Raw genomic sequence first — 45,112 nt, forward strand, 5'->3', positions numbered from 1 at the left:
ACGACGTCGAAGCTCGGCTTGCCGGAGCTCAATTCGATCACCGTCTTCTGGCGCTGCTGCTGTTCCGGCGTCGCCTCGGCATTGACCTTGATCCCGGTCAGTTCCTCGAACTCGGCGAGATATTTTATGAGGGTGTCGCTGCGCGGGCTTTTCACCAGGTTGACGTCGAGCGTCGTGCCGGCGAAGCGCTTCCAGTCGACGGCGGCGGCAAAGCCTGGGCGTATACCAGCAATACCGGCGGCAGCGAGTGCCGCTGTTCCTTGCAAGAGTTGCCTTCTGGTTGGGTTAGACAGATTGGACGACATTTCTTCCTCCCGGTTGCTGTCGTTGTCGGTTGCGCCGCGACCGCGGCGCGGCTCATGCTTCCTCAGATTTGCAGCGCCAGCCGGCGCGCCTTGTCGATGTGCAGGCTGATCGCCTCGACCGCCTTCTGCGGGTCGCGGCTCTCCATGGCTTCGATGACGGCAAGGTGCTCACGCATGACCGGCACGACGCGCCCGTCGATGCGGAAGCGCTCCTGATGGATCAACCGGATCTTCACCGAGTTGACCAGATAGGCCTTGGCAATGATCTCGTTGCCCAGCGCATCGATGAAGGTGTCGTGCATCGCCCAGTCGATGCTCTGGGCCTTGGCCTCCATTTCCGGGGTCGGCGCCTGCGACTGGGCCTGCGCCAGCATCTCCTCGTGTTCGCGCCGCAGACGAGCAAGCTCGTCATCGGAAGCGCTGGCGGTGAACAGCGCCACCGCCTCGCGCTCCATGAACAGGCGGAACTGAAAAGCCTCGCGGATCAGGCTGATGTCGATATGGGCGATCTGCATGCCGCGCTGCGGGATTGTCGTCAGAAGCCCTTCGGCCTCGAGACGCGGCACGATTTCGCGAATGGCGCCGAGCGGCAGGCCGGTAAAGGCAACCAGCTCGCGCTGCGACACGAACTGGCCCGGCAACAGATCGCGGGCCAGCAAATGCCGCGTGAAGCTGGCATAGGCTTTTTCCCGAAGGGTGGTCGGTTCGCTGCCGTCTTCCATTTCAGCGCGTATCCCTTTGCCGGTCAGGCTGATTCCTTGGCAAACAGCCTGTCGTAGGCGGCGGCAAGCTGTTGCTGCCCCTGCGGAGCGATCGGCTCCAGCGGTGGGCGGACCGCCAGCCAGCGGTCGTCGCCGGTCTTGCGCGCCACCATGACCTTCACCGCCGGCGTGACCGGATATTTAAGCAGTTCGAACACGAAGCTCTCGACGCGCGCATCGTCGCGCCCGTCCTCGGCCATGGCGCGGATTTCGACGGCGACGAAATTGGCCATGCCGGAGATTGCGCCCTGGGCGCCAAGTCGCACCGCTCGTGCCAGATGCCGCTCGTCGCCGATGAGGATCACCAGATCGCCATGGGCACCGAGCAGGGCCTCGCTGTAGTCCCAGTCTCCGCCGGAATCCTTGACCCCGGCAACGACATCCGAAAAAGCGGTGCGCAACCGGCCGATCAGGCCAAGCGGCAGCTGCACCATCGTGACCGACGGGATGTTGTAGAGCAGCACGTCACGGGCGAGGGGACCAAGCGCGGCAAAGACAGCGGAAAACCAGCCGAAAAGACCATCCTCGCCGACATTCTTGAAGTAGCTCGGCGGCGCAAGCAGAATGTTGCGGGCGCCGCGTTGCAAGGCATGCCGTGCCTGTTCGGCGGCATCTTCGGCTGCATCGACCAGCACGCCGGCAACAAGCTGATGCGGCAAGATGCCGGCAGCCAGCATGGCTTCAGTCACCGACCGCCGCTCCGCGGCGCCCACCGACGCACCTTCGCCGGTGGTGCCGAAAAGCGTAACGCTGCCGCACCCCTCGGCCAGGCAACGCTTGGCCTGGGCGACCATGAGGGCGATGGCGATCTGCCCGGAGGCATCAAAAGGCGTGGCGAGGGCGGCTGAAAGGCCAAAGCGTGATGTCACCGGAGTCTCCGAAAAGAAGTTCGCAGGCAGTGATACCTCACTAACATGTCAGTTGTAAATTGGGTGGTGTGGTTTTTTTCAAAGCCACCGGACGGGTGCAAATCAGATAGAAGAACTTCCGAACACCAGCGAAACATGTCCTCCGGCGTGGCGCTCGAGCCGCCCGGCGAGGTCGAGTTCCAGCAGCACCATGAAAACCTGGGCCGGATGCAGGCCGGTGTGACGTATGATCTCGTCGACCGACACTGGCGTCGGGCCGAGCGCCTCGATGACGCGGGCGCGGTCGCTTTCGCCGGGCGGTGGTGTGGCCGAGAAGTCGGGCGGCTCTTCGAACGGCGGCACATCGGGCGCTCGCATGCCGGTCAGCGGGGCGATCGCCCGCGAAATGTCCGATGCCTCGGTGACCAGGGTGGCGCCATCCTTGAGCAGGCCGTTGCAGCCTGCGGCGCGCGGATCGAGCGGTGAACCCGGTACGGCGAAGACCAGCCGCCCCATTTCGCCGGCAAGCCTGGCGCTGATCAGTGAGCCAGAGCGTTGCGCTGCCTCGACCACCACCAGCCCAAGGGCAGCACCCGCGACAAGGCGGTTGCGGCGCGGGAAATCCTGGGCGCGCGGCTGCCAGCCGAACGGCATTTCCGAGATGACGGCGCCGCGCTCGGCAATTTCCTCGCACAAGCCTTCATTTTCAGGCGGGTAGGGCAGGTCGAGGCCGCCGGCCAGCACCCCGATGGTGCCGGTCGCCAGACTGCCCTGATGCGCCGCCGTGTCGATGCCGCGCGCCAGACCGGAGACGATTGCGTAGCCGTCGCGGCCGAGATCAGCCGCCAGTATGCGCGCCATCTTGATGCCGGCCAGCGATGCGTTGCGCGCGCCAACGATGGCGACCCCCGGCAGTCGGAAGACGGCGGCATTGCCCTTGACCGCCAACAGCGGCGGCGGATGATCCATGTTGCGCAACAGCGGCGGATAGTCGGGTTCGCCGATGCCGACAAAGCGCGCGCCGGCCTTTCGGGCGGTCTCCAGTTCGGCCTCGGCTTCGGCAATCGCTGGGATGCGGGCGATGCGGTTGGCGCCGCCCGAAATCATCAGTTCCGGCAGCATTTCCAGCGCCACCTCGGCCGAACCGAAGCGATTGATCAGGTCGCGAAAGGAGGCGGGGCCGACATTCTGGGTGCGGATCAGCCGCAGCCAGCTCAGCCGCTGCCGGTCGCTGAGGCGCGGACCGGCGGCCGGCTCGCTCACCGCGGTGGCGCGATCGCTCGCCTCGGTGGCCCGCTCGCTCACCCCTTGGCTCCGATCTTGCCCTCGGTGCCGGCAAGCAGGCGGGAAATGTTTTCCCGGTGCTTGATGAAAACGATGATGCTCATCACCACGAACAGGGCGGCAATTTGTGGTGTGCTCAGGACATAGAGGGCGATCGGCACGATGACGGCCGCCGTCAGTGCCGCCAGCGAGGAGTAACGGAACAGGAATGCGATCACCAGCCAGACGACGGCGAAGATCAGCGCCACCTGCCAGGCCAGGCCGATTAGCACGCCGAGATAGGTGGCGACGCCCTTGCCGCCCTTGAACCCGAGCCAGACCGGGAAGAGATGGCCGAGAAAGGCGCCGAGACCGGCCCAGATCGCCAGGTCAGGGGCAAAATGGCCTGATATCAGCACGGCAGCCGTGCCCTTCAGCGCGTCGAGCAGCAGCGTCGCGGCGGCAAGGCCCTTGTTGCCGGTGCGCAGAACATTGGTGGCGCCGATGTTGCCGGAGCCGATCTTGCGCACATCGCCAAGGCCGGCCGCGCGCGTCAGCAGGAGCCCGAACGGAATCGAGCCAAGCAAATAGCCAAACACGAGCGCTGGGATGAGGCTGTAAGTCATTGTTTCCCCCGCATTTCCCCAGTTTGACCGGATCTGGCGCGGTGCGCGGTGGCCGGTTTAGACGGAAAACACTGTGCGGCCCGCAACCAGCGTTTGCAAGACCTTGCCCTGCAGCCGCGCGCCTTCAAAACAGGTGTTTTTCGAGCGCGAACGAATGCCGCTTTCGCTGACGATCCAGGGTTCGTCGAGATCGATAAGCGCAAGATCGGCGACAGCACCCGGCTTCAGCGTGCCGCCGGGCAGTCCGAACAGTTTTGCCGGAGCGGTGGACAAGGTCTCGATCAGCCGGAGCAACGGCACGTCGCCATTGTGGTAGAGCCGCAATGCCACACCCAGCAGGGTCTCCAACCCGATGGCGCCGGCCGCCGCATCGGCGAAGGGCAGGCGCTTGATGTCGACGTCCTGTGGGTCGTGCGAGGAGACGATGATGTCGATCGTGCCGTCCCTGACCGCCTCGATCATCGCCAGCCGATCTTCCTCAGCGCGCAAAGGCGGCGTCAGGCGAAAGAAGGTGCGGTATTCGCCGACATCGTTTTCATTCAGCGACAGATTGTGGATCGCGACGCCTGATGTGACGGCCGTGCCATCGGTTTTCGCGCGCGTCACGGCGTTTGCCGCCATCGCCGTCGAGATCTTTGCCGCATGGTAAGAACCGCGTGTCAGCCGCGCCAGCGCAAGGTCGCGCTCCAGCGGGATGGATTCGGCTTCGCGCGGAATGCCGGAAAGGCCGAGCCAGCTTGCGTAGAGGCCTTCGTTCATCACGCCGGACGAACCGAGGTCGGCATCCTGCGTTTCATGCACGATGGTGGCGCCGAAGTCGCGCGCATAGGTCAGCGCACGGCGCATCACCAGCGCGCTCGATATGGTGTGGCGGCCATCGGTGAAGGCGACGGCGCCGGCCTCGCGCAGCAGGCCGAATTCGGTCATTTCGCGCCCGTCGAGGCCCTTGGTGATTGCCGCAGCCGGAAAGACGTTGACGCTTGCCGTGTCCTTGGCGGTGCGCAGCACGAACTCGACCAACGCGACATTGTCGATCACCGGGTCGGTATCGGGCATCATGACGATCGAGGTGACGCCGCCAGCTGCCGCCGCGACACTTGCCGACGCAATGGTTTCGCGATGTTCACCGCCCGGCTCGCCGATGAAGACGCGGCCGTCGATCAGGCCGGGAATGATCGCCTTGCCGACGCAGTCGATGACGGTTGCGCCCTCAGGCGCGCCCTGGTTCAGCGCTGCCTTGCCGGCGGCAACGACCTTGCGGCCGTCGACTATGACGGCGCCGACTTCGTCGATGCCGCGCGAGGGGTCGACGATGCGGGCGCGCTCAAAGACCGTTATGCTCATGCGCCGCGGCCCTCGTGGTTGCGGCGCGGGTCGAGCAGCGCTTCCATGACGGCCATGCGCACGGCAACACCCATCTCGACCTGTTCCTGGATGACGCTTTGCGGACCATCGGCGATTTCCGAGGCGATCTCGACGCCGCGGTTCATCGGCCCGGGGTGCATCACCAGCGCGTCGTCCTTGGCCGCCTTCAGTTTCTCCGCATCGAGGCCAAAATAGCGGAAATATTCGCGCACCGACGGCACGAAGGCGCCTTCCATGCGCTCGCGCTGCAGGCGCAGCATCATCACCACGTCGGCGCCCTTGAGACCTTCGGCCATCGATCGGGTGACGATGACGCCCATCTTCTCGATGCCGGTGGGCAGCAGCGTCGACGGGGCGACGACACGCACCTGCGCGCCGAGCGCGTTGAGCAGCATGATGTTCGAGCGCGCCACGCGCGAATGCAGGATGTCGCCGCAGATCGCCACGATCAGTTTCGACAGCGGACCCTTGGCGCGGCGGATGGTCAGCGCGTCGAGCAGCGCTTGTGTCGGGTGCTCATGCGCGCCGTCGCCGGCATTGACGACGGAGCAGCCGACCTTCTGCGCCAGCAGCGCCGCCGCGCCCGCCGACTGATGGCGGATGATCAATATATCGGGACGCATCGCGTTCAGCGTCATCGCCGTATCGATCAGCGTTTCGCCCTTCTTCACCGAAGAACTCGCCACTGACATGTTCATGACATCGGCGCCAAGCCGTTTTCCGGCAAGCTCGAACGACGACTGCGTGCGCGTCGAGGCTTCATAGAAGAGGTTGATCTGGGTGCGGCCGCGTAGCGTCGAGGTCTTTTTCTCGGACTGCCGCGAGATCGCGACCGCGCGATCCGCCCGGTCGAGTAGAAGCTCGATGTCGGCGGGCGAAAGATCGCGGATGCCCAGAAGATGGCGGTGAGGGTAGAGTGGCAGGGACGAAGCGTCGGTCATCTCAAGGCGCTGCTATAGGGTGGAGATATTGCGGCTGCAAGCGCCAGCTTTGGATTGGAGCAATTCTCCCCGGTATTTTCATCGCGCGCGCTGCATGGCTTGGCTATATCTAACCGACGGCCTCGGATTCGTGGCTTCCTGACGATAGAAGGATTGGGCGTGACCGACGACGTGACCAACCAGCCGCCGCCGCTGACGGGCGGCAACGCCTGGCGGGGCGATCCGTTGCTGATCCAGCTCGCGGAGCGTTTTTCCGATCCGGTGCGCAAGGATCTGGACGGGCTCGGCCGTTTCGTGCTGACGCAGGAGGCACAGGAACTGGCGCGCCTCGCCAATGTCGAGACACCGAAGCTCAGGACGCATGATCGCCAGGGCCGGCGCATCGACGTGGTCGAGTTCCATCCCGCCTATCACGCCTTGATGCGCCGCTCGGTGGCCAACGGGCTGCATTCCTCGGTGTGGGAAAACGGCGATGCTGAGATCGGACGCCGCCATCAGGTTCGCGCTGCCCGGTTCTATCTGACGGCGGAGCTGGAGACCGGGCATCTGTGCCCCATCACCATGACCAACGCGTCGCTGGCTGCCTTGATGGCCAGCCCAAAACTGTTTCGCGAATGGGCGCCGCGTGTAACCACGCGCAAATACGACCAGAGCCAGAAGCCGCCGGTCGAGAAGATCGGGCTGACGCTCGGCATGGGCATGACCGAGAAGCAGGGCGGCACGGATGTGCGCGCCAATGTGACAAGGGCGGAACGCGCCGGCAGCGGGTTTTACCGCCTGACCGGACACAAATGGTTCATGTCGGCGCCGATGTCGGATGCGTTCCTGGTTCTGGCGCAGGCGCCGGAGGGACTGTCGTGCTTCCTGGTGCCGCGCGTGCTCGGCGACGGCTCGGGCAATGGCTTCCGCTTCCAGAGGCTGAAGGACAAGCTCGGCAACCGCTCCAACGCGTCCTCCGAAGTGGAGTTCGTCAACGCCATCGGCGAGATGGTGGGCGAGCCGGGCGCTGGCGTGAAGACGATCATGGACATGGTTACCCTGACCCGGCTCGATTGTGCCATCGCCTCGTCGGCGATCATGCGCGCGGGCCTCGCCGAGGCCGTTCATCACGCGCGCCACCGACAGGTGTTCGGCTCAACCTTGATCGAGCAACCGTTGATGCAGCGCGTGCTGGCCGATATGGCGCTCGACGTCGCCGCCGCTACCGCACTGTCGTTCCGGCTGGCGCGGTCCTTCGACGAGGCGGCCAGCGATCGCGGCGAAGCGGCGTTTGCCCGCGCCATGACGCCGGTCGTCAAATACTGGGTCTGCAAGATCGCGCCGCCGCTGCTGTATGAGGCGATGGAGTGCCTCGGCGGCAACGGCTATGTCGAGGAGGCGCCACTCGCTCGCTATTATCGAGAAGCCCCGGTCAACGCGATTTGGGAAGGCTCGGGCAATGTCATGGCGCTCGACGTGCTGCGCGTGCTTGGCCGCGCGCCCGGCCTGTTCGAGGATGTGCTGGCCGGCATCGACCGCGATCTCGGCGCCGGCGGACGCGGCACGATCGGCGTGCTGAAGGCGGCGATGCAGGTCGCTTCAACCGACGAAGGTTCGGCCCGGCTGCTGACCGAACAGCTGGCATTGTCGGCGGCGGCGGCGGAATTGCGCCGGCTGGGGGCAGGGCGGATCGCCGACGCTTTTGTCGAGACGCGCCTGGCGGGCCAATGGCGCAATACCTATGGCATGCTCGATTCGCGCCACGATGCGCGCATGATCATCGACACGCTCTATCCGCCGGTGAATTGAACCGCGAGCATCGCAAAAACCGGCGTTTTGAGACGCGGTCCGGAATCTTCATGCGCATGGCTAATCGCCGTTAACCTTAACAAATGGTTTCCGTTGCGGTCGCGAGCGGCAAAGCCCACTGTCCTGGCGAAGCAGGGAATGGTTCAAATTGACCGTCCCTTGCTTGGCGAAGCAGGAACACCGATGCGACAGCTACTGACCTCTTTTCTGGCCTTGCATTGGGCGATCGTTTTCGCCCTGCTTGCGCTCATCTGCATCGATGGAAATCGCGGCGTGGCGGCGGCGCTCGGCGTATTGGGTACCACAATCGAGGGCACCCGCTTCGTCGACCTCGACAACGTCGTTGTCGTGGCGCCGCTTGCCACCGCATTGCTCGTCGTCTCTGTGCTGTTCTTCTGGGCCTTTGTCGAAGCCCTGATCAACGACGCAGCCAGCCAGGGCGCTGACGGCGTTGCCCGCATCGCCTTCATCTCCGCGTCCGGCGTGTTGTCGCTGATCGTCATCGGTGGCGCCGCACAGGGCATCAACGGGCTGTTCATGGCTGTCGCCGTGCAGTTGGCGGCACTTCTGGCGTCCTATGTCGCCATGCTTGCCGAGCGGCGGTCCGTGGTTGCGGCAGTTGCTTCGGGCGAGGGCGAAGTCCGCGCCGTCGCGCACGGCATGGCAAAGGCCGCGGCCCACAATTCGCTGCTTTCACTCATATCGGGCCGAACGGTCTCCAAGACAGGCTCCAATCCCAGGGGAGGCCGCTGATGCGTTACATCTTCGCATTCTGGGCGGCCCCGATGGCGATTTTCTGGGGCTGGTTCTATCTGTCGGCCAATGACATCAATTTCGGCTACACGATGCTCAGCCGACAGATGCACGACTTCTTCTTCCAGTTGTATGGTCAGATGCTCGGCATCGACCCGGCGATCATCCCCGGCATGGTGGCGAAGACGTGCATCTTTGACGGGTTTCTGCTGATGGCGCTTTGGGCATTCCGCCGTCGCCGCGAAATCGCCGGCTGGGTCAAACAGCGCTGGGCGGGTCCGGTTGCGTTCGAGCGGATGCGTGGAGCGACTGAAGCCGGTCCAAAACTCCCTGCAGAATAAACGCGGCTGCCGCCGAATCGATTTTGCCGGCGCGCTTGCGGCGCGAGAAATCCATCTCGATCAGCGTCCTTTCGGCTGCGACCGTCGATAGCCTTTCATCCCAAAGCACGAAGGGCAGGTCGCTCATCTGTGCCATGTTGCGGACGAAGGCGCGCGATTTCTGCGCACGCGGCCCTTCCGAACCGTCCATATTGATCGGCAGCCCAATCACCACCGCGCCGGCATTCTCCTTCTGCAGCAAGGCGAGCAGCACCGCCGCATCGAGCGAGAATTTCCTTCGCATGATGACCGGGCGCGGATGGGCGAAGGAAAACCTCTGGTCCGAGACCGCGACGCCGATCGTCTTGTCGCCAAGGTCAAGCCCGGCCAGGGTCTTGCCGCCGGTTAGCCGCGCCGGCAATTCCTCGATCGCGATAATGCCCACCGGCCGTCCTTCGCCCTTCACCACCACGTGTTTTGTCAAACACGCAATGGACACTGTAACCCTTTGATCTCCGGGCTATCGACGTTCTATCCTTTGGCAAGACAAAAATCGAGGAATGCATTCATGAAACTGACCTGGTACGGCCACTCGGCCTTTCGGATCGAAACGGCTGATGCCAAGATACTCATCGATCCCTATCTGATCGGCAATCCGTCCTGGACGGGCGGCTGGGAGGGACCGGCTGAGGGGATCACGCATGTGCTGCTGACGCATGGCCACAGCGATCACATTAGCGGCGCCGTGGAAGTGCTCGGCAAGAGTGGCGCCCAGCTGGTCGCCAATTTCGAGATCTGCATGTATCTGATCGGCAAGGGTGTCAGCGACAAGAAGATCAATCCAGGCAACATCGGCGGCACCGTCGATTGCGGCAGCTTCACCACCACTTTCGTCCAGGCGCTGCACTCGTCCTCGTTCCCTGGCGAGGGGGGCCAGAACACCTATCTCGGCAATCCGGGCGGCCTCGTCCTGCATTTCCCGGAAGACAAAACCCTCTACCACATGGGCGACACCGACATCTTTTCCGACATGGCGCTGATCAACGAGTTGCATGAACCGAAGATCGGCATCGTACCGATCGGCGATCGCTTCACCATGGGCGGTGCGGTGGCGGCACTTGCCTGCCGCCGCTTCTTCAAGTTCGACACCGTGGTTCCCTGTCACTTCGGTACATTTCCGATGATCGATCCGACCGCCGACAAGTTCGAAGCCGGCCTGGAAGGATCCGGCGTGACGGTGGCATTGCCGAAAATCGGTGAGACGATTACAATTTAGAGGCAGCTAAAGCGGAATAAATCCATGGTGTTGGGGCGATCTCTTTGCGTGTCCATGTTTGTCGCGGTGTCACCCGCGCTCGCCGCGGATGATTTCATCGAGGGCGTCTACCTTCAGTCCGAGGAACTTTGCAAACAGGCCAAAAAGGACGCGCTGCAAACGCTGATCGATGCCGGCAACATCGTGCTTTCGGCGCACGGCCTGCAGAGCGTTGAATACAATTGCGAGTTTCTGCAGATCAGCAAGGCGACGGCTTCGCCGAGTTGGGCGGTGACGGCCATCTGCCAGGAACCGGGCTATGTCTTTCCCGATGTCCTCTCGGTGACGCAAATGAACTCGAAGCAAGTCGACCTCGTATCGGTCCGGCCGGTCGACGACGAAAGCGAAGCAAGCGGCAACAGTGGCAGCTACTATCTGTGCGAGGGCGTTGCCCTGCCATAGACACACCTTGTCCGTGGACCGATGGCCGAAGAGCCGGGCCGCCACGGCCTGGTCTCTCGCATGATGCATGTTGCGCACCGCGCGCGCCGCCGCTATAGCCCGAACTGGTTTTCCCCGAGGCAGAAATATGTCCGTAGATCTTCAAACAGTGAAGCGCGTCGCGCGTCTCGCCCGCATCGCGGTGAGCGAAGAAGATGCCGAACGCATGACCGGCGAGCTGAACGCCATTCTTGGCTTCGTCGAACAGCTGAACGAGGTCGATGTTTCCGGCGTCGAGCCGATGACGTCGGTGACGCCGATGGAGATGAAGAAGCGTAGGGATGTCGTCACCGACGGCGGCAAGGCGGCCGACATCGTCGCCAACGCACCGGCGACCGAAGAGAATTTCTTCCTCGTGCCGAAGGTCGTGGAGTAGCCGGCCGATGGCAATCGAGATCGCCATAGAAACGCCACTGCAGGACGATGTGCGCGGGCTGGTCAAGGAACTCAACGAGACCTTGCTCGAACTGACGCCGCCGGAGCATTGCTACCATTTGACGGTCGAGCAGATGGCCAGTGAGGATACGACCGTTTTCATCGCCCGCGATAATGGCCTGGCGATCGGCTGCGGCGCCCTGAAACGCCATGATGGCGCCGTCGGCGAGGTCAAGCGCATGTACACGCGGCCGTCGCATCGCGGGCAGAAGATCGGCGCGAAAATCGTCGAGCGGGTCGAGGCGCTGGCGCGCAATGAGGGGCTGAAGCGCCTGGTGCTGGAGACGGGCGACCGTCATCCCGCTGCGTGGACCGTCTATCAACGCGCCGGGTTCTCGCGCTGCGGCCCGGTGCTGGATTATCCCGATTCAGAGTGGTCGGTGTTTTACGAAAAGAGCCTTTGATGAGCGATCTGACCCAGCTGACAATTTCACGGGCCCGCGCAAAGCTGCGCGGAAAGGAAATCACCGCGACCGAGATCACCGAGGCCTATCTCTTGGCCATCGATCGCGCCAATCCCGCGCTCAATGCCTATGTCGCGGTGACCGGCGACAAGGCGCGCGACATGGCCAAGGCGTCCGACGCAAGGCTGGTCAAGGGCGAGGGCGGTGCGCTGGAAGGCATCCCGCTCGGCATCAAGGACCTGTTCGGCACCGAAGGCGTCCATACCCAGGCCTGCAGCCATGTGCTCGATGGTTTCAAGCCGCGCTACGAATCGACCGTTACATCAAATCTGTGGGCCGACGGCGCCGTCATGCTCGGCAAACTCAACATGGACGAGTTCGCCATGGGCTCGTCCAACGAGACGTCCTACTATGGCCCGGTCATCAATCCGTGGCGGCGTTCGCGCCTCGACACGGTGGTGATGCCAACGACGCATCAGGGCGACGGCGGCTTCGTCTCTGCCGGCGGCACCAGGACCGAGCGCAGCCTGGACAATGCGCAGCTGGTGCCGGGCGGTTCTTCCGGCGGTTCGGCAACCGCAGTCTCGGCCTTCCTGTGTGCTGGCGCGACCGCGACGGATACTGGCGGCTCGATCCGCCAGCCGGCCGCCTTCACCGGTACGGTCGGCATCAAGCCGACCTATGGCCGCTGCTCGCGCTGGGGCATCGTCGCCTTCGCCTCGTCGCTCGACCAGGCCGGACCGATCGCGCGCGACGTGCGCGATGCCGCGATCCTGTTGAAATCGATGGCGTCCGTCGATCCCAAGGACACGACGTCGGTCGACCGGCCGGTGCCGGACTATGAGGCGGTGATCGGCAAGCCTATCAAGGGCATGAAGGTCGGCATTCCCAGGGAATACCGCGTCGACGGCATGCCCGAAGAGATCGAGGCGCTGTGGCAGAAGGGCATTGCCTGGCTGAAGGACGCCGGCGCCGAGATCGTCGACATTTCCCTGCCGCATACCAAATACGCGCTGCCCGCTTATTACATCGTGGCGCCCGCAGAGGCTTCGTCCAACCTCGCCCGCTATGATGGCGTCCGCTACGGATTGCGCGTGCCGGGCAAGGATATCGTCGACATGTATGAGAAGACCCGCGCCGCCGGTTTCGGCCGCGAGGTCAAGCGCCGCATCATGATCGGCACCTATGTGCTGTCGGCCGGCTATTATGACGCCTACTATCTGCAGGCGCAGAAAGTGCGCAATCTGATCAAGCGGGATTTCGAGACTGTCTTCGCCGCCGGCGTCGATGTCATCCTGACCCCGGCAACGCCGTCCGCCGCCTTCGGCATCGCCGACGAGGACATGGCCGCCGATCCGGTCAAGATGTACCTCAACGATATCTTCACGGTCACCGTGAACATGGCCGGCCTGCCGGGCATCGCTGTGCCCGCTGGGCTCGACTCAAAGGGCCTGCCGCTCGGGCTGCAGCTGATCGGCCGGCCGTTCGATGAGGAAACCCTGTTCCAGACCGCTGCCGTCATCGAGCAGGCCGCCGGCACATTTCAGCCGGAAAAATGGTGGTAAGGATGCCGCTCGTCCGAGGGGGGTGAGCGATGTTCTTCTATCTTTCCAAGATCTTCTGGTTCTTCATCCAGCCGCTCAACCTGGCGATCTTCCTGCTGCTGGCGGGACTGCTCTCGGCCCTGATCGGCCGCCGGCGGCTGGCGGTCACCGGCAGCGCGCTGGCATTTCTGATCCTTGCGCTGTCAGCCTGGACGTCGCTTGGCGCGACGATGCTCAATCCACTCGAAGAGCGTTTTCCCAAGCCGCCGTTGCCGCAGAAGGTCGACGGCATCGTCGTGCTCGGCGGCGGCTTCGAGGGCGCCATCAATCTGGTGCGCGGCGGCTATGAGCTGAACAGCGGCGGCGATCGGATGGTCGAGACGGCGATTCTGGCCCGGCGCTTTTCCACCGCCAAGGTCGTCGTCTCCGGCGGCACCGGCGAGTTGTTTCTCGAAGGCGAGGGTGACGCCGCCACCGCGCCTCGTCTGCTCACCGCGCTTGGCATAACGACCGATCGTCTGATCCTCGAGAACAAATCCCGCAACACCTATGAGAATGCCGTCTTCACCAAGGAACTGGTAACGCCCAAGCCCGGCGAGACCTGGCTGCTGGTGACCTCGGCCTTCCATATGCCGCGCGCCAAGGCACTGTTCGACAAGGCCGGCTTCGCGACTGTTCCCTGGCCCGTCGACTATCGCACCTCGGGACGGGAAGGCATCGGCCTGTTCCGCGACAATCCAGCCGATTCGCTGCAGGCCACCACCACGGCCATCCGCGAATGGATCGGTTTGATCGCCTACTGGCTGTCAGGGCGGATCGATCAGCCTTTTCCTGGAGGCTGACCGATCACCGCCTGTCTGGCGGCCGAGAAGAATTGGCGCCGCACCAGCACCGCCAGCAGCAACAGCGTCGACAACACGAACACCATGGGGTCGACGAACCAGCCGAGATAACCGATCGAGAAGAACACGCCGCGCAGGCCGGAGTTGAAGTGCTTTCCGGCCAGCATGTTCATCTGTGCCGCGCGCCACACCGCCGTTTCGGTGACCGGATTGCGCGACGCTTCGCCATGCGGGATCGGCACGGCGCCGATCAGGATCGTGCAATAGTTGAACAGCCGGTAAGCCCAGCCGAATTTGAAGAACGAAAACGCCAGGATCAGCACCAGCCCGAACACCTTTATCTGGAAGGCCGCGCGCGACGGCGCGCCGCCCAGGGGCAGGTCGCTCAGCACTTCAAGAACCCGGTCGGACGCGCCGAGCAGGGCAAAGCAGCCGCCGATCGCGATCAGGGAGCTGGAGGCGAAGAAGGCGGTGCCTTGCTGCAGGCCGCTCATGATGGCGGTGTCGACGATGCGGATCTCGCGCTCGGCCATGGTCCGCATCCAGGCTTGCCGCTGTGCATTCATCGCCGTCGTCAGCGACACGCGGCTGATCAGCTTGCCGTCGGAGGCGAACGTGTGCAGCAGCCACGCGACGAGGAAGAAAGCCAGCGCCGCGAGATCGGCTGTCGAAAGATCGAGGGAATCGCCCATGGCCCGAATTTATCACATTCAGCGCGATCGCTTCGATATCCGCATACAGCGGTCGGCACCAATGTCGCTGCCGGAGCAAACAAGGTCGGCGGGTGCAGCGCCGCGATTTCCAAAAGAGCGGAAACATCCTGGGAATTCCTATATGTAGTCCTCGACCTGACTCCAGGAGACAACGCCGCGTGTTCCTTTCGGTTTTCGACCTGTTCAAGATCGGCATCGGACCCTCGAGCTCTCATACGATGGGGCCGATGACCGCCGCTGCGCGGTTTCTCGACGAGGTCGCGGGAAATGATTGGCCGCGGCCGGCCGGCGTCAAGGTCGATCGGCTCGGCGCCAGCCTGCACGGTTCGCTCGCCTACACCGGCATCGGCCACGGCAGCGATCGTGCGGTCGTGCTCGGCCTTGCAGGTCTGACGCCGCAGACGGTCGATCCCGACCAGGCCGATGGCATTGCCGGCCGCATCACCGCCGAAAAGCGCATTTCGCCGCCCGGCCATCCCTCCTATCGCTTCGATCCGGCCACCGATCTGGTGCTGGACCGCAAGACGCCGCTCACCGGTCACGCGAACGGCATGGCGTTCTATGCCTATGACGCTGGCGGCCGCCTGCTGCTCAAGCGCATCTATTATTCGATCGGCGGTGGCTTCGTGGTTTCGGAAGAAGAGCTGCAGCGGATGAAGGCCAAAGGATCGGTGACATCAGAAGGCAAGAAAGTTCCTTATCCCTTCAGGAACGCGGTCGAGATGCTGGCCATGGCCGGCAAAAGCGGCCTTTCCATCGCCGACATGAAACGCGTCAACGAGGAGACGCAGATGTCGCGCGAGGAGCTTGACGCCGGCCTCGACGGCATCTGGAGCGCCATGAAGGGCTGCATCGACCGTGGCCTGTCGCAGGACGGCATCATGCCGGGCGGGCTGAAGGTGCGCCGGCGGGCGCGCATGCTGCATGACAAGCTGCAGGAGCAATGGCAGCGGAACAAGCCCAATCCCTTGCTCGCCAACGACTGGCTGTCGATCTACGCCATGGCGGTGAACGAGGAGAATGCGGCCGGCGGGCGCGTCGTCACCGCGCCGACCAATGGCGCTGCCGGCACGCTGCCGGCGGTGCTGCGCTACTGGCTGCACTTCCATCCCGAGGCCGACCAGCCGAGCATCCGCGATTTCCTGCTGACGGCCGCCGCCGTCGGCGGCATCATCAAGAGCAATGCCTCGATCTCGGGCGCCGAGGTCGGCTGCCAGGGTGAGGTAGGGTCGGCGTCGGCGATGGCCGCGGCTGGCCTGTGCGCCGTCATGGGCGGTACGCCCGAGCAGGTCGAGAATGCCGCCGAGATCGCGCTCGAACATCATCTCGGCATGACCTGTGATCCGGTTGGCGGGCTGGTGCAAGTGCCGTGCATCGAGCGCAATGCGCTGGGAGCGGTCAAGGCAGTGACGGCCGCGTCGCTGGCCATCAAGGGCGACGGCATCCATTTCGTGCCGCTCGACGCGGCGATCGAGACCATGCGCCAGACCGGCCTCGACATGAACGAGAAGTACAAGGAAACCAGCCTTGGCGGGCTAGCCGTCAATGTCGTGGAGTGCTGAGAGCCCGCTTGGAAATCCACTCCGGCGGCCATCTGGCGGCGTTTTCTGCGCTTCCGGTGCTCACGGACCTGAATGTCCGCTGCGCTCCGGTTCTCGAAACCACCACCATATGACTCGCCGGAGCGAATTTCGAAACGGGCTCTTTGGTGCAGGCTTGATATTCGGATACTGGCACTGTGGAGAAGTCGATCAGGCCGTTGACGCGTCCGCGTGCCGGACTAAACCTTAAGCGATGTCTCTCAATCTCATAAAACTCTGTGTCGGCTGCGACAGCGTCGAAGATCTCGAAGAGTGGATTGCCTTCCGCCTCGACGAGCGGCGGCGCGCCGGTGAGCCGGTCGAGCAGTATCACACCACCCGCATGATGCCGACGCGCGGCGCCGAGGTTACCGATGGCGGTTCGCTTTACTGGGTAATCAAGGGTAACGTGCAGTGCCGCCAGCTGATCACCGAGATCCGGCCGTTCACCGATGGTGAAGGCATCGGCCGCTGCCACCTGATTCTCGACCCCGAGGTTGTTCGAACCGACTGGCAGCCGCGCCGGGCCTTTCAGGGCTGGCGCTATCTGAAGCCGGCGGACGCGCCGCTCGATCTTGGCAAGGGCAAGGCCGGGCTGATCGAGATGCCGCCGAAACTCAGGCGCGAGCTTGCCGATCTCGGCCTGCTCTGACCCCAGGTGGCATCACCGTCTGGCCCTTTGTGCCGCCCGATGTGGGGCTTGCAAGCGATGTGACAACGCCACATCTTGTTTTTATGAGCGACAAGAAGCAGCCCGTGCCCGCGAGGGCCAATCCTGCGCCGATCAAGCCTCAATCCAACGCCGGCGAGATCGACGCCTTCATTCGTCAGGCGAAGACACTTGCCGCGTCGGCGACCGGTTCGGGCAGGCTGATCCTTGCGCTCGACGCGACGATGAGCCGCCAGCCGACCTGGGATCTGGCCTGCACGCTGCAAGGCCAGATGTTCGACGCCGTCGGCAAGGCTGGAACCCTCAGCGTGCAACTGGTTTATTTTCGCGGTCTCGGCGAGTGCCGTTCGTCCGCTTTCGTGAGCGACACCAATGCCTTGAAGCAGCTGATGACGCGGATCGAATGCCGTAGCGGCCACACCCAGATCGGCAAGGTGCTGGCGCATGCGCTGAAACAGACGGCGGCCGCCAAGGTCAATGCGCTGGTCTATATCGGCGATGCGGTGGAAGAGGATATCGACGATCTGGCCGAAAAGGCCGGCAGCCTCGGCCTGCATGGCGTTCCTGTCTTCGTCTTTCAGGAGGGCCATGATTCCAGCGCAGAAAAGGCGTTCAAGGAGGTTGCGCGGCTGTCCAAAGGGGCTTGGTTCCGATTCGATCGGCAGGCTGCCGCGACCCTGGCAGGACTGCTTTCAGCCGTCGCCGTGTTTGCGACCGGCGGGTTGAAGGCACTCGAAGCCAGGGCCAGGCCGGAAGACCGGCTAATGATCGAGCATCTGCGGGGCAGCGGAAAATAAAATAATGGGCGCAATCATCGGTCTTGTAGCGTTGCTTCTGCTGCTTCTCGGCGCGGCGACGATCTTTCTGCGCGCCGAGCCAGCGAAATTGGCGAGCACGATGCGAACGCTTGGGCCGGCGCTTCTGGCACTTGTCGGCGTCGCCGTGCTTGTGGTTGGCCGTGAAGGCATCGGCGGCATGATCCTCACCGCGGCACTTGCCTGGTATGGTTCCATGCGCATGAAACGCCAGCCAACCTGGGTGGCACCGGGAAAGCGTTCGACGGTGCGCACCGCGGCATTGGAAATGGAGCTTGATCACGATACCGGCGGCCTCGAAGGACTGGTCCTGGCGGGCCGCCACGAAGGCAAGATGCTTGGCGCGATGGGGCTGGCGGAATTGCAGCATCTCTACCGGGAACTTTCCGGAGATCCGGAGAGCCGGCAGTTGCTAGAGACGTATCTTGACGGCAGATTTCCCGTCTGGCGCAAAAACACTGAGACGAACGGTGGCGAAGGGCTGGGTGTTGCGCCAGGTCCGGGCGCCATGACTAAGGAGGAGGCCTACAAGGTCCTTGGTCTTGAAGCGGGGGCCGCCGCGGCGGATGTCCGCAAGGCGCACCGCCGCCTGATGCAGCGCCTGCACCCCGATATCGGCGGCACGTCTTTCCTGGCGGCGCGGATTAACGAAGCCAAGGACGTCTTGCTCTCCAATCACAACTAGTCTCCTTCGATGCAGAACTTTTCCGGGAGATGACTTCCACGCCGTCCTATTGCTGGACGGCGTAGCACTCGATGTTCTTCTTCTTCAAAGCGGTGCAGGCCTTCCAGGCCGCGGTCTTCGAACCAAAGCCGCCGAAGCGGGCGCGGTAGTAGGTGACGCCATCCTTGTCGAAGGCGACGGTGAAGCCGGACGCATTGGCCAGCACCTTGGGTGCGTGCTTGGTGGTCTTGTCGAGGAAGGCCTGGGCTTCGGACTGCTTTGGCGACGAGGCAACCTGGATAGCCCAGCCCGACGGCACCGACGCCGTGTTGACCGGGTCGACGGCCGCCGGCGTTGGCTCGGCATAGGCAGCGACGACCTGGGCAGTGGCAATTTGAGGGGCCGACACGATGACGGTCTTGACCTTCCTGGTCTTGACGACGGGCGCTGTCTCCTCGACCGCGGCCGTTGTCTGCTCGTCGGTAGCGTCCGTAGCTGTTGGATCGTCGTTGGACGCCATGGCATCGTCTTCGACCATCGGCTTGTCGTCCGGCGTCGGCGCGTCGTGCTTGGGCAGCAACACCTTGGCAAGCGCGGTGATCGGATTGTTGCCGCTGGCCTTGGCCACCAGGTCGCCGCCGCCGCGGGTCGATGCCCTCGGCAAATAAGTGTTGATCAAGTTGGCCATCTGGTTGTCGCGGCTGCCGCCCGAGGTGCCACCCATGACCACGCCGACGATGCGGCGATTGCCGTCGGAAACCGACGAGACGAGGTTGAAGCCGGAGGCGCGGGTGTAGCCGGTCTTGATGCCGTCGACGCCCTTGATGCGTCCGAGCAGACGGTTGTGGCCGTTAATGCGCTGGCGCCCGTAAAGAAAGGAGCGCTGCGAGAAATAGCCGTAATACTGTGGGAAGTGCTCCCTCAGCGCGATGCCGAGCGTCGCCATGTCGCGCGCGGTGGTGAACTGGCCGGGGTCGGGCAGGCCATTGGCGTTGCGAAACACGGTGCCGTTCATGCCCAGCGCACGCGCCTTGGCGGTCATCATGCGGGCAAAGGTTGTTTCATTGCCGCCGAGCAATTCGCCGAGCGCGGTTGCCGAGTCGTTTGCCGATTTGGTAACCATCGACAGGATCGCGGTCTCGACCGTAACCGAACCGCCTGCCTTCACGCCGAGCTTTGTCGGCGGCTCGGCCGCGGCATGGGCCGAAAACACAACCTGCGAGTTCCTGCTGATCTTGCCCTTCGCCAGCGCCTCGAAGGTCAGATAGAGCGTCATCATCTTGGTCAGCGAGGCCGGGTAGCGCCTGCCGTTGGCATCCGCGGAGTAGAGCACCTTGCCAGTCTTGGCATCCACGACAATGGCTGCCTGCTTGGCAGCCAGTGACGAGGCAACGTCGCCACAAACGAAAGCCATCGCCATGGCGATGATCATCATCGTCTTGAGAGGGGAGGTGGATTTGGAAACGATGCCCAACAACGCCTTACGCACTGATACTTCCCTTGGATTCTTCGTTGCGCTGGAGGCGGCAAAGGGTCCTGCCTCGCTTCCGGCCAAGCTACTGGGGCAGCGTTACCAATCCGTTTATGGTAACCGCCGCGTTCACCATTTTCTTCGGGCTTGAAGCTCTCTTTATTCGATTTTTAGCCATTGGGTGCGCAGGCGGGTCCGCACGCCAGTGAAATATTGACTTTTGTGCGTCGCACAATTATTATCTTGCATTGCACAAGGGCGCCCCGAAGAAGGACGCCTCAACCGTCAAGGGAATCGTGAAATGACCCAGACCTATGAGGACTTCAGCAAATACGGCAAAGAGTTCGCCGACACCGGATTGAAGAGCTTTGCGTCGCTCTCCAAGGGCGCGCAGGCTATCGCGACCGAGGCTGGCGAATACACCAAGAAGAGTTTTGAAGCCGGCAGCGCCACTGTGGAGAAGCTGTTTTCGGCCAAGTCGCTGGAAAAGGCGATCGAGATCCAGTCGGATTATGCCAAGCAGTCCTACGAGGCGTTCGTCGCCGAGGCCACCAAGATTGGCGACCTCTATGCCGAACTCGCCAAGGAAGCGTACAAGCCGTTCGAATCGATCGTTGCCAAGGCGAAGTAATTCCGCCCGGGCGGAGTCATTTCGCCTGACGCGACCCAAATCCGGCCCTTTGGGACCGGGACAAAGCCCGGCTGCGGAAACGCGGCCGGGTTTTTTCATGCCGATTGCCGTTCCAGGGCCTCGCGCGCCTTCACGATTGCGAAAATCGTCCAAGTTTGGCCACCTAGCCATATTGTCAGCTAAACAGAAGGGCTTAAAATCGTCCATCGAACACCTACATGTCGAACTCGCATGGGGATTCGAAAGAGGCAGGAATACGTGACGATCGGTTTGACTGCCACGAGACACGTGGTGCGGATGCAAAACGGCGACGGCAACGGCAATGAAGCCGGCCGTGGGACGGCCGTCATCACGCGGACCAAAACCAAAACCAAGAAGCCCAGTCTTTATCGGGTCCTCATCCTCAACGACGACTACACGCCCATGGAGTTCGTGGTTCACGTGCTGGAGCGTTTTTTCCAGAAGGACCGCGAAGCCGCCACACGCATCATGCTTCATGTTCACAATCATGGAGTGGGCGAGTGCGGGGTCTATACATTCGAGGTGGCCGAGACCAAAGTGTCCCAGGTCATGGATTTCGCCCGACAGAATCAGCATCCGCTGCAATGCGTGATGGAGAAGAAGTGAGGTAACATGCCGGCTTTCTCCCAAGGCCTGGAAAAGGCGCTTCACCAGGCGCTGACGCTCGCCAATGAGCGGCACCATGAATACGCAACCCTTGAACATCTGCTGCTCGCGCTCATCGACGACACCGAGGCGGCCGCCGTCATGCGCGCCTGCAATGTCGATCTCGATGAGCTGAAGCACACGGTGCTCACCTATATCGACACCGAGCTCGACAACCTCGTCACCGGTTACGACGAGGACTCCAAGCCGACGGCCGGGTTCCAGCGTGTCATCCAGCGCGCGGTGATCCATGTGCAGTCGTCTGGCCGCGAGGAAGTGTCGGGCGCCAACGTGCTCGTCGCCATCTTCGCCGAGCGCGAGAGCCATGCGGCCTATTTCCTGCAGGAACAGCAGATGACCCGCTACGATGCGGTCAACTACATCTCGCACGGCATTGCCAAGCGTCCGGGCGCGTCGGAGACACGCTCGCCGCGCGGCGCCGATGACGAGCAGGGCGGCCAGAACGGCGCCGAGCCACAAGAGGAAGGCGGCAAGAAGAAGCAGCAGCAGGATGCGCTGACCGCTTATTGCGTCAACCTCAACAACAAGGCCAAGGCCGGCAAGATCGATCCGCTGATCGGCCGCGAATCCGAGATCAACCGCACCATCCAGGTGCTGTGCCGCCGCTCCAAGAACAACCCGCTCTATGTCGGCGATCCCGGCGTCGGCAAGACGGCGATCGCCGAGGGTCTGGCCAAGCGCATCGTCGAGGGCGACGTTCCCGAAGTGCTGTACAATGCCACCATCTTCGCGCTCGACATGGGCACGCTGCTTGCCGGCACGCGCTATCGCGGCGATTTCGAGGAGCGGCTGAAGCAGGTCGTCAAGGAGCTTGAGGACTATCCAGGTGCCGTGCTGTTCATCGACGAGATCCACACGGTGATCGGGGCAGGGGCCACATCGGGCGGCGCCATGGACGCGTCCAACCTGTTGAAGCCGGCCTTGTCGTCGGGTGCGATCCGCTGCATCGGCTCGACCACCTACAAGGAATTCCGCCAGTTCTTCGAGAAGGACCGTGCCTTGGTGCGGCGCTTCCAGAAGATCGACGTCAATGAGCCGACCATCGAGGACGCCATCGAGATCATGAAGGGCCTGAAGCCTTATTATGAGGAGTTCCACAAGGTGAAGTTCACCAATGAGGCGATCAAGGCCTCGGTGGAGCTGTCGGCACGCTACATCAACGACCGCAAGCTGCCGGACAAGGCGATCGACGTGATCGACGAGACCGGCGCCTCGCAGATGCTGGTGCCGGAAGCCAAGCGCAAGAAGACGATCGGCATCAAGGAGATCGAGGCGACGATCGCAACCATGGCCCGCATCCCGCCGAAGACGGTTTCGGCCGACGACGAGAAGGTGCTGCAAGGCCTCGATATCGAGTTGAAGCGCGTCGTCTATGGTCAGGACACCGCCATCAGCGCGCTGACCTCGGCGATCAAGCTGGCACGTGCCGGACTGCGCGAACCGGAGAAGCCGATCGGCTCCTACCTGTTCTCCGGGCCGACCGGTGTCGGCAAGACCGAAGTGGCCAAGCAGTTGGCCGCCTCACTCGGCGTCGAACTGATCCGCTTCGACATGTCGGAGTATATGGAACGCCACACCGTGTCGCGGCTGATCGGTGCTCCTCCCGGCTATGTCGGCTTCGATCAGGGCGGTCTTTTGACCGACGGCGTCGACCAGCATCCGCATTGCGTGCTGTTGCTGGACGAAGTCGAGAAGGCCCATCCGGACCTGTTCAACATCCTGTTGCAGGTGATGGACCACGGCAAGCTGACGGACCACAACGGCAAGCAGATCGACTTCCGCAACGTGATCCTGATCATGACCACCAATGCGGGTGCGTCGGATGCGCAGCGCGCGGCGATCGGCTTCGGCTCGACCAAGCGCGAAGGCGACGATGTCGAGGCGATCAACCGGCTGTTCACGCCGGAGTTCCGCAACCGTCTCGATGCGATCATCCCGTTCGGCTCGCTGCCGGTGCCAGTCATCCATCAGGTGGTGCAGAAGTTCGTCATGCAACTCGAAGCCCAGCTTTCCGAGCGTGGCGTCACCTTCGACCTGTCGGCGGATGCGATCGCCTGGCTCGCCGACAAGGGCTATGACGAGCGCATGGGAGCGCGGCCGCTCGGCCGGGTCATCCAGGAGCACATCAAGAAGCCGTTGGCCGACGAGGTGCTGTTCGGCAAGCTCAAGAAGGGCGGTACGGTGCGTGTCACCGTCGAGAAGAAGGAAACCGGCGAGACTGGCCTGAAGCTCGAATCGCTCGCCGACGAGGCGCCGGTCAAGCCGAAGAAGGAAGAGCCGGAAGAAGCCCCGAAGCCCAGAAAGGCCGTGGCGAAGAAGCCCGTGGCCAAGAAGCTGGTGGCGCAGAAGCCCGAGGCCAAGGGCAAGGACGGCGGCAAGCGCAGCCTCGTGCCGCAACTGCCACGAAAGAACTGAGCCTTACGAAAGTCGAAAAAGCCCCGGAAACGGGGCTTTTTTTCATTGGAACATGAGGTGACGCATGGCCGGCCAGATCATCATCCTGAACGGCGCGCCGCGATCGGGAAAATCAAGCGTCGCCAAGGCTATTCAGGAGGGCTTCGATGGCGTCTGGATCAATCTCGGTGTCGACGTTTACGAGCAGGCCACGCCGGCGCGCTATCGGTCTGGAATAGGATTGCGGCCCGGCGGCGAGCGTCCGGACCTCGAGGGCCTCGTGCCGCAACTCTACGCCGCGCTCTACGAATCGATAGCCGCCCACAGCCGGCTGGAACTGAATGTCGTGGCGGATGTCGGCCACCACGATGCCTATTCGAGACCCCTCAACTGCCTCGTCGATTGCGCCCGCCGGCTCGCTGGCCTGCCGGTGCTGCTTGTCGGCGTTCGCTGCCCGATCGAAATCATCATGGAGAGGCGTGCGGCCAGCCCGGCGGACAAGGGATATGTGACCGGCTCGCCTGATGATCCCACGCCATTGCCCGTGCGTCTGTGGCAGGAAGAGGTGCACCGGCCAGGCGTTTACGATCTCGAAGTCGACACCTCGCTTCTGGGTCCTGAGCAATGCGCGGATACGATCCGCCAGCAGCTGGAGCAGGGCATCGCCCGGCTGAGCGCAATCGAGCAACTGGCTCAAACCTCCGCCGACTAGAACCGTTTTCCAGTTGTCGGCGATTGCGGCGTCAGCTTTGCAGGGCCGCCGGTGTCTTTTCGGCGTTCTGCAACAGCACGTCGGGCTTTTCCATCCCGCCCGTGTGGGCGTCGAAACGGATCAGGAAATACCCACACGCCTTCCAGATCGCGATTGCTATGAGCGCGCCCGCATAGCCGTCCAGGGCATAATGCCAGCCAAGCACGACCGAGCTAACCATGATGACACCGGCAAATGCCCACATAAGAAGACCAGCCAACTGGGAACGGCGCGTTGCGTAGAGAGAGAAAAGCACCGCCATCGCCACATGCATGGACGGGAAGGCGGATATCCCGATGCTGCCGTCGGTCACGCCGGTATAGCCGTTCCACAGCATGTCCTGCGTGCTGAGCGCCCAGATCGGATAGATGCGATCGGCGGCGGCGAGGGCTTGCATGAGGGGATGAAAGTCGCTGCCGAGCCCAAGCCGCTCGTAAAAGCATGGTCCTGCCGACGACACCCCCATCGCCAGCAAAAAGCCGCCTAGCGTCCATACCAGCATGAAGCTCAGCAGGAACTGGTGACGAAGCTTCGTATCGTTGCGCGTGATGCACGCGGTGAAAACCGTGGTGATGAGCACGATGAACCAGAAATTGTAGGCGATGTTGAGCATTCTCACTGCAAGTGGCGACTGGACGATGAACCATAGCCATTCGTCCGGGGCTCGACCGAAGTGCAGTATTCGATCGGCGTGGGCCAGTGCCTTGTCCCATGCAAATGGGGAAAGGATCGCGATGGCTCCCTTCAACACGCCGAAGGCGGATATGAAGGCAAGACTCGCGGCCAGGCCGTTCAGGCTGTTGGCAGTGCGTTCGGCGTCGCCAAAGAAGCTGCCCAGCGATCGGAGGAAGGTTCCGAGGGGCTCGGTATCCCGCTTGACCAGCGCAAGATGGAAAAACATCCCAAGTGCAAAGACGGAGCCGCAAATCCAGAAGGCGATGAAAAGATACTGAGCGTATTCCTCTAGTGCCCCGAAATCGGGCATGTTTCCCGTATGCCACCCGACCGCGCTTGCCAGAATCAGCGCAGCGGCAGCCATGGCCTGAAGCAGCCGGTGTCGCCAAAAGGCATCCGCCAGGGTGCCAAGAAAAGCACGCCCGACAATTGCCCTCGTCAAGGGGGTCGACGCCGCAACCGAATTTTCCATGGTTTGAAACCCCAGCTCGTCACGCTTTAGCGTTTTACCGTGAGATGGTTCGATATTTCCTAATCAGACGATTAGAGTTGCAAACTGTTGAATCCGCGCTGCATGCGACCGGCTGGGCACTAGAAAAATCGTCTTCTGGAGCCGAACGGCGCTTGTCGGTTCGATACCCTCGACCGTCCAGCACGTCGGCGGACTCTCGCTCTTCAATTTCCGAGCGCAGTGCGGATCTTTTCGGCGTTGCCGGCCAGAATCTCCGGCTTCTCCATCCCGCCTGTGTGCGGCTTCAGGGGAATGTCGTCGAACCGCGGGATGACATGCACATGCAGATGATAGACGGTCTGCCCCGATGCCGGTTCATTGAACTGCATGACGGTGACGCCGTCGGCGCCGAAGGCCTCTCTCACCGCCAGCGCCACTTTCTGAACGACGGTGAAAAGCGGCCCGAATGTTGACGGGTCGGCGTCGAGCAGGTTGCGCGACGGCGCCTTCGGAACCACGAGCGTATGGCCCGGGCCCTGCGGCATCACATCCATGAAGGCTATGACCGCTTCGTCCTCGTAGACGCGGTGCGAAGGAATTTCGCCGCGCAGGATCTTTGCGAAAATGTTGTCGGTGTCATAGGCGGCCTCAGCCATGGCGAACGCTCCGGATTGTGCCTTTCGTGTAGCGAAGCCGTGGAAAGTCGGCAAGACGATCGGGCGAAGTCGACCCTGCTCATCAGGGCAGCCCTGTTGCTATTCCTCCAGATCCTTGCGGAACGGGGTGTGCTCTTCCAGATATTCGCTCATCCGCTCCACCTCGTGACGCTCGCGCCTGAGATAGTCGGCGACGGCGTTGCGCAGGCCGGGATGCGCGATGTAGTGCGCGGAATGCATGGTCACCGGCCGGTAGCCACGCGCCAACTTGTGCTCGCCCTGCGCGCCCGCCTCGACCACCTTCAGCTTGCGTTCGATGGCGAAGTCGATCGCCTGATGGTAGCAAACCTCGAAATGCAGGAAGGGATGATCCTCAATGCAGCCCCAGTTGCGGCCATAGAGTGCGTCGGAGCCGATGAAATTGATGGCGCCGGCGATGTAGCGCCCGTTGCGCCTGGCCATCACCAGCAGGATGTCATCGGCCATGCGCTCGCCGATCAGCGAGAAGAACTGGCGGTTGAGATAGGGCCGGCCCCATTTGCGGCTGCCGGTGTCCATGTAGAAGGCAAAGAAATCGTCCCAGGCCTTTTCGGTGAGGTCCTTGCCGGTCAGCCAGTCGATCGTGATGCCGTCGGCAAGCGCCTCGCGCCTTTCCTTCTTCATCGCCTTGCGCTTGCGCGAGGCAAGGGTAGCGAGGAAGTCGTCATAGGTTGAAAAGCTTTCGTTGAAGAAATGGAATTGCTGGTCAGTGCGGTGCAGGAAACCTGCTGCTTCAAGCACCTCCACGTCGCTCTCCTGCGCGAAGGTGACATGCGCGGAAGAGACGCCGAGTTTTTGCGTGACCGCTTTCAGGCCTGCCGCCAAACCGGCCTTGACGGTGACGATATCCTCGCCCTTGGTGACCAGCAGGCGAGGGCCGGTGACCGGGGAGAACGGCACAGCACTTTGCAGCTTTGGATAGTAGCGGCCACCGGCACGCTCGTACGCATCCGACCAGCCATGGTCGAACACATATTCGCCCTGACTGTGCGATTTGAGATAACAGGGCACCGCACCCAGCAATCTGCCTTGCCCATCCTCCAGCCTGAGGTGGTGGCCCTGCCAACCGGTGCGCCGCACGGCGCATCCGGAATCCTCAAGTGCGCTCATAAAAGCGAAGGAAACCAAAGGATTGTAATTGGTTTCTGCATCGCCGCGCGCAGTTCCGGCAAAGCTGTTCCATTCCTCTGGGGTGAAAGCGCCGATGCCAGCGGCGACGCGGATCGAATAGTCCGCATTCGCTGTCTGGCCATCACCCTCGTCGCCTTGATCCATGAGGCTTATTTAAGCTCCGTCCGGCTTGGTACAAGTCACGTTTCAGACACTCGACTTCAGGCGACTTTGACCAGATCGGGTTCAAAACCCTCGAACGTCATCTGATCGGCATATTTGAAGGTCAGGTCGACCGCGGGCTGGTCATGCACGGTCCAGGTGATAACCGGCATTTTCAGCTTTTCCCGCACGAAGCTGACGAAACGGTTCGGCAGGTCGCCGGCGGCGTAGGAGGTGAAGGCGATCTCGTGCGCAAGCATGGCGAAATGCGCCTCGATCAGCTTGACGTCCTTGCCGTAGGCGGTCAGTCCACCTGGAATGCCTGGCGCGTCTTTCGGAAAATCGCGGACCAGCCAGTGGTCGAACGACATGATCGCCGCCTTGCCCTTGTAGCGCTTGAGCATCTTGCCGACGCTCGCTACCAGGCCTTCGTCATAGCCGGGCACGCCCTTCAGTTCGACGACCAGTGGTACGCGGCCGTCGATCAGGGCGAGCGCTTCCTCCAGAGTCGGCACATAGTCCGCCGAGCCACCGATCCTGAGCGTCGCCAGTTCCGCCGCGGTGCGCTGCCAGACGAAGCCGTCCTGGCCGGTCAGGCGCTTGAGATCGCCGTCATGGATGATGACCGGAACGCGGTCGGACGACAGATGCACGTCGCATTCGATGGCATAGCCGCGCTCGGCTGCCGCCGCAAAGGCGGAAAGCGTGTTTTCCCAGCGCGTCTTGTTCATGTCGTGGAAGCCGCGATGGGCGACGGGCCGGGCCGTCAGCCAGGATAGGTCGGTCATATCTGTCCCCTGGCTCATTCGATTTCGAAGACGGCTTCGATTTCCACTGCGGCATTAAGCGGCAGGCAGGCCGTGCCGACGGCGGAGCGAGCATGCTTGCCGCGCTCGCCAAGGGCCGCGACCAGGAAATCGGAAGCGCCATTGGCAACCAGATGCTGTTCGACAAATTCGGGTGTGGAGGCGACGAAAACGGTGATTTTCACCAGACGGCGGATCTTCTCGAGGTCGCCGAGCGCTGCCTTGGCCTGCGCCAGGATGTTGATCGCGCAGTATTTTGCCGCGTCCCTACCGCCTGCCGTGTCTACATCGCGGCCAAGCAGTCCGCTGGCCTGCAGCTTGCCTTCCTTGAGCGGCAATTGCCCGGCGGTGAACAGCAGGTTGCCGGTCCTGCAATAGGGCACGTAGTTGGCGGCGGGCGCGGCGGCGACAGGAAGCGCCACGCCCAGATCGCTTAGCCGCTTTTCGATTGTTTCACTCATGGTATTTCCCTATTGCTTGGTGACGCCGCGCGGGCCGGGCCGAAATTGCTATTTTTGCCTCGCTTCCGCCACGACTTTTTTTAAGCTGGACCATCTTTCCCTGCGGCCTGCCACCAGCCGCGACGATCGGAGTACCTCATGCGCGCAACGCGCCTCGCATTCCATGCCGTCCTGTTGTCGGGGGTCTTCTCGATAGGCCCTGCCTTGGCCGTGCCGGCGCTGCAAGCCCATCGCGCCGTCTACGACCTTACCCTCAAGAAGGCGTCCGATCAGTCCGGCATCACAGGCATATCCGGCCGCATGGTCTATGAGTTCAACGGCTCTGCCTGCGAAGGCTATACGGTCAAATTCCGCTTCGTCACCCAGATCGTCACTGCCGACAACACGAAACTGACCGACCAGCAGACGACCACTTTCGAGGACGCCGAAGGCAAGACCTTTTCATTCGTGACGAAATCCTTCGTCGACCAGAACCTCGACAAGGAGGTCAAGGGTGTCGCCACAAAAGGGACCAAGGGCCTGAAGGTCGATATCGACAAGCCTGAAAAGAGCAGCGTCGAGCTGGCGACCACCCAATTCCCGACCCAGCATCTGGTCGAACTGATCGGCAAGGCCGAAAAGGGCGAGAATTTCTACGAAACCAACCTGTTCGACGGTTCCGAAGACGCCAACAAGGTGATGACCACCACTGTCGTCGTCGGCAAGAAAACCGATTCCGATAAGGCCGACCCTGAGGCTCCGGCACTGGCGAACCTCGCCACCGACAAATACTGGCCGGTCGACATCGCCTATTTCGGCGACACCGACAAGACAGGCGAAGAGGTGCCGGAATACCGCATCAGCTTCAAGCTGCATGAGAATGGCATCACCCGAGACCTCGTCATGGACTATGGCGACTTCTCGATGACCGGCAAGCTGGTCAACCTGACGCTATTCGACCAGACGAAAGCCTGCCCGACCAAATAGGGTTTATCCGGCCGGTTCATTAACCACGACACGGCGTGGTCGTGGGGAACGACTTGAACGCGCCGCAATCGTCTCTCAACCTCTTCCCCGGCGTCAAGGCGCAAGGGGGAGCAACTTGAGCAAGATCGATGTCTTCGTGGCGCCGCGGCCCAACCCGGCACTGATCAGAGCCATGACATCCGTTAACCGGATCGTCATGCTGCACGGCATCCCCGGATTTCGTGATCTGTTGCCGTTCAACCGCCTGGCCGGTCTGCGCGGCGTCGCCAATGTCCGTCACATCGACTTTCCCGACCTCGAGCGGCTGAAGGCCAGTTGCGGGGCAGGGAAGGCGACCTTCATCACACCCAACCATCCCGAGTTCTTCACCGACTGGATGATCGACAAGGAGATCGTGTCGCAGGTCAGCCCGCTCACTGCCTCCTGGGCGACGAATGGTGTCGTCAACGGTCTTGGCCGGCTGATGCAGAAATTCTGGCTGGCCAACAATCTGATCGCCCAGATCCCCGGCAACAGCGGGGCAGCCAAGGAACACTCCATCGCCTGGGCCTTGAAGGGCCATGGCGTGCTGCTGCATCCAGAAGGCGGCGTCGGCTGGCACGGCAATATCGTTGCGCCGTTGCTGCCGGGTGCCGTCGAGATGGGGCTTGAGGCCCTCAAGCGCGGTCGGGCCACGGATCCCGATTTCAAGGTCTGGATCGCGCCAGTCGTCTGGAAGCTTGCCTTCACCAGGAATGTCGAAGCGGCGCTGGCGAAGGAGTGCGCCTATGTCGAGAAAAGCTTGACAATAGAACGCGACGCGACCGACACGCTGCCGCAGCGTATCCACCATATCTATTCGGCGCTGCTGACCCGCGACGAAGCCGCCTGCGGCATGCCGTCCGACGATGGCGCGACCTATGCCGAGCGCCAGCAGGCGTTGGTGACCGAGCTCGGCCGCCGGCTCGGCAAAAGCATTTCAGCCGACGCCGAGAGCACCGACACCACCGATCTTCTGCGGCGGGCGCGTCGCTGGCAGCGCGAAAACACCGGCGACGCCGAAGGGCAAAAGCAGGTCCGCATGCTTGCCGATACGGTCCAGAGGCTGCATCGCGTTGGGGGCTGGGCTTCGGCCAACCCGCGCATCACCCAAGAGGAGATCGCCGAACACCTGAAGCGGATCCGCAACGACTATTGCCGGGGCGGACTGCGTGACACGATGAACCGGTTCATTCCACAGCCGGCCGGACCGCGTTGCGCCCACATCCGGGTGCCCGATCCACTCGGCCTGCATGAGTATACGGGCTCGATCGACGACGCGGTTGCCGAGTTGCACCGTCGCATGCAGGACACCGTCACCAGCACAGTGATCGAGCTTGCAGCCAAAGGCAGCTTCATTTTCTATCCGAATCCATTCTATCGTCACTGACATCTGGACGGGCCATGTGGTCGACTATCGTGACGGATGGAAGGGCGGACAGCAAGCTTCATGGCAGTCTATGTCGACGCTGCGATCTGGAACTGGGCCGGCCATCGCTGGTGCCATCTGCTGGCCGACGACACCGCCGAACTGCATCGCTTCGCTGCAGAACTGGCTGTCAAGCGTTCATCGTACCAGGGGCCGCCCAAGACATCGGCGCCGCATTATGACATAACCGGCTTCGAGCGCGACCGCGCGGTGCGGCTCGGCGCCATCGAATGCAGCCGCGAGGAGATCGTCACGGTCTTCCGGCGGGTTCGGGTGCCGAACGGGAAGATAAAGCGCTGACGGCAGGGCGCGGATCGTCGCACGCCGCACCACAGATCCCGCGCCGCTTGCGTTTGTCGCGCATCCCCTCTATATGCGCGCTCATTCCACACACGGACTTTGGTGTCTGCCCGGGAGAAATCCGGCTGAAACCTCCGGTGGCGTTCGAGGACAAAGTCCAAAAATGCCTGTGTCCGTGGAGGCTAACCGGAAAGGAACTTTGAATGGCACTGCCTGATTTCAGCATGCGCCAGCTTTTGGAAGCTGGCATTCACTTCGGCCACCAGACCCACCGCTGGAACCCGAAGATGGCGCCCTACATCTATGGCGCCCGCAACAACATCCACATTATCGACCTGTCGCAGACGGTGCCTTTGCTGCACCAGGCGCTGAAGCAGGTTTCCGACACCGTCGCCAAGGGCGGTCGCGTGCTGTTCGTCGGCACCAAGCGCCAGGCGTCCGACATCGTCGCCGATGCGGCACAGCGTTCGGCCCAGTACTATGTCAACTCGCGTTGGCTCGGCGGCATGCTGACCAACTGGAAGACGATCTCGAACTCGATCCAGCGGCTGCGCAAGCTCGACGAGATGCTGGCCGGCGAGGCCCAGGGCCTGACCAAGAAGGAGCGCCTCAACCTCGACCGCGAGCGCGAGAAGCTCGACAAGGCGCTGGGCGGCATCAAGGACATGGGCTCGACGCCCGACCTGATGTTCGTCATCGACACCAACAAGGAAGCGATCGCCATCCTTGAGGCCAAGCGTCTCGGCATTCCGGTCGTCGCCATCATCGATTCCAACTGCGATCCGGACAAGATCGACTTCCCGATCCCCGGCAACGACGACGCGGCCCGCGCCATCCAGCTCTATTGCGACCTGATCGCCAAGGCTGCGATCGACGGAATCGCCCGTCAGCAGGGCGCGCTCGGCGTCGACATCGGCGCTTCGGTCGAAGCTCCGATCGAGCCGGCCCTCGATCCGGCTCCGGCCCCGGCGTCGGAAGCCCCCGAAGCTTGACAATCGAAGGCCGGTTGCGGCCTTCATCTTTCTCATATTTTGGCACGCTAAACAGACGCACCATCGAATACCGATGGTGCGTCGGTGCATTTAAAACAAAGAGGCGACAATGAGCATTTCGGCTGCACAGGTCAAAGAACTCCGCGACTTGACCGGCGCGGGCATGATGGATTGCAAGGCGGCGTTGACCGAGACCAACGGCAACATGGAAGAGGCCGTCGACTGGCTGCGCAAGAAGGGTATTTCCAAGGCCGACAAGAAAGCTGGCCGCACCGCGGCTGAAGGTCTGATCGGCGTTGACAACGGGGTGCGCGAGGCTGCTGTCGTAGAAGTCAATTCCGAAACTGACTTCGTTGCCCGCAATGCCGCGTTTCAGGAAATCGTCGCCAACGTTGCCAAGGTTGCTCTGGCCTATGGTACGACAGACGCTGTGGCTGCCGCAAAGTATCCGGGTTCGGACAAGTCGGTTGCCGACACCATCAAGGACGCTGTCGGCACCATTGGCGAGAACATGGGCTTCCGCCGCTCTGCCAAGCTGACTGTTCCACACGGCGCAGTCGCTACCTACGTCCACAACGCGGTTGCCGATGGCCTTGGCAAGCTCGGCGTGCTGGTCGCGATCGAGACTACGGGCAATGAGCATGCTGCCAACGCCTTTGGCCGTCAGGTCGCCATGCATGTTGCCGCCACCAACCCGATGGCGCTGACCGCAGAGCAGATCGATCCGGCCGCGGTCGAACGCGAGAAGGCGATCTTCTCCGACCAGGCGCGCCAGTCCGGCAAGCCGGAAGCCATCATCGAGAAGATGGTCGAAGGCCGTCTGCGCAAGTTCTACGAAGAGGTCGTGCTCCTGAAGCAGGCCTTCGTGCTCAATCCCGACATCACCGTCGAGAAGGCGCTGAAGGATGCCGAGAAGGACATCGGCGCGCCGGCCAAGATCACCGCTTACCTGCGCTTTGCACTGGGCGAGGGCATCGAGAAGGAAGAGACCGATTTCGCTGCGGAAGTCGCGGCCGCGGTCAAGAAGTAAGCCGCCAACCGGCTTTTCGGCTCAGGCAACTCGGCCGGGCGCTCGCAAGGGTGTCCGGCCGATTTCTTGTGCGATGTCGACTAAGGCGCGCAGCTTCGGCGCCATGGACGCTGGGCCTGCTCATGGAAGGTGCTTTTGCCGGCGTAAGTTGACAAAAGGCGAGAGAATTCCGGGTAGGGCGCCGCGTGACATCGCGGCGCCCTTCGTGTATCGGAACGCCATTGTTTCGAGGCGGCGCCTGCGCGAGGGTAGCCACCCGGAACGCGCCACATGCAAAATGAAGAGGCCCAGATGACGGTGAAGCCCCTCTACCGACGTGTCTTGTTGAAAGCGTCGGGCGAAGCATTGATGGGCGAACAGCATTTCGGCATCGACGTCTCGGTGGTGGATCGCATCGCCGCCGATATTGCCGAGGCTCGCGCGCTGGGCATCGAGGTCGGCGTCGTCATCGGCGGCGGCAACATCTTTCGCGGCGTGGCCGTTGCCTCCAAGGGCGGCGACCGTGTCACCGGCGACCACATGGGCATGCTTGCCACGGTGATCAATTCGCTGGCGCTGCGCACGTCTCTGAACAAGATCGGTGTCGACGCCGTGGTGCTTTCGGCGATCGCCATGCCCGAGCTTTGCGAAAGCTTTTCGCAGCGCCAGGCGACCGCCTACATGAACCAGGGCAAGGTGGTGATCTTTGCCGGCGGCACCGGCAATCCGTTCTTCACCACTGATTCGGCCGCCGCGCTTCGCGCGGCTGAAATCGGCGCCGACGCGCTGTTCAAGGGCACTCAGGTCGACGGCGTCTACTCGGCGGACCCGAAGAAGGACCCGAATGCGACGCGTTTCGAGCGCATCAGCCATGGCGAAGTCATAAATCGCGGCCTTTCCATCATGGATACGGCAGCGATTGCACTTGCGCGCGAAAACAACATTCCGATAATCGTCTATTCGATCCACGAAAAAGGTGGTTTCGGCGATATTCTGAGGGGCGGCGGCCGCTGCACGGTCGTCGCGGACGATTGATCTGGGGCCTGATCCCGAAGAAGGGGAAGCCGGTTTTCGAAAATCAGGCTCGAATACGGGGCCTTGCCCCGAAGCAGTGAACCCGCGTTAGACGGGTCGAGGAGATAAAGATGAGTGGTGAGTACGACGATCTCAAGCGGCGCATGGATGGGGCGATCGCCGCGTTCAAGCATGATCTGGCTTCGCTGCGGACCGGTCGCGCCTCCAGCAATCTGCTCGATGCGATCCAGGTGCAGGCCTATGGCACCAGCATGCCGATCAATCAGGTCGCCAACGTCTCGGTGCCGGAGCCGCGCATGATTTCGGTATCGGTCTGGGACAAGTCGATGGTCGGTGCGGTCGACCGCGCCATCCGCGAATCCAATCTGGGTTTCAATCCGATCGTCGACGGCACCAACCTCAGGATTCCACTGCCTGAACTCAACGAACAGCGCCGCAAGGAACTGGTCAAGATCTCGCACACCTACGCCGAGAATGCCCGGGTCGCCGCGCGCCATGTGCGCCGCGACGGCATGGACTTCCTGAAGAAGGCGGAGAAGGACGGCGACATCAGCGAGGACGATCAGCGCAAGCGCTCGGACCAGGTCCAGAAACTCACAGACGAAACGATCAGCACCATCGACCACCTGCTTTCCGATAAGGAAGCTGAAATCATGCAGGTTTAGGGTCTTGGCCAGCGGCTGACCCGAAAGCGAGAACATGGCAACGCCCGCGCATGTCGCGATCATCATGGACGGAAACGGACGCTGGGCCAAGGCGCGCGGCATGCCTCGTCTTGCTGGCCATCGTGCCGGGGTCGAGGCGCTGCGCAAGACGGTGCGAGCAGCACCCGGGCTCGGCATCTCCTACCTGACCGTCTACGCTTTCTCGTCGGAGAACTGGTCGCGGCCGAAGTCCGAGGTCAGCGACCTGATGGGCCTTCTGAAAATGTTCATCCGCCGCGATCTCGCCGAACTGCACCAGAGCGGCGTGCGGGTCAGGATTATCGGCGACAGGGCAGGGCTGCAGTCCGACATCAGGGGCCTGCTCGACGAGGCCGAATCGCTGACCGCCGCAAATGAATCACTGACGCTGGTGATCGCCTTCAACTATGGCGGACGCGACGAGATCGTGCGCACGGCGCGCAAGCTTGCCGCAGCCGTGGCGCGTGGCGAACTCGACAGCGAGGCGATATCAGCCGAAAGCTTTGCCGGCGCTCTCGACACGCAAGGCATTCCCGATCCGGAACTGGTCATCCGCACCAGTGGCGAACTCCGGCTGTCGAACTTCCTTCTGTGGCAGGCCGCCTATAGCGAGCTGGTCTTCCTGCCTTGCTACTGGCCCGACTTCAGCCGCGAGCACCTTGCCGAGGCCTTGCGCGAATTTGCCAGCCGCGAACGCCGTTTTGGCGGACTTGGGGCCCAGGACGTTGCTTCGCGACCGGCCGCGGGATGAGCAACCTCCAACTTCGGGTCATTTCGGCTGTCGTGCTTGCCACCATCACCCTTGGCTTGACCTGGTTTGGCGGCTTGCCGTTCCGGCTGCTGTGCGCCGTCATGGTGGCGGCGATCTTCTATGAATGGACCCGCATGTCGCGCCCGACAGAGGCCGCTGGCCTGGGTTTCCTGCCGGAAGCGTTGCTGCTTGTCTTCATTGGCGCCTTGATCTGCGGCCTGGCCGCCTCGCGGCTGCTGCCGTTTGTCGTGGTCATGGTTGCCGCAACGGCGATTGCCGCCTCGGTTCGCAAGACCGAACAATGGGATGCGAGCGGCCTTGCCTATGCCGCCGTTTCCGGCCTGTCGCTCGCCTTGCTGCGCGATGGCGACCGTTCAGGTCTCATTGCCATCCTGTTCCTGTTCGCGGTCGTCTGGGCCACCGATATCCTTGCCTATTTCGTTGGCCGTGCCGTTGGGGGTCCGAAACTGGCGCCGTCGATTTCGCCCGGCAAGACACGCAGCGGCGCGCTCGGTGGCGCTGCCGGCGGTGTCGTTGCCGGGCTGATCCTCGCGGCCGCCGCCGGTGTCGGCAATCTGGCATTGCTCGGCCTGGTGGCGCTAGTGCTGTCGATTGTCTCCCAAGCCGGCGACCTGTTTGAATCCTGGGTCAAGCGCCGCCACGGCCGCAAGGATTCGGGTGCGCTCATCCCGGGCCATGGCGGCGTCATGGATCGTGTCGACGGGCTTGTCGCCGCGGCTTTCGCCCTATACGTCATCGGTTGGATTTCGGCGACCGCCGACAATCCGGCGCAGGGGCTGTTTCCCGTTTGAGTGGTGCCATTTCAGGGTCCTGTGCGCGGCGCGCCTTGGATTCGCCCGGATTGGTGTCACAGTCACGGTGCACTCCGCGCCGTGGAAGAATTTGAGGGTTTGTCTTGAACGAGATTCTTCACGCGCTTTTCAGCACAGAAGGCTTTGTCCTCGGAACGCTCGTGCCGTTCGTGTTTGTGCTGACCGTGGTCGTGTTCGTCCATGAAATGGGCCATTACCTTGTCGGGCGCTGGTGCGGCATCGGCGTCAAGGTCTTCTCGATAGGCTTCGGCCCGGAACTCTTCGGCTTCAACGACAGCCACGGCACGCGCTGGAAACTGTGCGCGATACCGCTCGGCGGCTATGTCAAATTCGTCGGCGACATGAATGCCACGTCGAGCCAGCCCACGTCGGAAGAGCTCGAAACGCTGACCGAGGAAGAGCACAAGGTCGCCTTTCATACGCAGCCGATCTGGAAGCGCGCGGCTACGGTGGTGGCCGGACCGCTGTTCAATTTCCTGCTGGCGATCGTCGTCTTTGCCGTGCTGTTCACCGCCTATGGCCGCTATGTCGCGGAGCCCATGGTGGCCGAGGTGACCGCCGGCAGCCCGGCGGCCCAGGCCGGTATCCTGCCCGGCGACCGATTCGTCAGCGTCGACGGCAACAAGGTCGAAACCTTTGGTGACGTCCAACGACTGGTTTCGGGCCGCGCCGACGACATCATCACCTTCGTCATGCTGCGCGACGGCAAGGAGGTCACGGTGACCGCGGCGCCGCGGCTGATGGAACAGGAAGACGCGCTCGGCAACAAGGTCAAGGTCGCCGTGATCGGTGTCGTCAACAACGAGGAACTCGGCCAGCCGCGGCTCATCACCTACACGCCGGTGGGGGCGGTTGCAGCGGCGGTCGAGGAAACCGGTCACGTCATCCAGCGCACGGGCCAGTTCCTGCAGCGCTTTGTTGTCGGGCGTGAGGACAAATGTCAGCTGGGCGGCCCGGTGAAGATCGCCGACATGGCCGGCAAGGCGGCGAAACTAGGGTTCGAATGGCTCGTGCAACTGGTCGCGCTACTCTCGGTCGGTATCGGGTTTCTGAACCTTTTGCCGATTCCCCCCCTCGACGGCGGCCATCTCTTGTTCTACGGGGTGGAGGCCGTCATTCGCCGTCCGGTGTCGGAACGGATGATCGAAATGGCCTATCGGGCCGGGTTGCTTCTGGTGCTGTGCTTCATGGGGTTCGTTTTCTGGAACGATCTGTTTGGGTGCTGAAATCATGAAGAAATTTGGCTTCTGCATGGACGATGTTGAGACGCCGTTTACCATGCACGGGGATATGAGTGACGCGAAAGCCACGCCGCAGGGTTAAGTAAATACAAATTAACCAGAAGCCTTGCGTGTAGGGAAAATCCGGTTAATACGGTAGGGGAAATTACCGCACGTCCGGTTTTCTCGCCGTGGGGACTACGAGAAAAGGTTATTAAGCCCGATGAAGGCAGCATCCAAGTTTCTGAGCGCCGCGTCCGCGGTGACCCTGTCCGCGGCTCTTGTCGTGCCAGGCGCGCTCGCAGTGCAGTTCGTTGCCACATCGGCGGCCGAAGCCGCTGTCGTCAGCAGAGTCGAAGTGAGCGGCAACCAGCGTATCGACGCTGAGACCATCCGCAATTACATCACCATCAAGCCGGGCAAGGCGTTCTCAAGCTCCGATATCGACAGCGCGGTCAAGGCGCTGTTCGGCACGGGTCTGTTCTCGGATGTGCAGATCAACCAGGTCGGCTCGACACTGGTGGTCAAGGTTGCCGAGTACCAGGTCGTCAACCAGGTGCTGTTCCAGAACAACAAGAAGCTCAAGGACAATGCGCTGGCGATGGCGGTGCAGCTGAAGCCGCGTGGAACGTTCTCGCAGGCGACGCTCGATGCCGACGTCGAATCGATCAAGGCTGCCTACAAGCGGATTGGCCGCGACGATGTGACTGTGACCACGCAGGTCATGCAGCTTGGCGACAACCGCGTGAACGTGGTCTTCAACATTGCTGAAGGCGATCGCACGCAGATCGCGGCGATCAATTTCGTCGGCAACAGCGCCTATTCCAGCCGCCGCCTGTCGGATGTCATCAATACCAAGCGTTCGACCTGGCTTTCCTTCGTGCTGCGCGACGACGTCTATGACGACGACAAGCTGCGCGCCGACCAGGAACTGCTGCGCCGCTTCTATTACAATCACGGCTACGCCGACTTCCAGGTCGTATCCGCTGTCGGCGAACTCGACAGCGCGACGAACAAGTACACGGTCACCATCACCGTCCAGGAGGGCGATCGCTATACGTTCGGCGACGTCAGTGTCGAAAGCACGATCCCGGAAGTCGACAGCAAGTCGCTGGAATCGGTGGTCGAGACCCGCAAGGGCGACGTCTACAACGCCAAGGACGTCGAGGATTCCATCATCGCCCTGACCGAGAAGGTGGCCGGTTCCGGCTACGCCTTCGCGCAGGTGACGCCACGCGGCGACCGTAATTTCGAGAACCACACCATTTCGGTGGTCTATACGGTCGACCAGGGCACCAAGGCCTATATCGAGCGCATCGAGATCCGCGGCAACGATCGCACGCGTGACTATGTCATTCGCCGGGAGTTCGACGTCAGCGAAGGTGACGCCTTCAATCAGGTGCTCATCCAGCGCGCGAAGAAGCGTCTGGAGGCTCTAAATTACTTTGACAAAGTCGATATCTCGACGGTGCCGGGCTCGCAGCCCGACCAGGTCGTGCTGGTGGTCGACGTGGTCGAGAAGTCGACCGGTGAATTCTCGATCGGTGCCGGCTATTCGACCGGTGGCGACACGGCAGGTCCGTCCGTCGAAGGATCGATCACCGAGCGCAATTTCCTCGGCCGTGGCCAGTTCATCAAGCTGTCAGCTGGCGGTGGCAAGAATTCGCGCGACTACAGCATTTCGTTTACAGAGCCTTATTTCCTCGGACGGCGCATCGCCGCCGGCTTCGACGTCTTCAAGCAGACGAGGAATTACGACAACTACGACAGCGATACTGTGGGTGCGACGGTGCGTTTCGGCCTGCCGATCACCAACAGCATCTCGACCCAGCTTGCCTACAACATCTCGCAAGAGAAGTATGAGCTGGATGACGGCTGTGACGCCAATGGCGACGGGATTCCCGACGCTGACTGCAGTGTTTCCACGGCTATTCTAGACGGCATAAAGCAAAGCCCTTGGATCAAGTCGTCGGTCAGCTTGGGGCTGGTTTACAACACCATTGACGACATGAAGAACCCGCACGAAGGCATCTACGCCACTACAACGGCCGAATTTGCAGGTCTCGGCGGCGATGCCAAGTATGTGAAGGTGACCGGACGCGGCAGTATCTACCAGACGCTGTCAGAACAGTTTGACTTGGTTGGGCTCATTTCGGCTGGCGCAGGTCATGTGCAGGGTTATGGCAGCGACGGCGAACTGCGTATCTTCGATCAGTTCCAGAGCAACGATCGCATGATCCGCGGCTTTGCTTATGGTGGCATTGGCCCTGTGGATCCTCTCACCGGGGACCATCTCGGAGGCACCACCTATTTCAATGCCTCCGCGGAAGCTCAGTTCCCGCTCCCTGTCGTTCCGGAAAGCTTCGGTCTGCGTGGCGCCGTCTTTGCTGACGCGGCCACACTTTATGGCAGCAAGATTACGAGCGTTGCTCAGGAGTCGACCAACTTGGAGTTGCGTGCCTCGGTCGGCCTCGGCCTGATGTGGGCCTCGCCGTTCGGGCCGATCCGTATCGACTATGCGATCCCGGTCAAGAAGGAAGCGCGCGACGACGTGCAGGAATTCAACTTCGGCATATCGACCCGCTTCTGATCGGCGGCCAACGATGCTCCCGGGTCCTACCAGGCCCGGGGGAAATGTACCGACCTAGCTGGATATAGCTTCTGGAATGACCGATCCGGTGTTCTTCGCGCCATCACGCCGGTATACGGCGGGCGAAGTCGCGAATCTGACCGGCTCGGTGCTTGTCGATTCCGGCCACTCCGATATTTCGATCGAGGCGCTCGCGCCGGCCAGCGAGGGCGGCGAGAATGCGCTCGTCTTTGTCGACGGCAAGCGCAATTCCGCGCTGATGCCGTCGTTGCGGGCGGCCGCGGTCCTGTGCCCGGCGGAATTTGCCGGCAAGGCGCCGGCCGGCGTTGCCGTTCTGGTTCATCCGCGTCCGCAACAGGCCTTCGCGTTTGTCGGGCGCCTGCTGTTTCCGAGGGCGGCGACGCCAGGGCCGATGACCAGTGAAACCGGTGTCTCGCCGCATGCTCATGTCGATGCGACCGCACATGTCGAAGCCGGCGCCGTCATCGAGGCCGGCGCGGTCATCGGGCCGGGTGCTTCGATCGGTAGGGGTACCGTCATCGCGCCCAATGCCGTCATCGGACAATCCTGCCAGATCGGCCGCGATGGCTATGTCGGTCCAGGTACCAGCATCCAGTACGCCTTGATCGGCAACCGCGTCATCATCCATGGCGGCGCCAGGATCGGTCAGGATGGTTTTGGCTTCGTCGGCGGCGCCAAGGGGCCCGAACGCGTGCCGCAGATCGGCCGTGTCGTCATTCAGGACGACGTCGAGATCGGCTCCAACACCACCGTCGATCGCGGCGCCATGTCGGATACGATCATCGGTCAGGGCACCAAGATCGACAATCTCGTGCAGATCGCCCATAACGTCCGCATCGGCCGCAATTGCATAATAGCCGGGCTTTCGGGTATTTCGGGTTCCGTGGTCGTGGGTGACAATGTCACCATGGGCGGCGGCGTCGGGCTTGCGGATCACCTGACCATCGGGTCCGGGGCCAAGCTTGCCGCCAGAAGTGGGTTTATGAGCAATGTCCCTGCAGGCGAGATCTGGGGCGGTTATCCGGCACAGCCGATGGCGGAAGCCATGCGGGAGATAGCCATGCTGCGCAAGCTCGCCAGGACCCGCAAACAGGGCGAGGGAGGCAATGGCTGACATGATCGCGTCGACGACGCTGGAAGCGGTCGACATCATGGGGCTTATGAAGCTCCTGCCGCACCGCTATCCGTTCCTGATGATCGATCGAATCGTTGATATCGACGGCGACGAGTCCGCCGTCGGCATCAAGAATGTGACCATAAACGAGCCGCATTTTCAGGGCCATTTCCCCGAGCAGCCGGTCATGCCGGGTGTGCTTATCGTTGAGGCGATGGCGCAGACCGCCGGCGCCATCTGCATCCGCAGCCTGGGCACTGAAAAGCCGTCGCTGGTCTATTTCCTGACCATCGACAATGCCAAATTCCGCAAACCGGTCGTTCCCGGCGACCAGTTGAAGATCTATGTCAAGAAAATCAAGAAACGCGGCAACCTGCTCAAATTCGCTTGTGAAGCCATGGTCGACGGCGCCAAGGCGGCCGAGGCCGAGATTTCAGCCATGATGGTCACCAGCGACTGACGATCGAATGCTTATGAAAATCAAGACATCCATTCATGCTTCCTCCGTTGTGGAGGAAGGCGCTCAAATCGGCCAAGGTGTGCGCATCGGACCGTTCTGCCACGTCGGCGCCGATGTGGTGATCGGCGATGACGTCGAGCTGGTCAGTCATGTCTCGGTGATGGGTGCGACCACCATCGGTGCCTCGACCAAGGTCTATCCGATGGCGACATTGGGCGCACCGCCGCAGAACACCAAGCACAAGGGCGGTCGCACCACCCTGGTCATCGGCAAGAACTGCACGATCCGCGAAGGCGTGACCATGCATCTCGGCACCGATTCCAGCCGCGGCGAGACGACGGTCGGCGACAATGGCAATTTCCTCGCCTACGCCCACATTGCCCATGATTGCGTCGTCGGCAACAACGCGACGTTCGCCAATGGCGCGACACTGGGCGGCCACTGCGAGGTCGGCAACAACGTCTATATCGGCGGCCTGACCGCCGTGCATCAGTTTGTCCGCATCGGCGACAACGCCTTTCTGGGCGGCTGCTCCGCGATCGTCGGCGATGTCATCCCCTATGCCATCGCGGTCGGCAACCGCGCCAGTCTGCGCGGCCTCAACATCATCGGCCTGAAGCGCTCCGGCCAGCCACGGTCCGAAATCCTTGTGCTGCGCAAGGCTTACCGGATGATCTTCGATCGTTCCCGCACCGTTGGCGAGAACATCGAATTCGCCAAGGCGGAGTTCGCGTCGTCGCCGACCGCCATGAAGATCATCGATTTCATCACCAGTCGCGGCAAGCGGCACTATGCTGTGCCGTCGCTCAAGGGCGGCGATGGCGACGATGTCGATGACGAAGACTGAGGCAGCGGCAGCGCGTCTTGGTCTTCCGCCGGGCTCCAGGGTCGGCATCATCGCCGGCGGCGGCAGTCTGCCTGTCGAAGTCGCGGCCGGTTCGGCTGAACAGGGTTATCCGCCCTTCGTCATCCTGATGGAAGGCGAGGTCGACCGCATGGCGGAGCTCTCCCGATATGAGCATGAAAGCCTCGCCCTGGAAGGTATCGGCTCGCTGATACCGTTGCTGAGGCGGCACCGGATCACCCATCTGGTGCTTGCCGGCGAGATCAAGCGCAGGCCAAGACTGACACAGCTCCGACCGAGTCTCAGCCTGCTCGCAGTGATACCGGTTGTTGTCGCGGCGCTGGCGCGTGGCGACGATGGCCTGCTGAAGGTCTTGGCACGAGGCCTCGAAGCGCGGGGAATAAAGGTCGTCGGGGCGCATGAAATTGTGCCGAACCTTGTTGCCGCCGATGGCGTCCTGACGAAGGCCGAGCCACGGAAATCGGACTGGCTCGACATCAAGGCAGGCCTTGCGGCGGCAAAGGCAATCGGAGCGCTGGATATCGGCCAGGCGGCGATCGCCGTCGGTGGCCGGACCATTGCGCTGGAAGGCATCGAGGGGACGGCCGGGTTACTCGATCGTGCGAAGCTGCTGCGTGGCCATGGCCGTATTGCGGGGAAGATCCGCGGCGTGCTGGTCAAGTGCGCCAAGCCTGGTCAGGAACTGCGCGCGGATCTTCCTTCCATCGGCCCGCAAACGGTCGAAGCCGTGCATGCGGCCGGGCTTGCCGGCATTGCCGTCGAGGCGGGACGTTCGCTGGTTCTCGAAGGCCCCGAAACCATAGCGCGCGCCAACGCACTCGGTCTGTTCGTCATTGGCCTGCCTGCCGCGACGGAGCCGGACAATGGCTGACAGGGCATTGAAGATCGCGATCGTTGCCGGAGAAGAGTCCGGCGATCTGCTCGGCGCCGACATCGTGCGTTCGCTCAAGCAGGCTACCGGGCGCGAGGTGCAACTCGTCGGCGTCGGCGGCCGCCATTTGCAGGCGATGGGACTGGCATCGCCATTCGATGCCGGCGAGATTGCCCTCATGGGTTTCAGCGCCATCTTGCGCGACCTGCCGCGCCTGATGCGGCGGATCAGACAACTGGCCAGGACCGTTGCGGACGAAAAGCCGGACTGCCTCGTCACCATCGACAGCCCGGACTTTTCATTGCGCGTCGCCAAAAAGGTGCGGGCGGCCAATCCATCGATCCCGATCATCCACTATGTCTGCCCGAGCGTCTGGGCGTGGCGGCCGGGCAGGGCGGTGGCGATGAAACCCTATGTCGACCATATCCTCTGCATCCTGCCGTTCGAGGTGAAGGAGCTCGAGCGGCTGGGCGGCCCACCGGGCACCTATGTCGGGCATCGCCTGACCCATGACGCCGGCGTGCTCGCCGCGGCCAAGGCGCAGGACCTGCCGCGCGATCTTGCTGCGGACCGCTTGAAGACGCTGCTTGTCCTGCCCGGGTCGCGGCGCGGTGAGGTACGGCGCCTGCTCGACCCGTTCGGCGAGACGGTGTCGATGCTGCGCGCTCGCGGACATCGCATGCGATTGTTGCTGCCGACGGTTCCGCATGTCGCCGACCTGGTCAAATCCTCGGTCAACCGCTGGGATGAGAAGCCTGAGATCATTGTCGATCCCCAACGCAAATGGCAGGCCTTCGGCAAGGCCGATGCCGCGCTGATCGCGTCCGGGACGGTATCCCTGGAACTGGCGCTGGCGGGTGTGCCGATGGTCTCCTGCTACAGGCTCGATCCCGTCGCCCGCGCCGTGGCACCTTACCTGCTGTCGGTCTGGTCGGCACTGCTGCCCAATCTGATCTCGGATCGCGCGCTGGTGCCGGAATTCTACAACGAATATGTCAAGCCGAACAATCTGGCCCGACAACTGGAAGCGCTGTTCGCGGATAGCGGGATGCGTGCCTGGCAGAAGCAAGGCTTCGCCGAGATCACGCGGCGTATGGCGACCAACAAGCCATCTGGAGAGATTGCGGCGGGCGTTGTGCTTCGTCACATAAAAAAGGCGCCCTGAGGGGCGCCTCAGACTGCTGACAAACCCCTGGCATTTGCCGGGGGTTTTTGATTCACTGGGTCATGTTGAAGCGACCCGCCCCTGAACAGACCGCGCTCGAGAT

General features: G+C 62.5%; 48 protein-coding genes (1 of these 48 only partly in view). 33 read left to right on the forward strand and 15 right to left on the reverse strand.

Translation table 11 applies throughout. The features are described from left to right. From ASD99_RS31405 to ASD99_RS31435, 7 genes are all read right to left on the reverse strand, one after another. On the reverse strand, positions 1-305 hold the 5' portion of the coding sequence (locus ASD99_RS31405; protein WP_057146001.1) for an ABC transporter substrate-binding protein. 1,033 nt of this gene lie to the left of the window's left edge; 305 of the gene's 1,338 nt are visible here — the first part of the coding sequence; it begins with the start codon at positions 303-305; its stop codon lies beyond the left edge, outside the window. 62 nt (positions 306-367) lie between these two features. Beyond that, entirely contained in the window at positions 368-1,027 is a 660-nt protein-coding gene (locus ASD99_RS31410; protein ID WP_056587483.1) for a GntR family transcriptional regulator, read from the reverse strand. A 23-nt stretch (positions 1,028-1,050) separates the two neighbouring features. Beyond that, positions 1,051-1,935, reverse strand: a complete 885-nt coding sequence (locus tag ASD99_RS31415; protein WP_056587486.1) for a dihydrodipicolinate synthase family protein — start codon at positions 1,933-1,935, stop codon at positions 1,051-1,053. 102 nt (positions 1,936-2,037) lie between these two features. After that, the gene (gene dprA / locus ASD99_RS31420) at positions 2,038-3,177 is read right to left on the reverse strand and encodes a DNA-processing protein DprA (protein ID WP_056587825.1); all 1,140 of its coding nucleotides are present in this window, start codon (positions 3,175-3,177) and stop codon (positions 2,038-2,040) included. Positions 3,178-3,215: 38 nt separating this feature from the next. After that, entirely contained in the window at positions 3,216-3,803 is a 588-nt protein-coding gene (plsY, locus tag ASD99_RS31425) for a glycerol-3-phosphate 1-O-acyltransferase PlsY (RefSeq protein ID WP_056587489.1), read from the reverse strand. 57 nt (positions 3,804-3,860) lie between these two features. After that, positions 3,861-5,147: a dihydroorotase gene (locus ASD99_RS31430; protein ID WP_057146002.1), complete on the reverse strand. Its 1,287-nt coding sequence runs from the start codon at positions 5,145-5,147 to the stop codon at positions 3,861-3,863. After that, complete coding sequence (locus ASD99_RS31435; protein ID WP_056587495.1) at positions 5,144-6,109, reverse strand: aspartate carbamoyltransferase catalytic subunit; 966 nt, start codon at positions 6,107-6,109, stop codon at positions 5,144-5,146. Before ASD99_RS31435 ends, ASD99_RS31430 begins: the two co-directional genes overlap by 4 nt. 159 nt (positions 6,110-6,268) lie before the next feature. Between ASD99_RS31435 and ASD99_RS31440 the strand changes: the two genes are divergently transcribed. The 3 genes from ASD99_RS31440 to ASD99_RS31450 all read left to right on the forward strand — a co-directional run bounded on the left by ASD99_RS31440 (position 6,269) and on the right by ASD99_RS31450 (position 8,991). Then, positions 6,269-7,897, forward strand: coding sequence for a DNA alkylation response protein (locus ASD99_RS31440; protein WP_056587828.1), 1,629 nt, complete (start codon positions 6,269-6,271; stop codon positions 7,895-7,897). 183 nt (positions 7,898-8,080) lie between these two features. Beyond that, the gene (locus tag ASD99_RS31445; protein WP_056587498.1) at positions 8,081-8,650 is read left to right on the forward strand and encodes a hypothetical protein; all 570 of its coding nucleotides are present in this window, start codon (positions 8,081-8,083) and stop codon (positions 8,648-8,650) included. After that, complete coding sequence (locus ASD99_RS31450) at positions 8,650-8,991, forward strand: DUF6105 family protein (RefSeq protein ID WP_056587501.1); 342 nt, start codon at positions 8,650-8,652, stop codon at positions 8,989-8,991. Before ASD99_RS31445 ends, ASD99_RS31450 begins: the two co-directional genes overlap by 1 nt. On the opposite strand, the gene ruvX is transcribed toward ASD99_RS31450, so the two are convergent. Further along, positions 8,909-9,415 carry a Holliday junction resolvase RuvX gene (gene ruvX, locus ASD99_RS31455; protein ID WP_056587831.1) on the reverse strand — a complete coding sequence of 169 codons (507 nt, stop codon included), beginning with the start codon at positions 9,413-9,415 and terminating at the stop codon, positions 8,909-8,911. The two genes, ASD99_RS31450 and ruvX, sit on opposite strands and share 83 nt — an antisense overlap. Positions 9,416-9,538: 123 nt before the next feature. On the opposite strand from ruvX, the gene ASD99_RS31460 reads away from it, so the two are divergent. The 6 genes from ASD99_RS31460 to ASD99_RS31485 all read left to right on the forward strand — a co-directional run bounded on the left by ASD99_RS31460 (position 9,539) and on the right by ASD99_RS31485 (position 13,951). After that, a complete protein-coding gene (locus tag ASD99_RS31460) occupies positions 9,539-10,246 on the forward strand; it encodes a metal-dependent hydrolase (RefSeq protein ID WP_056587504.1) in 708 nt (235 codons plus the stop codon). 54 nt (positions 10,247-10,300) lie between these two features. Beyond that, complete coding sequence (locus ASD99_RS31465) at positions 10,301-10,687, forward strand: hypothetical protein (RefSeq protein ID WP_056587507.1); 387 nt, start codon at positions 10,301-10,303, stop codon at positions 10,685-10,687. A gap of 127 nt (positions 10,688-10,814) precedes the next feature. After that, on the forward strand, positions 10,815-11,102 hold the full coding sequence (gene gatC / locus ASD99_RS31470; protein ID WP_056587510.1) for an Asp-tRNA(Asn)/Glu-tRNA(Gln) amidotransferase subunit GatC: 288 nt from the start codon (positions 10,815-10,817) through the stop codon (positions 11,100-11,102). A gap of 7 nt (positions 11,103-11,109) precedes the next feature. Next, a complete protein-coding gene (locus ASD99_RS31475; RefSeq protein WP_056587513.1) occupies positions 11,110-11,565 on the forward strand; it encodes a GNAT family N-acetyltransferase in 456 nt (151 codons plus the stop codon). Next, a complete protein-coding gene (locus ASD99_RS31480) occupies positions 11,565-13,130 on the forward strand; it encodes an amidase (protein WP_056587517.1) in 1,566 nt (521 codons plus the stop codon). Before ASD99_RS31475 ends, ASD99_RS31480 begins: the two co-directional genes overlap by 1 nt. Positions 13,131-13,159: 29 nt before the next feature. Further along, complete coding sequence (locus tag ASD99_RS31485) at positions 13,160-13,951, forward strand: YdcF family protein (protein WP_056587521.1); 792 nt, start codon at positions 13,160-13,162, stop codon at positions 13,949-13,951. Here ASD99_RS31485 and ASD99_RS31490 read toward each other — a convergent pair. Next, on the reverse strand, positions 13,930-14,643 hold the full coding sequence (locus ASD99_RS31490) for a DUF599 domain-containing protein (RefSeq protein WP_056587524.1): 714 nt from the start codon (positions 14,641-14,643) through the stop codon (positions 13,930-13,932). The genes ASD99_RS31485 and ASD99_RS31490 overlap by 22 nt on opposite strands. A gap of 179 nt (positions 14,644-14,822) precedes the next feature. Here ASD99_RS31490 and ASD99_RS31495 point away from each other — a divergent pair, with 179 nt between their 5' ends. The 4 genes from ASD99_RS31495 to ASD99_RS31510 all read left to right on the forward strand — a co-directional run bounded on the left by ASD99_RS31495 (position 14,823) and on the right by ASD99_RS31510 (position 18,414). Then, complete coding sequence (locus ASD99_RS31495; protein WP_056587527.1) at positions 14,823-16,226, forward strand: L-serine ammonia-lyase; 1,404 nt, start codon at positions 14,823-14,825, stop codon at positions 16,224-16,226. A 232-nt stretch (positions 16,227-16,458) separates the two neighbouring features. After that, positions 16,459-16,896: a DUF1489 family protein gene (locus ASD99_RS31500; RefSeq protein WP_056587530.1), complete on the forward strand. Its 438-nt coding sequence runs from the start codon at positions 16,459-16,461 to the stop codon at positions 16,894-16,896. 83 nt (positions 16,897-16,979) lie between these two features. Next, positions 16,980-17,711: a hypothetical protein gene (locus ASD99_RS31505; protein WP_056587533.1), complete on the forward strand. Its 732-nt coding sequence runs from the start codon at positions 16,980-16,982 to the stop codon at positions 17,709-17,711. Positions 17,712-17,715: 4 nt separating this feature from the next. Further along, positions 17,716-18,414 carry a DnaJ domain-containing protein gene (locus tag ASD99_RS31510; RefSeq protein WP_057146003.1) on the forward strand — a complete coding sequence of 233 codons (699 nt, stop codon included), beginning with the start codon at positions 17,716-17,718 and terminating at the stop codon, positions 18,412-18,414. Between the two features lie 46 nt (positions 18,415-18,460). Here the strand turns inward: ASD99_RS31510 and ASD99_RS31515 are convergent, their stop codons facing one another. Next, on the reverse strand, positions 18,461-19,882 hold the full coding sequence (locus tag ASD99_RS31515) for a D-alanyl-D-alanine carboxypeptidase (protein ID WP_056587547.1): 1,422 nt from the start codon (positions 19,880-19,882) through the stop codon (positions 18,461-18,463). A 283-nt stretch (positions 19,883-20,165) separates the two neighbouring features. Between ASD99_RS31515 and ASD99_RS31520 the strand changes: the two genes are divergently transcribed. The 4 genes from ASD99_RS31520 to ASD99_RS31535 all read left to right on the forward strand — a co-directional run bounded on the left by ASD99_RS31520 (position 20,166) and on the right by ASD99_RS31535 (position 24,288). Beyond that, a complete protein-coding gene (locus tag ASD99_RS31520; RefSeq protein WP_056587548.1) occupies positions 20,166-20,495 on the forward strand; it encodes a phasin family protein in 330 nt (109 codons plus the stop codon). A 297-nt stretch (positions 20,496-20,792) separates the two neighbouring features. Further along, a complete protein-coding gene (gene clpS / locus ASD99_RS31525; protein WP_056587551.1) occupies positions 20,793-21,122 on the forward strand; it encodes an ATP-dependent Clp protease adapter ClpS in 330 nt (109 codons plus the stop codon). A 6-nt stretch (positions 21,123-21,128) separates the two neighbouring features. Then, positions 21,129-23,597, forward strand: a complete 2,469-nt coding sequence (gene clpA / locus ASD99_RS31530) for an ATP-dependent Clp protease ATP-binding subunit ClpA (protein ID WP_057146004.1) — start codon at positions 21,129-21,131, stop codon at positions 23,595-23,597. Positions 23,598-23,661: 64 nt separating this feature from the next. Further along, a complete protein-coding gene (locus tag ASD99_RS31535; RefSeq protein ID WP_056587556.1) occupies positions 23,662-24,288 on the forward strand; it encodes a chloramphenicol phosphotransferase CPT family protein in 627 nt (208 codons plus the stop codon). 31 nt (positions 24,289-24,319) lie between these two features. Here ASD99_RS31535 and ASD99_RS31540 read toward each other — a convergent pair whose 3' ends face one another. The 5 genes from ASD99_RS31540 to ASD99_RS31560 all read right to left on the reverse strand — a co-directional run bounded on the left by ASD99_RS31540 (position 24,320) and on the right by ASD99_RS31560 (position 28,687). Continuing rightward, positions 24,320-25,474, reverse strand: coding sequence for a phosphatase PAP2 family protein (locus tag ASD99_RS31540; protein ID WP_244482859.1), 1,155 nt, complete (start codon positions 25,472-25,474; stop codon positions 24,320-24,322). A gap of 203 nt (positions 25,475-25,677) precedes the next feature. Further along, the gene (locus ASD99_RS31545) at positions 25,678-26,109 is read right to left on the reverse strand and encodes an HIT family protein (RefSeq protein WP_057146005.1); all 432 of its coding nucleotides are present in this window, start codon (positions 26,107-26,109) and stop codon (positions 25,678-25,680) included. 99 nt (positions 26,110-26,208) lie between these two features. Beyond that, positions 26,209-27,423 (reverse strand): GNAT family N-acetyltransferase, encoded by a 1,215-nt coding sequence (locus ASD99_RS31550; RefSeq protein ID WP_057146006.1) that lies wholly within the window; start codon positions 27,421-27,423, stop codon positions 26,209-26,211. A gap of 56 nt (positions 27,424-27,479) precedes the next feature. Next, positions 27,480-28,208, reverse strand: a complete 729-nt coding sequence (locus ASD99_RS31555; RefSeq protein WP_056587564.1) for a glycerophosphodiester phosphodiesterase — start codon at positions 28,206-28,208, stop codon at positions 27,480-27,482. Positions 28,209-28,222: 14 nt separating this feature from the next. Further along, entirely contained in the window at positions 28,223-28,687 is a 465-nt protein-coding gene (locus ASD99_RS31560; protein WP_056587567.1) for a RidA family protein, read from the reverse strand. Between the two features lie 138 nt (positions 28,688-28,825). Between ASD99_RS31560 and ASD99_RS31565 the strand changes: the two genes are divergently transcribed. From ASD99_RS31565 to lpxB, 16 genes are all read left to right on the forward strand, one after another. Beyond that, the gene (locus tag ASD99_RS31565) at positions 28,826-29,653 is read left to right on the forward strand and encodes a cell envelope integrity EipB family protein (RefSeq protein WP_056587570.1); all 828 of its coding nucleotides are present in this window, start codon (positions 28,826-28,828) and stop codon (positions 29,651-29,653) included. A gap of 115 nt (positions 29,654-29,768) precedes the next feature. After that, a complete protein-coding gene (locus tag ASD99_RS31570) occupies positions 29,769-31,061 on the forward strand; it encodes a hypothetical protein (protein ID WP_057146007.1) in 1,293 nt (430 codons plus the stop codon). Between the two features lie 60 nt (positions 31,062-31,121). Then, positions 31,122-31,400 carry a DUF4031 domain-containing protein gene (locus tag ASD99_RS31575; protein ID WP_056587577.1) on the forward strand — a complete coding sequence of 93 codons (279 nt, stop codon included), beginning with the start codon at positions 31,122-31,124 and terminating at the stop codon, positions 31,398-31,400. A 203-nt stretch (positions 31,401-31,603) separates the two neighbouring features. After that, positions 31,604-32,392, forward strand: a complete 789-nt coding sequence (gene rpsB / locus ASD99_RS31580; RefSeq protein WP_057146008.1) for a 30S ribosomal protein S2 — start codon at positions 31,604-31,606, stop codon at positions 32,390-32,392. 109 nt (positions 32,393-32,501) lie between these two features. Further along, positions 32,502-33,422, forward strand: coding sequence for a translation elongation factor Ts (gene tsf / locus ASD99_RS31585; RefSeq protein WP_057146009.1), 921 nt, complete (start codon positions 32,502-32,504; stop codon positions 33,420-33,422). 291 nt (positions 33,423-33,713) lie between these two features. Continuing rightward, complete coding sequence (gene pyrH / locus ASD99_RS31590) at positions 33,714-34,436, forward strand: UMP kinase (RefSeq protein ID WP_082525466.1); 723 nt, start codon at positions 33,714-33,716, stop codon at positions 34,434-34,436. 110 nt (positions 34,437-34,546) lie between these two features. Further along, the gene (gene frr, locus ASD99_RS31595) at positions 34,547-35,101 is read left to right on the forward strand and encodes a ribosome recycling factor (protein WP_027044549.1); all 555 of its coding nucleotides are present in this window, start codon (positions 34,547-34,549) and stop codon (positions 35,099-35,101) included. Between the two features lie 34 nt (positions 35,102-35,135). After that, positions 35,136-35,870 carry an isoprenyl transferase gene (locus ASD99_RS31600; RefSeq protein WP_082525458.1) on the forward strand — a complete coding sequence of 245 codons (735 nt, stop codon included), beginning with the start codon at positions 35,136-35,138 and terminating at the stop codon, positions 35,868-35,870. Further along, positions 35,867-36,682, forward strand: coding sequence for a phosphatidate cytidylyltransferase (locus ASD99_RS31605; RefSeq protein WP_057146011.1), 816 nt, complete (start codon positions 35,867-35,869; stop codon positions 36,680-36,682). The genes ASD99_RS31600 and ASD99_RS31605 overlap by 4 nt, the downstream gene beginning before the upstream one ends. Before the next feature lie 104 nt (positions 36,683-36,786). After that, on the forward strand, positions 36,787-37,929 hold the full coding sequence (gene rseP, locus ASD99_RS31610; RefSeq protein WP_057146012.1) for an RIP metalloprotease RseP: 1,143 nt from the start codon (positions 36,787-36,789) through the stop codon (positions 37,927-37,929). A gap of 217 nt (positions 37,930-38,146) precedes the next feature. Further along, positions 38,147-40,513, forward strand: coding sequence for an outer membrane protein assembly factor BamA (gene bamA / locus ASD99_RS31615; protein WP_056587588.1), 2,367 nt, complete (start codon positions 38,147-38,149; stop codon positions 40,511-40,513). Between the two features lie 76 nt (positions 40,514-40,589). Continuing rightward, the gene (gene lpxD, locus ASD99_RS31620) at positions 40,590-41,648 is read left to right on the forward strand and encodes a UDP-3-O-(3-hydroxymyristoyl)glucosamine N-acyltransferase (protein WP_057146013.1); all 1,059 of its coding nucleotides are present in this window, start codon (positions 40,590-40,592) and stop codon (positions 41,646-41,648) included. Then, a complete protein-coding gene (fabZ, locus tag ASD99_RS31625) occupies positions 41,641-42,108 on the forward strand; it encodes a 3-hydroxyacyl-ACP dehydratase FabZ (RefSeq protein WP_027036657.1) in 468 nt (155 codons plus the stop codon). Before lpxD ends, fabZ begins: the two co-directional genes overlap by 8 nt. Positions 42,109-42,121: 13 nt before the next feature. Continuing rightward, positions 42,122-42,955, forward strand: a complete 834-nt coding sequence (gene lpxA / locus ASD99_RS31630; RefSeq protein ID WP_056587835.1) for an acyl-ACP--UDP-N-acetylglucosamine O-acyltransferase — start codon at positions 42,122-42,124, stop codon at positions 42,953-42,955. Continuing rightward, entirely contained in the window at positions 42,942-43,844 is a 903-nt protein-coding gene (locus ASD99_RS31635) for an LpxI family protein (protein ID WP_244482860.1), read from the forward strand. The genes lpxA and ASD99_RS31635 overlap by 14 nt, the downstream gene beginning before the upstream one ends. Further along, positions 43,837-45,009 (forward strand): lipid-A-disaccharide synthase, encoded by a 1,173-nt coding sequence (gene lpxB / locus ASD99_RS31640; protein WP_056587594.1) that lies wholly within the window; start codon positions 43,837-43,839, stop codon positions 45,007-45,009. The genes ASD99_RS31635 and lpxB overlap by 8 nt, the downstream gene beginning before the upstream one ends. Positions 45,010-45,112 lie beyond the last annotated feature (103 nt).

It is taken from the genome of Mesorhizobium sp. Root695, from assembly GCF_001428185.1.
Lineage (GTDB): Bacteria > Pseudomonadota > Alphaproteobacteria > Rhizobiales > Rhizobiaceae > Mesorhizobium.

Coding starts and splice junctions, on each gene's coding strand:
- ASD99_RS31410 (WP_056587483.1), bottom strand. CDS start 1,027: ATGGAAGACGGCAGCGAACCGACCACCCTTCGGGAAAAAGCCTATGCC.
- plsY (WP_056587489.1), bottom strand. CDS start 3,803: ATGACTTACAGCCTCATCCCAGCGCTCGTGTTTGGCTATTTGCTTGGC.
- ASD99_RS31430 (WP_057146002.1), bottom strand. CDS start 5,147: ATGAGCATAACGGTCTTTGAGCGCGCCCGCATCGTCGACCCCTCGCGC.
- ASD99_RS31435 (WP_056587495.1), bottom strand. CDS start 6,109: ATGACCGACGCTTCGTCCCTGCCACTCTACCCTCACCGCCATCTTCTG.
- ASD99_RS31445 (WP_056587498.1), top strand. CDS start 8,081: ATGCGACAGCTACTGACCTCTTTTCTGGCCTTGCATTGGGCGATCGTT.
- ASD99_RS31450 (WP_056587501.1), top strand. CDS start 8,650: ATGCGTTACATCTTCGCATTCTGGGCGGCCCCGATGGCGATTTTCTGG.
- ASD99_RS31460 (WP_056587504.1), top strand. CDS start 9,539: ATGAAACTGACCTGGTACGGCCACTCGGCCTTTCGGATCGAAACGGCT.
- ASD99_RS31465 (WP_056587507.1), top strand. CDS start 10,301: ATGTTTGTCGCGGTGTCACCCGCGCTCGCCGCGGATGATTTCATCGAG.
- gatC (WP_056587510.1), top strand. CDS start 10,815: ATGTCCGTAGATCTTCAAACAGTGAAGCGCGTCGCGCGTCTCGCCCGC.
- ASD99_RS31475 (WP_056587513.1), top strand. CDS start 11,110: ATGGCAATCGAGATCGCCATAGAAACGCCACTGCAGGACGATGTGCGC.
- ASD99_RS31480 (WP_056587517.1), top strand. CDS start 11,565: ATGAGCGATCTGACCCAGCTGACAATTTCACGGGCCCGCGCAAAGCTG.
- ASD99_RS31485 (WP_056587521.1), top strand. CDS start 13,160: ATGTTCTTCTATCTTTCCAAGATCTTCTGGTTCTTCATCCAGCCGCTC.
- ASD99_RS31490 (WP_056587524.1), bottom strand. CDS start 14,643: ATGGGCGATTCCCTCGATCTTTCGACAGCCGATCTCGCGGCGCTGGCT.
- ASD99_RS31500 (WP_056587530.1), top strand. CDS start 16,459: ATGTCTCTCAATCTCATAAAACTCTGTGTCGGCTGCGACAGCGTCGAA.
- ASD99_RS31505 (WP_056587533.1), top strand. CDS start 16,980: ATGAGCGACAAGAAGCAGCCCGTGCCCGCGAGGGCCAATCCTGCGCCG.
- ASD99_RS31510 (WP_057146003.1), top strand. CDS start 17,716: ATGGGCGCAATCATCGGTCTTGTAGCGTTGCTTCTGCTGCTTCTCGGC.
- ASD99_RS31520 (WP_056587548.1), top strand. CDS start 20,166: ATGACCCAGACCTATGAGGACTTCAGCAAATACGGCAAAGAGTTCGCC.
- clpS (WP_056587551.1), top strand. CDS start 20,793: ATGCAAAACGGCGACGGCAACGGCAATGAAGCCGGCCGTGGGACGGCC.
- clpA (WP_057146004.1), top strand. CDS start 21,129: ATGCCGGCTTTCTCCCAAGGCCTGGAAAAGGCGCTTCACCAGGCGCTG.
- ASD99_RS31535 (WP_056587556.1), top strand. CDS start 23,662: ATGGCCGGCCAGATCATCATCCTGAACGGCGCGCCGCGATCGGGAAAA.
- ASD99_RS31540 (WP_244482859.1), bottom strand. CDS start 25,474: ATGGAAAATTCGGTTGCGGCGTCGACCCCCTTGACGAGGGCAATTGTC.
- ASD99_RS31545 (WP_057146005.1), bottom strand. CDS start 26,109: ATGGCTGAGGCCGCCTATGACACCGACAACATTTTCGCAAAGATCCTG.
- ASD99_RS31550 (WP_057146006.1), bottom strand. CDS start 27,423: ATGGATCAAGGCGACGAGGGTGATGGCCAGACAGCGAATGCGGACTAT.
- ASD99_RS31555 (WP_056587564.1), bottom strand. CDS start 28,208: ATGACCGACCTATCCTGGCTGACGGCCCGGCCCGTCGCCCATCGCGGC.
- ASD99_RS31560 (WP_056587567.1), bottom strand. CDS start 28,687: ATGAGTGAAACAATCGAAAAGCGGCTAAGCGATCTGGGCGTGGCGCTT.
- ASD99_RS31565 (WP_056587570.1), top strand. CDS start 28,826: ATGCGCGCAACGCGCCTCGCATTCCATGCCGTCCTGTTGTCGGGGGTC.
- ASD99_RS31575 (WP_056587577.1), top strand. CDS start 31,122: ATGGCAGTCTATGTCGACGCTGCGATCTGGAACTGGGCCGGCCATCGC.
- rpsB (WP_057146008.1), top strand. CDS start 31,604: ATGGCACTGCCTGATTTCAGCATGCGCCAGCTTTTGGAAGCTGGCATT.
- tsf (WP_057146009.1), top strand. CDS start 32,502: ATGAGCATTTCGGCTGCACAGGTCAAAGAACTCCGCGACTTGACCGGC.
- pyrH (WP_082525466.1), top strand. CDS start 33,714: ATGACGGTGAAGCCCCTCTACCGACGTGTCTTGTTGAAAGCGTCGGGC.
- frr (WP_027044549.1), top strand. CDS start 34,547: ATGAGTGGTGAGTACGACGATCTCAAGCGGCGCATGGATGGGGCGATC.
- ASD99_RS31600 (WP_082525458.1), top strand. CDS start 35,136: ATGGCAACGCCCGCGCATGTCGCGATCATCATGGACGGAAACGGACGC.
- ASD99_RS31605 (WP_057146011.1), top strand. CDS start 35,867: ATGAGCAACCTCCAACTTCGGGTCATTTCGGCTGTCGTGCTTGCCACC.
- bamA (WP_056587588.1), top strand. CDS start 38,147: ATGAAGGCAGCATCCAAGTTTCTGAGCGCCGCGTCCGCGGTGACCCTG.
- lpxD (WP_057146013.1), top strand. CDS start 40,590: ATGACCGATCCGGTGTTCTTCGCGCCATCACGCCGGTATACGGCGGGC.
- fabZ (WP_027036657.1), top strand. CDS start 41,641: ATGGCTGACATGATCGCGTCGACGACGCTGGAAGCGGTCGACATCATG.
- lpxA (WP_056587835.1), top strand. CDS start 42,122: ATGAAAATCAAGACATCCATTCATGCTTCCTCCGTTGTGGAGGAAGGC.
- ASD99_RS31635 (WP_244482860.1), top strand. CDS start 42,942: ATGACGAAGACTGAGGCAGCGGCAGCGCGTCTTGGTCTTCCGCCGGGC.
- lpxB (WP_056587594.1), top strand. CDS start 43,837: ATGGCTGACAGGGCATTGAAGATCGCGATCGTTGCCGGAGAAGAGTCC.